The organism is Streptomyces sp. NPDC031466 (assembly GCF_055581265.1).
Genome location: NZ_JBVIJT010000014.1, coordinates 57,672 through 113,932, shown reverse-complemented (window position 1 = coordinate 113,932; position 56,261 = coordinate 57,672). Strand labels below are relative to the sequence as shown.

At 70.1% G+C, this 56,261-nt stretch carries 51 protein-coding genes and 1 pseudogene; 23 read left to right on the top strand and 29 right to left on the bottom strand.

Features of this window, described 5'->3' with window-relative positions:
* Positions 1–53: 53 nt before the first annotated feature.
* Positions 54–647, bottom strand: coding sequence for a GNAT family N-acetyltransferase (locus ACZ5GP_RS30715; RefSeq protein ID WP_468753960.1), 594 nt, complete (start codon positions 645–647; stop codon positions 54–56).
* 157 nt (positions 648–804) lie between these two features.
* Positions 805–1,218 (bottom strand): winged helix-turn-helix transcriptional regulator, encoded by a 414-nt coding sequence (locus tag ACZ5GP_RS30710; protein ID WP_468753959.1) that lies wholly within the window; start codon positions 1,216–1,218, stop codon positions 805–807.
* A 217-nt stretch (positions 1,219–1,435) separates the two neighbouring features.
* Here ACZ5GP_RS30710 and ACZ5GP_RS30705 point away from each other — a divergent pair, with 217 nt between their 5' ends.
* On the top strand, positions 1,436–2,785 hold the full coding sequence (locus ACZ5GP_RS30705; protein WP_468754031.1) for an MFS transporter: 1,350 nt from the start codon (positions 1,436–1,438) through the stop codon (positions 2,783–2,785).
* Here ACZ5GP_RS30705 and ACZ5GP_RS30700 read toward each other — a convergent pair.
* Entirely contained in the window at positions 2,686–3,195 is a 510-nt protein-coding gene (locus tag ACZ5GP_RS30700) for an ATP-binding protein (RefSeq protein WP_468753958.1), read from the bottom strand. The genes ACZ5GP_RS30705 and ACZ5GP_RS30700 overlap by 100 nt on opposite strands.
* A 157-nt stretch (positions 3,196–3,352) precedes the next feature.
* Here ACZ5GP_RS30700 and ACZ5GP_RS30695 point away from each other — a divergent pair, with 157 nt between their 5' ends.
* Together ACZ5GP_RS30695 and ACZ5GP_RS30690 are read left to right on the top strand one after the other, a co-directional pair.
* Positions 3,353–4,177, top strand: coding sequence for a helix-turn-helix domain-containing protein (locus ACZ5GP_RS30695; RefSeq protein ID WP_468753957.1), 825 nt, complete (start codon positions 3,353–3,355; stop codon positions 4,175–4,177).
* On the top strand, positions 4,174–4,419 hold the full coding sequence (locus ACZ5GP_RS30690) for a DUF397 domain-containing protein (protein WP_468753956.1): 246 nt from the start codon (positions 4,174–4,176) through the stop codon (positions 4,417–4,419). The genes ACZ5GP_RS30695 and ACZ5GP_RS30690 overlap by 4 nt, the downstream gene beginning before the upstream one ends.
* On the opposite strand, the gene proP is transcribed toward ACZ5GP_RS30690, so the two are convergent.
* A complete protein-coding gene (gene proP, locus ACZ5GP_RS30685; RefSeq protein ID WP_468753955.1) occupies positions 4,401–5,882 on the bottom strand; it encodes a glycine betaine/L-proline transporter ProP in 1,482 nt (493 codons plus the stop codon). The two genes, ACZ5GP_RS30690 and proP, sit on opposite strands and share 19 nt — an antisense overlap.
* A 217-nt stretch (positions 5,883–6,099) precedes the next feature.
* Between proP and ACZ5GP_RS30680 the strand changes: the two genes are divergently transcribed.
* The 5 genes from ACZ5GP_RS30680 to ACZ5GP_RS30660 all read left to right on the top strand — a co-directional run bounded on the left by ACZ5GP_RS30680 (position 6,100) and on the right by ACZ5GP_RS30660 (position 10,752).
* On the top strand, positions 6,100–6,660 hold the full coding sequence (locus ACZ5GP_RS30680) for a nitroreductase family protein (RefSeq protein ID WP_468753954.1): 561 nt from the start codon (positions 6,100–6,102) through the stop codon (positions 6,658–6,660).
* Between the two features lie 2 nt (positions 6,661–6,662).
* Positions 6,663–7,085 (top strand): DUF3592 domain-containing protein, encoded by a 423-nt coding sequence (locus ACZ5GP_RS30675; protein ID WP_468753953.1) that lies wholly within the window; start codon positions 6,663–6,665, stop codon positions 7,083–7,085.
* 173 nt (positions 7,086–7,258) lie between these two features.
* Entirely contained in the window at positions 7,259–8,101 is an 843-nt protein-coding gene (locus ACZ5GP_RS30670) for a hypothetical protein (protein WP_468753952.1), read from the top strand.
* Between the two features lie 513 nt (positions 8,102–8,614).
* Positions 8,615–9,490, top strand: a complete 876-nt coding sequence (locus ACZ5GP_RS30665) for a 3-hydroxyacyl-CoA dehydrogenase family protein (RefSeq protein ID WP_468753951.1) — start codon at positions 8,615–8,617, stop codon at positions 9,488–9,490.
* A gap of 629 nt (positions 9,491–10,119) precedes the next feature.
* Positions 10,120–10,752 (top strand): TetR/AcrR family transcriptional regulator, encoded by a 633-nt coding sequence (locus ACZ5GP_RS30660; RefSeq protein WP_468753950.1) that lies wholly within the window; start codon positions 10,120–10,122, stop codon positions 10,750–10,752.
* On the opposite strand, the gene ACZ5GP_RS30655 is transcribed toward ACZ5GP_RS30660, so the two are convergent.
* On the bottom strand, positions 10,733–10,936 hold the full coding sequence (locus ACZ5GP_RS30655) for a hypothetical protein (RefSeq protein ID WP_468753949.1): 204 nt from the start codon (positions 10,934–10,936) through the stop codon (positions 10,733–10,735). The two genes, ACZ5GP_RS30660 and ACZ5GP_RS30655, sit on opposite strands and share 20 nt — an antisense overlap.
* Before the next feature lie 103 nt (positions 10,937–11,039).
* Complete coding sequence (locus tag ACZ5GP_RS30650) at positions 11,040–11,882, bottom strand: LysR family transcriptional regulator (RefSeq protein WP_468753948.1); 843 nt, start codon at positions 11,880–11,882, stop codon at positions 11,040–11,042.
* A gap of 72 nt (positions 11,883–11,954) precedes the next feature.
* On the opposite strand from ACZ5GP_RS30650, the gene ACZ5GP_RS30645 reads away from it, so the two are divergent.
* Positions 11,955–13,154, top strand: coding sequence for an MFS transporter (locus ACZ5GP_RS30645; RefSeq protein WP_468753947.1), 1,200 nt, complete (start codon positions 11,955–11,957; stop codon positions 13,152–13,154).
* Between the two features lie 3 nt (positions 13,155–13,157).
* Here ACZ5GP_RS30645 and ACZ5GP_RS30640 read toward each other — a convergent pair whose 3' ends face one another.
* The 3 genes from ACZ5GP_RS30640 to ACZ5GP_RS30630 form a co-directional block, all read right to left on the bottom strand.
* Positions 13,158–14,900, bottom strand: coding sequence for an endo-1,4-beta-xylanase (locus ACZ5GP_RS30640; RefSeq protein ID WP_468753946.1), 1,743 nt, complete (start codon positions 14,898–14,900; stop codon positions 13,158–13,160).
* A gap of 136 nt (positions 14,901–15,036) precedes the next feature.
* Entirely contained in the window at positions 15,037–15,453 is a 417-nt protein-coding gene (locus tag ACZ5GP_RS30635; RefSeq protein WP_468753945.1) for a hypothetical protein, read from the bottom strand.
* Between the two features lie 136 nt (positions 15,454–15,589).
* Positions 15,590–15,871: a hypothetical protein gene (locus ACZ5GP_RS30630; protein ID WP_468753944.1), complete on the bottom strand. Its 282-nt coding sequence runs from the start codon at positions 15,869–15,871 to the stop codon at positions 15,590–15,592.
* 296 nt (positions 15,872–16,167) lie between these two features.
* Between ACZ5GP_RS30630 and ACZ5GP_RS30625 the strand changes: the two genes are divergently transcribed.
* From ACZ5GP_RS30625 to ACZ5GP_RS30610, 4 genes are all read left to right on the top strand, one after another.
* A complete protein-coding gene (locus ACZ5GP_RS30625; protein WP_468753943.1) occupies positions 16,168–17,031 on the top strand; it encodes a chitosanase in 864 nt (287 codons plus the stop codon).
* A 111-nt stretch (positions 17,032–17,142) separates the two neighbouring features.
* The gene (locus ACZ5GP_RS30620; RefSeq protein WP_468753942.1) at positions 17,143–17,622 is read left to right on the top strand and encodes a DUF2243 domain-containing protein; all 480 of its coding nucleotides are present in this window, start codon (positions 17,143–17,145) and stop codon (positions 17,620–17,622) included.
* Positions 17,619–18,404: a cytochrome c oxidase assembly protein gene (locus ACZ5GP_RS30615; protein ID WP_468753941.1), complete on the top strand. Its 786-nt coding sequence runs from the start codon at positions 17,619–17,621 to the stop codon at positions 18,402–18,404. Before ACZ5GP_RS30620 ends, ACZ5GP_RS30615 begins: the two co-directional genes overlap by 4 nt.
* A 286-nt stretch (positions 18,405–18,690) precedes the next feature.
* Positions 18,691–19,764 (top strand): extracellular catalytic domain type 2 short-chain-length polyhydroxyalkanoate depolymerase, encoded by a 1,074-nt coding sequence (locus ACZ5GP_RS30610; RefSeq protein ID WP_468753940.1) that lies wholly within the window; start codon positions 18,691–18,693, stop codon positions 19,762–19,764.
* On the opposite strand, the gene ACZ5GP_RS30605 is transcribed toward ACZ5GP_RS30610, so the two are convergent.
* From ACZ5GP_RS30605 to ACZ5GP_RS30565, 9 genes are all read right to left on the bottom strand, one after another.
* The gene (locus ACZ5GP_RS30605; protein ID WP_468753939.1) at positions 19,740–20,681 is read right to left on the bottom strand and encodes a Vgb family protein; all 942 of its coding nucleotides are present in this window, start codon (positions 20,679–20,681) and stop codon (positions 19,740–19,742) included. The two genes, ACZ5GP_RS30610 and ACZ5GP_RS30605, sit on opposite strands and share 25 nt — an antisense overlap.
* A gap of 170 nt (positions 20,682–20,851) precedes the next feature.
* Positions 20,852–22,312, bottom strand: a complete 1,461-nt coding sequence (locus ACZ5GP_RS30600) for a nucleobase:cation symporter-2 family protein (protein WP_468753938.1) — start codon at positions 22,310–22,312, stop codon at positions 20,852–20,854.
* A gap of 233 nt (positions 22,313–22,545) precedes the next feature.
* Positions 22,546–23,928 (bottom strand): 8-oxoguanine deaminase, encoded by a 1,383-nt coding sequence (locus tag ACZ5GP_RS30595; RefSeq protein ID WP_468753937.1) that lies wholly within the window; start codon positions 23,926–23,928, stop codon positions 22,546–22,548.
* A 42-nt stretch (positions 23,929–23,970) separates the two neighbouring features.
* Positions 23,971–25,389, bottom strand: a complete 1,419-nt coding sequence (locus tag ACZ5GP_RS30590) for a nucleobase:cation symporter-2 family protein (RefSeq protein ID WP_468753936.1) — start codon at positions 25,387–25,389, stop codon at positions 23,971–23,973.
* A gap of 64 nt (positions 25,390–25,453) precedes the next feature.
* A complete protein-coding gene (pucL, locus tag ACZ5GP_RS30585) occupies positions 25,454–26,377 on the bottom strand; it encodes a factor-independent urate hydroxylase (protein WP_358580249.1) in 924 nt (307 codons plus the stop codon).
* Positions 26,378–26,382: 5 nt separating this feature from the next.
* Positions 26,383–26,802, bottom strand: coding sequence for a hydroxyisourate hydrolase (gene uraH / locus ACZ5GP_RS30580; RefSeq protein WP_468753935.1), 420 nt, complete (start codon positions 26,800–26,802; stop codon positions 26,383–26,385).
* Positions 26,799–27,311 (bottom strand): 2-oxo-4-hydroxy-4-carboxy-5-ureidoimidazoline decarboxylase, encoded by a 513-nt coding sequence (gene uraD / locus ACZ5GP_RS30575; RefSeq protein WP_468753934.1) that lies wholly within the window; start codon positions 27,309–27,311, stop codon positions 26,799–26,801. Before uraD ends, uraH begins: the two co-directional genes overlap by 4 nt.
* Before the next feature lie 179 nt (positions 27,312–27,490).
* Entirely contained in the window at positions 27,491–27,868 is a 378-nt protein-coding gene (locus ACZ5GP_RS30570) for a helix-turn-helix domain-containing protein (protein ID WP_358696662.1), read from the bottom strand.
* Positions 27,865–28,161 carry a YkoF family thiamine-binding protein gene (locus ACZ5GP_RS30565; RefSeq protein WP_468753933.1) on the bottom strand — a complete coding sequence of 99 codons (297 nt, stop codon included), beginning with the start codon at positions 28,159–28,161 and terminating at the stop codon, positions 27,865–27,867. Before ACZ5GP_RS30565 ends, ACZ5GP_RS30570 begins: the two co-directional genes overlap by 4 nt.
* A gap of 125 nt (positions 28,162–28,286) precedes the next feature.
* Between ACZ5GP_RS30565 and ACZ5GP_RS30560 the strand changes: the two genes are divergently transcribed.
* The 3 genes from ACZ5GP_RS30560 to ACZ5GP_RS30550 all read left to right on the top strand — a co-directional run bounded on the left by ACZ5GP_RS30560 (position 28,287) and on the right by ACZ5GP_RS30550 (position 31,726).
* Positions 28,287–29,114 (top strand): TIM barrel protein, encoded by an 828-nt coding sequence (locus ACZ5GP_RS30560; protein WP_468753932.1) that lies wholly within the window; start codon positions 28,287–28,289, stop codon positions 29,112–29,114.
* An 89-nt stretch (positions 29,115–29,203) separates the two neighbouring features.
* Complete coding sequence (locus ACZ5GP_RS30555) at positions 29,204–30,094, top strand: 2-hydroxy-3-oxopropionate reductase (protein ID WP_468753931.1); 891 nt, start codon at positions 29,204–29,206, stop codon at positions 30,092–30,094.
* A 174-nt stretch (positions 30,095–30,268) separates the two neighbouring features.
* Positions 30,269–31,726, top strand: coding sequence for a catalase (locus tag ACZ5GP_RS30550; protein ID WP_468753930.1), 1,458 nt, complete (start codon positions 30,269–30,271; stop codon positions 31,724–31,726).
* A 425-nt stretch (positions 31,727–32,151) separates the two neighbouring features.
* On the opposite strand, the gene ACZ5GP_RS30545 is transcribed toward ACZ5GP_RS30550, so the two are convergent.
* Both ACZ5GP_RS30545 and gcl read right to left on the bottom strand, forming a co-directional pair.
* Positions 32,152–32,526: a MerR family transcriptional regulator gene (locus ACZ5GP_RS30545; protein ID WP_468753929.1), complete on the bottom strand. Its 375-nt coding sequence runs from the start codon at positions 32,524–32,526 to the stop codon at positions 32,152–32,154.
* Positions 32,527–32,660: 134 nt separating this feature from the next.
* Entirely contained in the window at positions 32,661–34,439 is a 1,779-nt protein-coding gene (gcl, locus tag ACZ5GP_RS30540; protein WP_468754030.1) for a glyoxylate carboligase, read from the bottom strand.
* Positions 34,440–34,721: 282 nt separating this feature from the next.
* Here gcl and ACZ5GP_RS30535 point away from each other — a divergent pair, with 282 nt between their 5' ends.
* Complete coding sequence (locus ACZ5GP_RS30535) at positions 34,722–35,351, top strand: alpha-ketoglutarate-dependent dioxygenase AlkB (RefSeq protein ID WP_468753928.1); 630 nt, start codon at positions 34,722–34,724, stop codon at positions 35,349–35,351.
* Between the two features lie 15 nt (positions 35,352–35,366).
* Here the strand turns inward: ACZ5GP_RS30535 and ACZ5GP_RS30530 are convergent, their stop codons facing one another.
* Positions 35,367–36,569: an MFS transporter gene (locus ACZ5GP_RS30530; protein ID WP_468754029.1), complete on the bottom strand. Its 1,203-nt coding sequence runs from the start codon at positions 36,567–36,569 to the stop codon at positions 35,367–35,369.
* Positions 36,570–36,719: 150 nt separating this feature from the next.
* Here ACZ5GP_RS30530 and ACZ5GP_RS30525 point away from each other — a divergent pair, with 150 nt between their 5' ends.
* Positions 36,720–37,265, top strand: a complete 546-nt coding sequence (locus ACZ5GP_RS30525; protein ID WP_468753927.1) for a GNAT family N-acetyltransferase — start codon at positions 36,720–36,722, stop codon at positions 37,263–37,265.
* 9 nt (positions 37,266–37,274) lie between these two features.
* Here the strand turns inward: ACZ5GP_RS30525 and ACZ5GP_RS30520 are convergent, their stop codons facing one another.
* Positions 37,275–38,912, bottom strand: a complete 1,638-nt coding sequence (locus ACZ5GP_RS30520; RefSeq protein ID WP_468753926.1) for an AMP-binding protein — start codon at positions 38,910–38,912, stop codon at positions 37,275–37,277.
* Positions 38,913–39,079: 167 nt separating this feature from the next.
* Here ACZ5GP_RS30520 and ACZ5GP_RS30515 point away from each other — a divergent pair, with 167 nt between their 5' ends.
* Complete coding sequence (locus ACZ5GP_RS30515; protein ID WP_468753925.1) at positions 39,080–40,099, top strand: DUF5954 family protein; 1,020 nt, start codon at positions 39,080–39,082, stop codon at positions 40,097–40,099.
* 65 nt (positions 40,100–40,164) lie between these two features.
* On the opposite strand, the gene ACZ5GP_RS30510 is transcribed toward ACZ5GP_RS30515, so the two are convergent.
* The 6 genes from ACZ5GP_RS30510 to ACZ5GP_RS30485 all read right to left on the bottom strand — a co-directional run bounded on the left by ACZ5GP_RS30510 (position 40,165) and on the right by ACZ5GP_RS30485 (position 49,815).
* Complete coding sequence (locus ACZ5GP_RS30510) at positions 40,165–43,020, bottom strand: NHLP bacteriocin export ABC transporter permease/ATPase subunit (RefSeq protein ID WP_468753924.1); 2,856 nt, start codon at positions 43,018–43,020, stop codon at positions 40,165–40,167.
* A 1-nt stretch (position 43,021) separates the two neighbouring features.
* Positions 43,022–45,307: an NHLP family bacteriocin export ABC transporter peptidase/permease/ATPase subunit gene (locus ACZ5GP_RS30505; protein WP_468753923.1), complete on the bottom strand. Its 2,286-nt coding sequence runs from the start codon at positions 45,305–45,307 to the stop codon at positions 43,022–43,024.
* Positions 45,304–46,110, bottom strand: coding sequence for a hypothetical protein (locus ACZ5GP_RS30500; RefSeq protein ID WP_468753922.1), 807 nt, complete (start codon positions 46,108–46,110; stop codon positions 45,304–45,306). The genes ACZ5GP_RS30505 and ACZ5GP_RS30500 overlap by 4 nt, the downstream gene beginning before the upstream one ends.
* Positions 46,111–46,202: 92 nt before the next feature.
* Positions 46,203–46,430 (bottom strand): type A2 lantipeptide, encoded by a 228-nt coding sequence (locus tag ACZ5GP_RS30495; RefSeq protein WP_468753921.1) that lies wholly within the window; start codon positions 46,428–46,430, stop codon positions 46,203–46,205.
* Between the two features lie 402 nt (positions 46,431–46,832).
* Positions 46,833–48,374: an AMP-binding protein gene (locus ACZ5GP_RS30490; RefSeq protein ID WP_468753920.1), complete on the bottom strand. Its 1,542-nt coding sequence runs from the start codon at positions 48,372–48,374 to the stop codon at positions 46,833–46,835.
* 163 nt (positions 48,375–48,537) lie between these two features.
* A complete protein-coding gene (locus tag ACZ5GP_RS30485; RefSeq protein WP_468753919.1) occupies positions 48,538–49,815 on the bottom strand; it encodes a winged helix DNA-binding domain-containing protein in 1,278 nt (425 codons plus the stop codon).
* A gap of 245 nt (positions 49,816–50,060) precedes the next feature.
* Here ACZ5GP_RS30485 and ACZ5GP_RS30480 point away from each other — a divergent pair, with 245 nt between their 5' ends.
* Entirely contained in the window at positions 50,061–51,221 is a 1,161-nt protein-coding gene (locus ACZ5GP_RS30480; protein WP_468753918.1) for a magnesium and cobalt transport protein CorA, read from the top strand.
* A gap of 300 nt (positions 51,222–51,521) precedes the next feature.
* Here the strand turns inward: ACZ5GP_RS30480 and ACZ5GP_RS30475 are convergent, their stop codons facing one another.
* Positions 51,522–52,271 (bottom strand): SAVMC3_10250 family protein, encoded by a 750-nt coding sequence (locus tag ACZ5GP_RS30475; protein ID WP_468753917.1) that lies wholly within the window; start codon positions 52,269–52,271, stop codon positions 51,522–51,524.
* Positions 52,272–52,446: 175 nt separating this feature from the next.
* Here ACZ5GP_RS30475 and ACZ5GP_RS30470 point away from each other — a divergent pair, with 175 nt between their 5' ends.
* The 3 genes and pseudogenes from ACZ5GP_RS30470 to ACZ5GP_RS30460 form a co-directional block, all read left to right on the top strand.
* Positions 52,447–54,249, top strand: a complete 1,803-nt coding sequence (locus ACZ5GP_RS30470; protein WP_468753916.1) for a hypothetical protein — start codon at positions 52,447–52,449, stop codon at positions 54,247–54,249.
* 43 nt (positions 54,250–54,292) lie between these two features.
* Complete coding sequence (locus ACZ5GP_RS30465; protein ID WP_468753915.1) at positions 54,293–55,462, top strand: serine/threonine-protein kinase; 1,170 nt, start codon at positions 54,293–54,295, stop codon at positions 55,460–55,462.
* A 554-nt stretch (positions 55,463–56,016) separates the two neighbouring features.
* Positions 56,017–56,208 (top strand): annotated as a pseudogene (locus tag ACZ5GP_RS30460) (restriction endonuclease); the annotation flags it as partial.
* Positions 56,209–56,261: the final 53 nt, after the last annotated feature.

The window sequence follows — 56,261 nt, the reverse complement described above, 5'->3', positions numbered from 1 at the left end:
GCCCGTGCGCTCGCTCGCCTGCGACGAGCGCACTCCGGTGGTGTACCCGCGGATCAGTTCTGTGCCGCCGGGATGGGGCCCGGGCCTGATCGACCGGCAAGATCCGCGGCCAACGCGGCGTAGATGTACTCGCTGCCCCAGCGGTCCCCGTCGAGGTCGTTCTCGACCAGGTGCGCCTCCCGGCGCATCCCGAGGCGCTCGCAGACCCGCACAGATCCGGTGTTCTCCACATCCAGCCGTGCGTAGAGCCGGTGCACGCCCAGCGTGTCGAAGGCAAACCCGGCCAGCGCCGCGGCCGCCTCGGTCGCGTAGCCGTACCCCTGATGACCTGGGTCGAGAGTCCAGCCGATCTCGGCCTGGGCGGCGCGGGCGTCGGCCAGGCGAAGACTCACCTCGCCCAGGACGCCGGGCTCGTCGCGTCGGCAGACGGCCAGCGCCAGCTGGTCACCGTCGGCGCGCCAGACCGTCTGCGCCGCGCGCTCGGCGGCGACCTGCTCGCTGCGCTCACGCGTGTGCGCCGGCCGGTACAAGTAGCGCGCCACGCTCGGCAGGCTCTGGTAGGCGTACAGGTCGTCGGCGTCGCCGGGAGTGAACAGACGCAGCGTCAACCGGCCCGTGGTCAACGGCAGCAGTGAGGTGACGACCATGCGGACCTCCGAAGCGCGCGGATGCGGATGCGAATGCGGATGCCAATGCGGATGCGACTGCGGATCAAGTCGCGGACTGATTTTCACATCACCACTGCCCGGCAGCCACGCCTTTTCAGGAACGGCGCCGTACCGCCGCCGCGCCTGACGGCTCGAATCATTTACGGCACAACCCTTGGGCGTCCACCGGATCCCGCTCCTCGTCGTACGCCGCCCGCGCCCGCGCGATCGTCACGCGGTGGCGTTCCGCCCAGCCGGTGAGCTGGAGGAGTGTGCCGTGCAGTTCATGGGCCACCGGGGTCAGTTCGTACTCGACCTTCGGCGGGACCGTGGGGTGCACGGTGCGCTTGAGGAGGCCGTCGCGTTCCAGATTGCGCAGCGTGAGCGTCAGCATGCGGCGGCTGATCCCCTCGATGGCACGCTCCAGTTCGGTGAAGCGGATCGGCCCGTGGGCGGCGGCGATGAGGACCAGCACGCTCCATTTGCCCGCGACCCTGTCAAGAACTTCCCGGACCGGGCAGGCCTGCGCGAGCACTGCCTGCGAGGTAACACCGGTGTTCCCCTGGGACATCGAAGTGCCTCCTTCTGCCCGCCCTCGCGGGACTCCACCATGAACTCCGTTACAAGTCGTGCACCTTTGCAGGTCAGAGGCGCTCACCACGGAGGTTTTCACCATGTCCCAGGCCGTGTCCGAGGTCAACACCCCAGCGCCGCCCCGCTCCTCGCGGGCGCCCCGCCGGGCCGTCTCGCCCCGCACCTCGCTCGCGGTGCTCTCCTCGGGCCTGCTGATGACCGTCATCGACGGCAACATCGTGACCGTCGCGATGCCCGCCATCCAGGCCGACCTCGGCTTCTCCGCCGCCGGGCTCGCCTGGGTCGTCAACGCCTACCTGATCGCCTTCGGCGGGCTCCTGCTGCTCGTCGGGCGGCTCGGCGACCTCGTCGGCCGCAAGCGGATGTTCGTCTCGGGGCTCGGCCTTTTCACCGCCGCCTCCGTCCTGTGCGGTGTCGCCGGCGACCCGGGCCTCCTCGTCGCGGCCCGCGCCTTCCAGGGCGTCGGCGGCGCCATGACCTCGGCCGTCGTACTCGGCATGCTCGTCGCCCTCTTCCCCGAACCCCGCGAACAGGCCAGGGCCATCGCCGTGTTCAGCGCGGTCGGCGCGGCGGGCGGCGCCCTCGGCACGTTCCTGGGCGGGGCCCTGACCGAGACCCTCGACTGGCACTGGATCTTCCTGATCAACCTGCCCATCGGCGTCGCCGCCCTCGTCGCCGCCGTCCGCGTCCTCGACAACGACCGCGGGGCCGGGCTCGACCAGGGAGCCGACTACCCCGGCGCCGCCCTGATCACCGGCGCCCTCATGCTCACCGTCTACACGATCGTCACCGCCGCCGAACACAGCGTCGGCGCCACGGCCTTGCTCGCGGGCACCTCTCTCCTCCTCTTCGTCGCCTTCGCCCTCCGCCAGACCCGCGCGGCCCGGCCCCTGCTGCGGCTGCACCTCTTCCGCTCCCGCGTCCTGACCGGCGCCAACGCCGTGCAGATCCTGATGATCGCCGGGATGTACGGCTTCCAGTACATCGGCGCCCTCTACCTCCAGCGGGTCCTCGGCTTCGGCGAGTTGCGGACCGGCCTCGCCTTCCTCCCCGCCCCCGTCGTCATCGGCGTGCTGATGCTCGGCCTCTCCGCGAAGCTCATCGGCCGCTTCGGCGCCCACCGCACGCTGCTCGCGGGCCTCGCGCTGATCACGCTCGGCCTCGCGCTCCTCGGCCGCCTGCCCGCCGACGGCTCGTACGTCCTCGACGTCCTGCCCGCCATGCTGCTGCTCGGCGCGGGCTTCGCCGCCGCCATGCCGGCCGTGACGGGCCTGGCCATGGGCGGCGCCGCCGAGGAGGACGCGGGCCTCGCCTCGGGCCTGTTCAACACCACGCAGGTGGTGGGTGGTTCGCTCGGCCTCGCCGTCCTGACGACACTCGCCGCGAGCCGCACGCAGACCCTTACCGACGGGGGCGCGGACGCCCTCGCCGCCACCGCCGACGGCTACCGGCTCGCCTTCTGGGTCGCCGCCGGCATCTCCGCCGCCGGCCTCGCGCCGGCCGCGGCTCTCCTGCGTCCGGCCTCCTCCCCCAACGGCAGGTGAGCCCAGACCGTCTTGCCGACCTGGCGCGGCACCACGCCCCACTCGGCGGCCAGCGCCGCCACGATCACGAGCCCCCGGCCCGACTCGTCGTCGGCCTCCGGGGGTTCCGGCGTTTGCGGAGGCATGAGTTCCGTCCGCGTGTCGGACACCTCGATACGGAGCGTGTCCATGACGAGTGTCAGGCGGACCTCGAAGTCGCGGCCCGGCACGCGGCCGTGCGTCGCCGCGTTCGCCGCCAGCTCCGCGACGATCGCCTCGGCCGCGTCGGACAGTTCACTGTCGTACGCGATGCCCCAGCCGTTCAGGTAGTACCGGGACAGTCGCCGCGCGAGGCGGGCGCCCCGGGGCGTGGCGCTGAGACGTTGGGTGAATTCCCGCTGCGGGGTGGCGGGACGGGCTTCGGTTGGCATGGCGCCCACCGTGGCCTCGCCGGGAGCCGTGCGCCAGCCACCAAACCCGTACGCTCCGTCAGCGTACGAGTACTAAGGGTAGACAAATGCGGTAACGGAGTGTGACCATTGGGAGTGTTGGCGGGGATCGGTATACGAGCGTCGGGGGTTTCCCGTGATGTCGTCAAGCAGCAAAGAGCCGGAGTCGTCGGACGGTCTGAAGACCTTCGGCGCCGTCCTGAAGAGCTTCCGCAAGCGGGCCGGCTCGACCCAGGAAGCGCTGGCCGACGAAGTGGGGTGCTCCTCCCACTTCCTGGCCTCGATCGAGCAGGGCAGGCGGTTCCCGCCACCAGGCTTCGTTGACCGCTGCGAGGCAGCGCTGGACGCGTTCGGCACGCTGCGGCTCGCGGCGAACCAGCTTTCGCGCAAGCCGGGGCTAGCGCGGTGGTTCCGCCAATGGGCCCGCCTGGAGCGGGAGGCGATCGCCCTCTATACGTACGAGTGTCGGCTGATCCCGGGTCTGTTGCAGACCCCGGCGTACGCCCGGACGGTCTTTATCAACCAGCTCCCGCCGCTGAACGACGAGGAGATCGAGGAGCAGTTGGCGGCACGCATGGAGCGGCAGCGGCTGCTCATGGAGCGCCCCAACACCGCGTACAGCTTCATCTTGGAGGAACACCTGTTCCTCCGCCGCACGGGCGGGGATGAGGTAACCGTGGAACTCATCGACCACGTACTGAAGATGGCCGAGCGCAGGAACATCGAGGTGCAGATCATGCCAGTTGTGCGGGAAGGGCACGGGGGGCTCCACGGCCCTATTCGCCTGCTGGAGACCCCAGAGCACACCTGGTTCGCGTACTCAGAGGGGCAGCGAAGCGGACAACTCATCTCCGACCCACAGGAGGTCAGTGTGCTCCACATGCGGTATGCCAGGATGCGCGCACAGGCTCTCTCGTGCGAGGACTCCGTGAGCCTGCTTAAGGAGATGCGAGGAGCAATATGAGCACCCCTGAACTGGCCTGGTTCAAAAGCAGTTACAGCAGTGGTGACGGCGACGACTGCGTGGAAGTCGCCCTCGCTTGGCGCAAGTCGACTTACAGCAGCGGCAGCTCGGGGGACTGCGTGGAGATCGCCCCCTGCCCGGGCGCGATCCACGTGCGGGACTCCAAGAACCCCGAAGGGCCCCAGCTCGCGCTGGAGCCCCACGCGTGGGCGCGGTTCGTGGACTACGCGTCCCGCGGCTGACGCTGGGTCTGGACCAGTTCCCTGGCCTCCTCGTCCGTCGCCACGGACGGCGGGGAGCCCTCCAGGGGCTTCTGGGCCGTCTCCTTCATCGCGGCGACCGCGATGATGCCGACCAGGCCGGCCAGCATGGTGTAGAAGGCGGGCATCAGGTCGTTGCCGGTGGCGCCGATGAGCGCGGCGACGATCAGCGGGGTGGTGCCGCCGAAGAGGGAGACGGAGATGTTGAAGCCGATGGAGAGCGAGCTGTAGCGCACGTCCGTCGGGAAGAGGGCGGGCAGTGAGGAGGACATGGCGCCCAGGTAGCAGACCAGGGCGAGGCCGAGGATCAGCAGGCCCGCGAAGACCGGCACCGTGCCGCCCTGCTTGATGAGCAGGAAGGCGGGGAGGGCGAGGACGAAGAAGCCGAGCGAGCCCGCCATGAGGACCGGCTTGCGGCCGACGCGGTCGGAGAGGCGGCCCACGGAGTTGATGAGGGCCATCAGGATGAGCATGACGACGACGATGGACATCAGGCCGCCGGTCTCGCCGAAGCCGAGCTGGGTGAGGTAGGTCGGCATGTACGACAGCAGCATGTAGTCGGTGATGTTGAACGCGGCGACCAGGGCGATGCACAGCAGCATGGCGCGCCACTGGCCGAAGAAGGACTCCTTGAAGGACTTCTTCTGGCGCTCGGCGGCCGGGCCGTCGCCATCCTCCATCTTCTGGAAGGCGGGCGACTCGTCGAGCTTCAGCCGCAGGTAGAGGCCGATGAGGCCGAGCGGGGCCGCGACGAGGAAGGGGATGCGCCAGCCCCAGGACTGCATGGCGTCGTCGCTGAGCAGCGCGGTGAGGGCGGTGACGAGGACGGCGGCGACCGTGTAGCCGATGAGGGTGCCGAACTCCAGGAACGAGCCCCAGAAACCGCGGCGCTTGTCGGGGGCGTACTCGGCGATGAAGGTGGCGGCGCCGCCGTACTCGCCGCCCGTGGAGAAGCCCTGCACCATGCGGCACAGGACCAGGAGGACGGGCGCCCAGACGCCGATGGAGGCGTAGCTCGGGATCAGGCCGATGGCTAGGGTCGCCGCCGACATCATGATCATGGTGAGGGCGAGGATCTTCTTGCGGCCGACGCGGTCGCCGAGCGGGCCGAAGAACATGCCGCCGATGGGACGCACCAGGAAGGCGGCGGCGAAGGTGGCGAGCGAGGAGAGGGTCTGCGCGGTGTCGTTGCCGGAGGGGAAGAACTCCTTGCCGATGATCACGGCGAGGTAGGCGTAGACGCCGAAGTCGTACCACTCCATGGCGTTGCCCAGGGCGGTCGCCTTCACCGCCCGCTTGACCTGGGCCTCCTCGGTGACCGTGATGTCCGACTGACGCAGCCGGGGGTTCTTGCGGCGGTGGATCGCGCGGAACAGCGCGCGGTGCCGGGCGATGGCCTCCGGAGCGGGCGGTGCGGGTATCTCTGGTGCTTCGGGGGCGCTCACGGTGTCTCGATCACTCTCTCATCGGCGTCGGTCGGTCATCGTTGATCACTCGTCTGCCCTGCCGAACCCGGATCAACACTGCCGATCCGATCAGTACCGCCGCCGCGATCAACACGAGCTGTGCCCTCGGCGGTCCTCGACCCGGTGCCGGCCTGGCGCGGGAGGCACTCGCGGTCGGCCGGAATACGCACGCAGGGTGGCCCGGTTGCAGCGGAACATGCCCCATCCTCAGGAGCCGCCCAGCGGCATACATCCGCTGCTCGCGGGACGTTTCAGCCCCTACCGGTTCGATCCGTCGGCGGTCGCCGACGACCACGCCCTTGGGCTGCTGTTGGAGGCCGTGCGGTGGGCGCCGTCGGCGGGGAACTCCCAGCCGTGGGGCTTCTTCACCAGCAGGCCCGGCGAGCCGGAGCACGACCGCGTCCTCCCCCACCTCGCGCCGAGTTCGGCCCGCTGGGCGACGGACGCGGGTCTGCTCGTCGTCACCCTGGCGCGGCGGTACGTCGATGACACCGAGCTGCTCTACTCCGAGTTCGCGGACTACGACCTCGGCCAGGCGGTCGCCCACATGACGGTGCAGGCCCAGGCCATGGGGCTGGCCGCGCACCAGTTCCGGGCCTTCGACCTGGACGGGCTCACCAAGGAGCTGGACCCGAACCCGGGGTGGGCGATCGTCTCCATGGTCGCGGTGGGCAAGGCGGCCGGCGACCCACCGCAGGACCGTGCCCGACACAGCGTCGCCCACTTGCGCTCCGCCCCCTGGTCACCGACGGAGTGAGCATGGACAAGGAACAGGCCCTTGTGGGGTTCTTCGTCGTGTTGTTGGGCGTGCTGTCGCTGGGCGGTTTCGCTGCGGCATGGGCCTCATTTCGCTTGCACTCACGAGGGCGATGGATCGAGGCGGACATCGTCCGGGTACGTGAGGCCACGTATTCCGATGGTGACTCCCGCTTTTATCCGGTGGTCGCGTTTACCCCGCCGGGCGGAGAACGCATCGAGGTCGAGTCGTCAGTGGGCAAGTCCTCCCCCTCCGAACTGGCTCATCCGTCGAGCAGAGACAAGATCAGAGTGCTGTACGACCCGGCCCGGCCGAAGCGGGTCGAGATCGAGGGGTACGAGCGCGATGCCACCGCCATGGGCCTCCTTGTCGGGGTCGCGTTGGCGGGCGGCGCGATACTCATGTTCCGCGAGGTGTTCGCGTGAGCGCCTGTTGTCGTTCCGACTTCAAGCGATGACCCGAATGGGAGTCTCGATCGGGTGGCTTCGGTAGGTGCCGGACATGAGAGCAGGGCCTTTTAGCAGCGCGAAGGGTATCTATGCCAAAGAGCGCCGCGGGAAGATTCCCGCCGACCGCACCCGGTCTTACGATCAGCCGCATGTCGATCACATCGCCCGTACCGGTCCTGCGCTCGTCCAATGGTGACCAGCTCCGATTTGACGGTGACGCACTGGTGTTGCACCGGAAGGCCGAGGAGGTCCGGATTCCTCTCCTGGCGATAGATCGCATCCACTCCCAGGGGCGTGCCGTGACCGTCGAACTCGCCGGCCCCTCCGGGACAGTGCCTGCCGTGCACCGTGTTGACGATGTGAGCGAGGCTGCCGCCACCCTGTTCGCCGACGCCGTCACCCCGCTCCTTCCCGAGCGCCCCGAGGGCGCCGTCGGCGCCGACGGCTCGAAACTCGTCACCACCCGTGCCGTCCCGGAATCCCGACGAGAGGCGGACAAGCGAAGGCTCAAGGTGTGGGGAACCACTGTCGTCCTCGTATACGCCGGTCTCGCCGTGGCCGTCGCGGCCTATGGAGTGTGGACCTTCGCGTTCTTGATCCTGGTGCTCGGCCCCCTCGGCGTGGGGCTCACCGCAGTCGGCGCCGACATGGTGCGACTGCGGTACCGCTCCTGGTACCTGCGCCGCCACGGCGTCACGGTGGAGGCGAGAAGAGTCGGGGAAGCGCGCGTCCTGGGCGGCGCGTTCGGGACGTTCGTGTACACCGACATGCACGGCGTGGACCGGAGCGTGTACGTCAAGAGCCGATCCGCGACGGTCCAGGTCGCCTATCACCCGAGCAAGCCGGGCACCGTGACCGAATACGGCACGCGGTCCAGCCGCGCGGGTGACTCCGTCGCCGCCCTGTGCTTCCTCGTCTTCGGCCTCGTGGTCGACGCGACGGTCATCGGCGTGGCGATCGGCTCCTTCCAGGGCGCGTACCCGGGCTACTGAGACGGCACGGCGGGGAGTCGAATGCCAGTTCCGTCGGAAGGAGTTGCCGGCCCTATGCCCACACACCCACGTGGAGGGCGCCGCAGATTGTGGCGGTGGGCCGTCGCGGTGTGGCTGGTCATCGTGGCCGTCGCGGGCGGGCTGACCCTGTGGTGGGGCGGGTCGACACAGCCGCAGCGGTACGGCTGGGAGGAACCCGGCCCGACCCCGTCACTCCCCCAGGAAGGGCAGTCGCCCTGCGTAGGCGCCACGCCCGACGGGAGTGGCCGGGCGGCCTGCTTCAACAGGACTCGTCAGCCGGACCCGGCGATGCGGGTGGGGGCCTGCTCGCGGAACCGGGCGGGGGCGCTCTGCACGGCGCAGGCCGGTACGGGCACCTTCGGCACCGCAGGGGGCTCGCTGGGCGGCCCATTTGCATACACGGTGTATCCGATACACCATGTATCTGATAGCGGGCGCCACCTTGCCCCGGCAGGGCGTCCCGCCTCGCCCCGTTCCGAAAGAAGCACAGCCATGGCTTTCACCCTCCCCACCGCCATCGAATCCCGCCCGGTCGCGGTGATCGGCGGCGGTACCCTCGGCCGCCGCATCGCCCTGATGTTCGCCACCCGCGGGGGCGACGTGCGGATCTACGACCCCAGCCGGGCCGTGGGCGAGCAGGCCGCCGCGTTCGTCGCCGAGCACGTGGCCGACGTGGCCGCCACGGTGGACGGCGGCCGCCCCGGCCGGGCCTCCGCCCACACCGAGGAGTCCGCGGCGCTGGCCGGCGCCTGGCTGGTGGTGGAGGCCGTGCCCGAGCGCCTCGACCTGAAGAAGCAGGTGTTCGCCCGGCTCGACCAGGACGCGGAGCCCGACGCGATCCTGGCCAGCAACTCGTCGTCGTACCCGACCAGCCAGTTCATCGACGGCGTGGCGCACCCGGAGCGGGTGCTGAACATGCACTTCTACATGCCGCCGCAGCAGGTCGCCGTCGACCTGATGTCGGACGGCAGGACCGACCGCGCGGTGCTGGACTTCCTGCTGCGGGAACTGCCCCGGTACGGCGTCCACCCCTTCGAGGCGCGCAAGGAGAGCACGGGCTTCATCTTCAACCGCATCTGGGCCGCCATCAAGCGCGAGTCGCTGGCCGTGGTCGCCGAGGGTGTCTCCACCCCGCGCGACGTGGACCGGATGTGGGAGATCAACATGGGCCTCAAGGCCGGACCGTTCCGGATGATGGACCAGGTCGGCCTCGACGTCGTGCTCGACATCGAGAACCACTACGCCGCCGAGAACCCCCACCTGCCCGAGGGTCCGCGCGAGCTCCTGCGCCGCTACGTAGACGCCGGCCACCTGGGAGTGAAGACGGGCCAGGGGTTCTATGACGACTACCGGTCCCCGGGCGCTTAACGGGTGTACGTGCGGTCGGGTCCTACGGGTGTGCGACGGCCCGAAACCCGTCGGCGGGGGTCGGCGGCCGTCGCACCACGTGCTGCCGGCCGGGACCGGGCCGCCCGACGGCAGAGGCTGACCCGAGGATATGAGGCCCGGACCGCTCACACCGGGACGCCCAATCCCCGCAAGAGGGCGCCGGCCTGAGGTGCGATGCCGTTCACCGCGCCCAGGACGATGCCGATCACGCTGTCGATCAGACCTCCGACGACAGGCAGACCCATGACCACTCCTTTGTAGATACCTCTCATACGGACGATTCACGGTATCCACAAAAGTCTGGTTTATGCGATCATTTGGTGTTTTACTTCATTTCGTGTCAACAGCCGCATGCGGGCGGATCAGCGTGGCTCCGGTGAGGGGAAGTTGGCCTGGGACCGTCTCCACGGGCTCGTCGGCGGGTCCGAGACGGACGGCCTCAGGAGCCGGCACCAGCCGGCTCCGACTGGGAGCGTGCCGAGGAGTCAGCGGAGACTGGGGTGGAAGCACCAGCTCAGGGTGTGCTCTGAAAGTCCCGCCTGCCTGGCGACGCTCCTTTCACCACACGCCTTAGGCTGCTCGTTCCCGCCCCAGGAAAGGCCCCCCGCGTGCCCAAGACTCCGACCAAGCGCCGGCCCGTGACCCGGGCCGCACTCCTCGACAGCGCCCAGGCCCTGTTCACCGAGCACGGCTTCCACGCCACCTCGATCAGCGACATCGTCGAGCGCGCGGGGCTGACCCGAGGGGCCTTCTACTCCAACTACCGCGACAAGGAAGAACTCTTCCTCGCCCTCTACGACGTGCACACCGACAGCCTGCTCGCCGCGCTGCGGGAGGCCTCGGTGGGGCCGGGCAGCCTCGACCAGCTGCTCGCCCAATTCGGCGAGCGGGCTCGCGAGCCCCAATGGTTCCTCGCCTCCATGGAGTTCACCCTGCACGCGGCCCGCCGGCCGGAGTTGGCCGCCGAGCTGGCCGAGCGCGAGGAGCGGCTGGTCGAGGGCCTGGCGGAGCTGCTGACAGCGGCACTGGCCCGGCTGGGCCTGCGTCCGACGATCGCCGTCACCGATCTGAGCCGCCTGATGATCTCGCTGTTCGAGGGCCTGGCCGCGCTCCGGGCCAGCCACGGCACCCATGACGACGCCCGTCAACTGCCGCAGCGGGTCACACCCCGCATCCTCCAGGCCCTGACCGAACCAGTGGGAGAGCCCGGCGCCGACGGAATCATCCCCGCCGGTATATGACCACACCCATGCCCAGGCTCACGGCGACGAGCATGGGGAGCGAGCGGACCCAGGATTCCTGAACCCCCGCACCGGTCAGGGTTCCGATCACCCCGTACAAGAGGTAGAAGGTGCCGGCCACCAAGGCGAGCGTCGCCAGGCCTCGCGCGCGGGTGTTGCCCCGGCCGGTTCCTCGGTCATACATCGGTACTCCCCCTGTGTGCGCCATCGAGAGCGAGCGGGCCAAGGAGTTACCTATGCCCCCGCAGTCGCGGGCGAAGCCGGGATCAGGGCGCAGCCGGGATCAGTCAGAGGGTGCGGCGCAGCGCCGTCTCCACGGCGTCGATCAGCGGATCGCCTTCCGTCCGCGGGTGGCGGGCCAGGCCCAGCTCGATGTCGGGCAGGGCGGGCAGGGCGGCCGTGTCGTGGCAGGCCATGGCCGGTTCCAGGTTGGCGGGCAGCAGCGCCGACACGCCCAGCCCCGCCCGTACCGCGGCCAGCACACCGACGAGGCTGTTGCTCTCGAAGACCACGCGCGGACGCCGGCCGGCGCGTTCCAGCGAGTCGAGGACCGACCTGCGCCAGACGCACGGCTCCGAGAACAGCACCACCGGCAGCGGATCGGCCCGCACGTCCACGCCCTGGCCGACGGCCCACACCAGCGGGCGGCGCACTGTCCAGCGCGGCGGCCCCGGCACCCACCGCGCCTCGTCCAGGACGAGCTGGATGCGGCCCGCGTCGTACGCCGCCCGCATCTCGGCGTTGGAACAGCTCAGCACCTCCAACGTCGCGCCGGGGTGCAGCCGGGCGAGGTCGGCGAGAACCTGCGGGAGCTGCGACGCGGCGAGGTCTTCGAGGAGCCCGACGCCGCAGCGCCCGGTGAGCGCGTGCCCGGTCTCGGTGAGCGCCGTCGCGCACAGGGAGAGGATGCGTTCGGCGTACGGGAGCAGTTCCTCGCCCGCCCGGGTCGGCGAGACGCCGGACGGCGACCGGTGGAGCAGCGGCCGGCCGACGGCGCTCTCCAGCCTGCGTACGTGCTGGCTGAGCGCGGGCTGGGTGTGCCCCAGCTCGGTCGCGGCACGGCTGATGCTGCCCGCCCGGACGGCGGTGACGAACGACCGCAACAAGGCGGTCTCCAAGTCCTTGGCCATAAAAATTCATTATGTCGGCTCAAGTGAATACGCCTCTACCTATGGGGCGTTGAACGATCTAGCGTCGGGCGGGTGACCGGATACCGACAGGTGCTCGCCGTGCCGGGCATGGCACCGCTGCTGGCCGTCTCGCTGCTCGCGCGCGTCGCGATCACGGCCGACGTGATGGCGCTGACGATGTACGTCGTGCTGAGCCTGGACATGAGTTACGCGGCCGCCGGCGGGATCGCGGCGGCGCTGACAGTGGGGCTGGCACTGGGCGGACCGCTGCTCGGCCGCGTGGTCGACCGGCGGGGCCTGCGGGTCGTGCTGGTGGCCACCGCCTTCGCGCAGACCCTGTTCTGGCTGACCGTGCCGCTCCAGCCGTACGGGGTGCTGCTGGGCACCTCGTTCGCCGCGGGCCTGCTGATGGTGCCGGCCCAGCCGGTGGCCAGACAGGCCATCGCCGCGATGACGACGGCGGGGCAGCGCCGGGCCGCGTTCGCACTGGAGTCGGTGCAGGGCGAACTGTCGTACATGCTGGGCCCCGCGATCGTCGTCCTGTGCACGGCGAAGACGTCCCCCGAGGCGGTGGCCTGGGGTGTCGGGGCGGCGATCGTGGCCGGCGGGCTCGGGATCGCCGTGCTCGACCCGCCGCTGCGCGCCCGGGGCGAGGTGCAGGCCGGTGCGGCGGGACGGCCCGGGCGGCGCGCGTGGCTGGACGCCCGCATGGCCGCGGCGCTGACGATGGCGTTCGGCGTCACGACGCTGGTCAGCGGCGTGGATCTGGCCATCGTCGCCACGCTCCGGGAAGCGGGTCAGGTCTCGTGGGCCGCCGTGGTCATCGCCGTGCTCGGCGGGGCCTCGGTGGTCGGGGGGCTGCTGTACGGCGCGGCGCCCCGGACGCTGCCGACGTGGCTGCTGCTCGGCCTGCTCGGGCTCGTGACGATTCCCGCCGGGCTCGCGCACGACTGGCCCTGGCTGTGCGTGGCCGTGATCGGCAGCGGGCTGCTCACCGCGCCGACCCTCGCCGCGGTGTCCGCCGGGGTGAGCGGACTGGCACCGGCCGGCGTCCGGGGCGAGGCGACGGGGCTGCAGTCCTCGGCGCAGGCCGCGGGTCTCGCGCTCGGGTCACCGATGGCCGGGCTGGCGATCGACACGTCCGTTCCGTCGGCGGGTTTCGCGGTGGCCGGCCTGGCGGGCCTCGCGACGGCACTGACGGGACACCTGCTCTCGACCTGCTCGACTGCGCCGCCTCATCAAATGCCCCTGGCGGAACAAGACGCTCTTTGACCCTCACGCCTCGTCAAAGGCAGCGAGCAGGCGCTCGTACGCCGGCTTCGGCCGCAGGGCCGCGTCCCACGGCAGGGAATCGGCCGTGCGCGGAGGGTAGATCCTGGTGTCGGCGGTGGAACCGTACCGGTCGGTGAATCCCCAGGTGGAGAACGATGTGCAGTTCGGCTCCTCCAGGCAGACCCGCAGCTTGCCCGCCATCTCATCAGCCTGGATCTGCCGCCCGTCCTTCTCGTCCTCACCTATGGGGACGTCCATCTCCGACACCCGCGCTTGCAGCCCGAGTTCCGCCAGATCCCGCACATGGCCGCGGAAGGTCTCCGGGTCGGTGCGGTCGCCGGGTGCGTACTCATGGTTCTGGAAACCCACGCCGTCGATCGGTACGCCGCGTTCCTTGAGCCGCTCGACCAGATCGTAAAGGGCGTCCCAGCGCTCGCCTTCCTCCTCGACCCCGTACTCGTTGAGGAACAGCCGTGCCTTCGGATCGGCCCGGTGGGCGGCCCTGAACGCCTCGTCGATGTACTCCTCGCCCATGGCCTCGAACCACGGGCTCTGCTCGGAGCGCAGACCGAGGTCCCCGTTGGTGTAGCTCTTCTCGTCGTCGGACATGGGCTCGTTGACCACATCCCATTCCGCGACCTTTCCCTTGAAGTGCCCGGCGACCACGGCGATGTGCCGGAGCATGGTCCGGCGCACCTCCTCGGGGTCGTCGTTCTCCCGCATCCAGTTGGGCAGCGCCTCGTGCCAGACAAGGGTGTGCGCGTGCACCTTCATGTCGTTCGCGCGGGCGAAGCGTACGAGCAGGTCCGCGTCGCGGAAGTCGTGGACGCCCCGGCGCGGGTGGAGGAACTGTGGCTTGAACGCGTTCTCCGGAGTGAGCATGGAGAACTGGCTCCCCGCGAGCGCCCGGTAACGTGCGTCGGTGAGCAGCGGGTTCTCGGCCAGGGCGGCGCCGACGTCGAACGGCCGCCCCACGTCTGCGGCCCGCGCACGCAGCGAGTCGTCGGACTGCTCCTGGCGCAGCTGCGGCGCCCTGATCACGCGGAGCGAGTCACCGCTCTCCGCCCGCGCGCTCAGCTGCGTCAGACGCCATCCCTCGCGGCGCTCGTCTTCGCCCGCGTCCGCCTCCAGACCGAACCAGACAGTGCCCTCGGCGAACACCCCCGGGTCCTGCACGGTTCCCAGCCGCCGTCCGTCGGCTTTCACGCGGAAGGTGTCACCGATGCTCGACACGGCGAGCGTCACCGTCCCGGAGCAGCCGCAGTCGAAATCCTCGGACGTGGCAGGCTCATCGCCCTCACCGTCCCATATCTGCACCTTCACTCGTCCGTCAGCGGTCACGCCGACGCGGAGTGAGGGCCGCTCCTGCCGCCACTCGTCGTAGATGACCGGTACACGTCCGTACAGCCGCAGCCATGAGTCGCCGTCATCGTCACCCACACCGGACATGCGCGCGGTGACGGTGAAGTCGCCGTCGGACCTGAGATGCGGACCGGCCACGTTCAGCGGAGGGTTGGGCTGTCCGCCGGCGGAGTCCTGCTCCACGATGCGCCGGTCCAATGCGCTGACGTGCAGGATGTCGTTCCGCGCGGTGGTGCCCGGCATCTGCGTCCAGTCGTGGTTCCGCAGCAGGTCTTCGTCGTTTCCGCCGCCCGCGCCTTCGCCCTGCCCCGTACACCCGGCCGCCACCGCCATGACGAGCACCACGACGGTCAGTCGCCGCCACGTCCCCCCACCGAGGTCCACGGTCCCTCCCACTCTCTTGTCCGAGACAAGATCAACGTCTCGAAACCGGGCCACAGTTCATCACAGGTGAGGTACAGGTGAGGTACGGCGGCCTTGTGGGCACGGCACAGCTGACGCCGGGCGTTGAACGACAGGCTCAGAATTGCCGGGTGCAGCCGCTGCGGGTACAGAACTCCTGGGCCAGCGGGTTGACGTCCCCGTCGTACATCGTGATGTAGACCCGCTGGACGCCGCCCGGCAGTGCGATCCGCAGCGATCCGCTGAGGATCTGGTTCGCCCCGCCCGCGTACGCCCACGGGCTGCAGATGAGGCCCGACGTCGTGCTGCCGTTCACCCCGTAGGCGCAGACCTCGCGCATGCCGCTCGCCGCGTGGACCGTCCCGGAGACACTGGCGCTGTACCCGTCGGTGAAGTGGATCGTTCCGGTCGTCGTGCTGTTGCCGTAGGCCATGCCGAAGGGCATGTCCACGGTGTTCGCGGCGGCTTGCGCCGGTGCGGCGAAACCGATGGCGGCCATCAAGGCCACGACCATCACCATCAGGAGCTTGCGCATGGCTCTTCCTCTCCTCGGACGAACGTGGAGCGAACAGAAGCGCCGCCATGCTACTCACGACCGACCATGGACACGTCAGCGTGTGCCCGCTGCGGCGGAGTACCGCCACAAGGGCGGCGAGTTGCCCGTGTCGCGCTCAGGGGCGGCGCCCCATCTTCGCGAAGTGACGGTTGCTCCCCTTGCAGTCCCACCACTCCTCCATGAGGCCACGCACCAGTGCGGCCAGTTGGCGAAGACGCTCAGGGTCAGGGGCGGACGAAGTGAAGACGTCCGCGAAGGACTTGTCGCTCCACGGCAGCGTGCACACCCAGCACTCGTCGGCGTGGCCCTTCCGCTCGACGGTCAGCCGGTAGGTCAAGGTGACGCTGCGATTAGGCTGATGATCTACCGCCAGGTCAGCGACGTTGAACCTGGTCACGCCCCCATCGCGAGTGAAGGAGCGAGCCAGGACACGCTCGGCCGGCGTGTGAGCCACCATGTACATCTCCCCTCTCGTCCACGGGCACCCCGTGCCAGGGCCGCCCGTCCGGCGGATCCGGTCATAGCCACATCGACATCCTCCCCGACATGCCCGACGGCGCGCCCGGCCCGGATCCGCCACCGCCGCGCCCCGGACACCGTCCCGGCTTGACGGGTATACGTCACGCCCAATCTCTGGTAGGAAACCTTCCTAACAGTACGTGGAGCGACGAACTCCCCCTTCTGGAGGCCCTCGTGGAAACCCCCCACTCCCCGCACCACCGCTCGCGCCCCCTCACCTCCCGCCGCAGCCTGCTCGCCTTCATCGGCGCCACGGCCGTGGCCGGTCCGCTCCTCGTGTCGCAGACGGCGACCGCCACCTGGGCCCCGACCCCGGCCTCGGCCAGGGCCGTCGGGCTCGACGATCCGGCGAAGAAGGAGATCGCCATGAAGCTCGTCTGCAGCGCCGAGAACTCCAACCTCAACTGGAAGAACTACTACCGGTACATCGAGGACATCGACGACGGCCGCGGCTACACCGCGGGCATCATCGGCTTCTGTTCCGGCACCGGCGACATGCTGGACCTGGTCGAGCTGTACACCCGGCGCAAGCCGGGCAACGTCCTCGCCAAGTACCTGCCCGCCCTGCGCGAGGTCGACGGCACCGACTCGCACGAGGGCCTCGACCCCAACTTCACGCGCGACTGGGCGAAGGCCGCCGAGGACTCCGCCTTCCAGAAGGCGCAGAACGACGAGCGCGACCGCGTCTACTTCGACCCCGCCGTCAAGCAGGGCAAGGCCGACGGCATCGGCGCACTCGGCCAGTTCTGCTACTACGACGCCATCGTGATGCACGGCGACGGCAGCGACTCCACCAGCTTCCGCAACATCCGCAAGCGCGCGCTCCGTTCGGCCAAGCCGCCGGCCCAGGGCGGTGACGAGGTGGCGTACCTCAACGCCTTCCTGGACGCGCGCGTCTGGGCGATGAGGCAGGAGGAGGCGCACGAGGACACCAGCCGGGTCGACACCGCGCAGCGGGTGTTCCTCAAGAAGAAGAACCTCAACCTCGACCCGCCGCTGGACTGGAAGGTGTACGGCGACCCGTACCACATCGGCTGACCCCACCCCGTCCGGACGCGTAAGGCGCGCGGGACGCCCGACGGGCACCCCGCGCGCCTCGCGCACCCTGTGCCACCCTGGGTACCACCCCGCCCCCAGGAGTCAGTCGCGATGCGCAGCGAACCGGTCCGCCCCGCCCCTTCCGTCGGTCCCGTGCAGGCGGGCCGGTCACTGGCCGTGTGCGCGCTGATCGGCGTGGCCGTGATGGCCGCCGTGGACGAGATCGTCTTCCACCAGATCCTGCACTGGCACCATTTCTACGACCGCTCCACCTCCGGCATCGGCCTGCTCTCCGACGGCCTGCTGCACACCTTCGAGCTGCTCGCCCTGGTCGCCGGGTTCGTCCTCTACGCCGATCTGCGCCGGCGTCGCGCGCTGGCCCCCGCCCACGGCCGGGCCGGGCTCTTCCTCGGCCTCGGCGCCTTCCAGCTCTTCGACGGCATCGTGGACCACAAGCTGCTGCGCCTGCACCAGATTCGCTACGACGTCGACGTCACCGGCTATGACCTGGCCTGGAACATCGCCGGCCTCGTCCTGCTCCTCATCGGCGTCGCCCTGACCGCGCGTGCCAGGACCCGTACGGCGTCGTGATCCAGGCCCACTCCCCTGCCGGCACCGGCGCTCTCGGGCCGCTCGTCGCCACGGCCTCGGCGGCGGCCGCCGCCTGCTATCTGCTCACCGCCGCCCGGCTGCGCCGCCGGGGTGATGCCTGGCCCCGCCACCGGGACCTCTCCTTCACCGCCGGCTGCGCGGCCCTGGCGTACGCGCTGACCGGACCGCTGCCCGGCGGCGCGTTCACCGCCCACATGGCCCAGCACCTCGTCGTCGCCATGGCCGCCCCGCTGCCGCTGGTCCTCGCCCGCCCCCTCACGCTCATCCTGCGCGCGCTGCCCGGCGGGGCCCCGCCCCGTCGGGCCCTGCTGGCCGTGGCTCATTCCCGGCCCGCCGCCTGGCTGCTGTTCCCGCCGCCGGCCGCCGTCCTGGACATCGGCGGCCTGTGGCTGCTGTACCGCACCGGCCTGATGGACGCCGCCCACCACCGCCCGCTTCTCGGCGCCGCCGTCCAGATCCATGTCCTGGCCGCCGGGCTGCTGTTCACCTTCGCCGTCTGCCAGCTCGATCCCGTACGGCGCCGCTGGAGCCTCGCCTGGCGCGGCGCCACCCTGTTGGCCGCCGCCTGGGCCCACGCCGTCCTCGCCAAGAGCCTGTACGCCACGCCCCCGCCCGGCTTCACCTTCACACCCGGTGACCTGCACGCCGGGTCCCAACTGATGTACTACGGCGGGGACATCGCCGAACTCGCCCTCGCCATGGTCCTGGCCGTCGGCTGGTACGCCGACACGGGCCGCGCCCGGCGGCAGCCGGCCCCGTAGCCGGCCTCAGCCATGCCCGCTCGCCGGGAAGCACGGAGAGCCACGGCCCGCTGTGGGCGGTACGAAGTTCCCGCAGGTGTCCGGCGGCCCGGGTCGGCCGATCTCAGGACCACTTGTCCGTTCAGGGCCACTTCTCCGCGCGGAGCTGCCCGCCGCACTCCGGCACGCCCCGTCACCCATGGTCCGGGGCCACACTCCGCCGAGACGATGTGTGGTCCCGGACCACCTCGTGCGCCCGGCCGCAAGCGGCTCACAATGGCGGACCCCGCCCGAACCGGAGGTCCTCATGGCGTACAGAAAGACCCTCCTCGCCGTCGCCGCCGCTTTCGTCCTCGCCGTCGGCGGCGCCACCGGCGCCACGGCCGCCGTCCCCTCTCCGACGCCCGGCGAGCTGCGCACGTACGACATCGCGACGACGTACGTGTCCGGCGTCTCGTCCGGCGGCTACCTCGCCGACCAGTTGCACGTGGCCCACTCCGCCGTCTTCCAGGGCGCCGGGATCTTCAGCGCGGGCGCCTACAACTGCGCGCAGGGCAGTCTCAACACCGCCCTGTACGCCTGTATGGACACGTTCATGCCGCGCAAGACCCCGGCCCAACTGGAGCAACAGACCAGGGAGCGCGCCGCCGCCGGGCGGGTCGACCCCGTGTCCAACCTGTCGGGTGACCCGGTCTGGCTCTACCACGGCGGCTCCGACCGGACCATCGACCGACCGGTCAATGACGACCTGGCCACCTACCACCGGGACTTCGGTGCGAACGTCGCGTACGACACGTCCTCCAGGGCGGGCCATGCCTGGGTCTCGCCGCTCGGCCAGGTGCCCTGCACGAGCACCGCGTCGCCCTACCTCAACAACTGCGGTGACGATCCTCAGCACCGCATGCTCACGCATCTCTTCGGCACCACCGCGCGCCCCGCCACCACCGCCCCGCTCGACGGCACCCTGACCCGTTTCGACCAGAACCTCTACGCCCCGGGCGGCAGCGCCGCCGCCGTCAGCATGGGCAAGGACGGCTTCGCGTATACCCCCAGGGCGTGCGCGACCGGCACCGGGGGGCCGTGCCGCCTCATGGTCGCCCTGCACGGATGTCAGCAGACGTACGGCCAGATCGGGGACGTGTTCATGCGCCAGGCCCACCTGAACGAGTACGCCGACACCAACCGCATGATCGTCCTGTACCCGCAGGCCACCACCTCGCCCGACAATCCACGCGGTTGCTGGAACTGGTGGGGCTACGGAGGTGACACCAAGTACGCGGAGAAGGGCGGCCACCAGATCTCCGCGATCCTCGCCATGGTCAGGCGGCTGGGCGCCCCGGGTGCCCGGAACGTGCCCTACTGCCCGGGATGCACGCCCTGATCGCTCTGTCCCCCTGCCCTGACCCGCGCGACGGCGCCCGTCTCCAGGGCCGTCCAGAGCGCGCCGTCCGGGCCCACGGTGATGCCGTGCGGTTCGGACGCGGGCGAGGGCAGATCGTACTCGCTGATCTCGTACACCCCACCGGCCGTCGCCCTGACGCGGCCGACGCGGTTGGCGCCCCACTCGGTGAACCAGCAGTCCCCCGTCGCCGCCGCGACGACGGCGTGCGGCTTGGCGGTCCGGTCGGGGAGCGGGAACTCCTCGATCCGGCCGGTCACGGAGATCCTGCCGATCTGCCCGGCCATGATCTCCACGAACCACAGGGCCTCGCCGTCGCATGCGATGCCCACCGGTCCGGCCCCCTCGGTGGGCAGCGGATGCAGGTCCACCGCGCCGTCGACCTCCATGCGGCCGATCGCGTTGGCCTGGTTGAGGGTGAACCACAGCGCGCCGTCGGGGCCCGCCGCGATCATCGAGGGGTATCCGCCCTCGACCGGCAGGGTGAACTCGGCGATCTCACCCTCGACGGTGACGCGGCCGATGCGGTCGCTGTTCAACTCCGTGAACCACAGCGCACCGTCCGGTCCGGCGGTGATGCCGTAGGGCCCGCTGCCGGGCGTCGGCACGGCGTACGACTCGCTCCTGCCGTCCACGGTGAGGCGGCCGATGCGGTGGTCCTTCAAGCGGGTGAACCACAGCGCTCCGTCGGGCCCGGCGGTGATGACGGAGGGGCCGCACTCCGGCGCGCCCAGGTCGTACCGGGTCACCTCCCCCGCCACGGTGAGCCGCGCGATCTCGCCGCTCCCGTTGAGGGTGAGCCACAGGGCGCCGTCGGGGCCGGTGGCGATGCCGTACGGGCCCGCCCCCGCCTCGGCGATCCGGATCTCACTGACGCGCGGAGCACAACTGTCGGGCACGGCGGTTCCTTTCACGAGCCGGGTTCCGTGGATCACTGCTCCAGCTTCGCAGCCGCCCCGGTCCGGGAGGAACCGGGGCGGGCCCCCGGCTGCCGTCACCAGTGGCCCCCGTCCCGACCCCACTGGTCCTCGGCCCCATCGGTCCTTGGGGCCGCGGAGTAAAAGGGGACTCAGTGCGCCACCGCCTGTCCCGGCACCCGCGTCTGCGCGATCTCGCCGCCCGGCTCCATCGGCGCCGTGACGTCATCGTCGTCATGGCCCTTGCCGAGGTGGTTGAAGACCAGGTTCAGGAGTACGGCGGCCACGCAGCCCGTCGAGATGCCCGAGTCGAGGATGATCTTCGCGGTCTCCGGGAACGCGTGGTAGAACTCCGGCGCCGCGATCGGGATCAGGCCGACGGCCAGGGAGACGGCCACGATCAGGACGTTGTTGTCCCGCTCCAGGTTCGCCTTGACCAGCGTCTGGATGCCGCTCGCGGCGACCGAGCCGAAGAGCACGACGCCGGCGCCGCCGAGCACCGGACGCGGCACGACCGCGATCAGCGAGGCGGCCATCGGGCACAGGCCCATCAGGACGAGGAAGCCGCCGCCCGCGGCCACCACGAAGCGGCTGCGGATCTTCGTCATCGCGACCAGGCCGATGTTCTGCGCGAAGGCGCTGCACATGAAGCCGTTGAAGAGGGGGCTGAGCGCCGAGCCGAGGCAGTCGGCGCGCAGGCCCGCCGCGATGGTCCTCTCGTCCGCGGGCCGGTCCACGATCTCGCCGAGGGCCAGCATGTCCGCCGTCGACTCCGTCATCGAGACGACCATGACCACGCAGAGCGAGACGATGGCGGCGGCCGCGAACTGCGGGGCGCCGAAGTGGAAGGGCGTCGGGAAGCCGACGACGTCCGCCTCGCCGATGGGGCCGAAGTCGGTGGCGTCGAACGGGATGGCGATCAGCGTGCCGATGACCAGGCCGAGCAGGACCGCGATCTGCTTGACGAAGCCGGTGGTGAAGCGGCGCAGCAGCAGCACCACGACGAGGGTGCCGCCCGCGAGGGCGAGGTTCTTGGTGGAGCCGTAGTCGTCGGCGCCCGGCACGGGCCCCTGGGCCCAGCCGAAGGCGACCGGCATCAGGGAGATGCCGATGAGGGTGATGACCGTACCCGTGACCACGGGTGGGAAGAACCGGACCATCTTGGAGAAGAACGGCGCCGCGAGGAAGCCGAGGACGCCGGCGACGATGACCGCGCCGAAGATGAGGGGGAGCGCGTCGTCCTTGTCCTTCGTCGAGTCGACGACGGCGAGCATGGGCGCGACCCCGGCGAAGGTGACGCCGTTGACGAAGGGGAGCCGGGCGCCGATCTTCCAGACGCCGAGGGTCTGGAGGAAGGTCGCGAGGCCGGCGGTGAACAGACACGCGCCGGTCAGGAAGGTGAGTTCCTTCGGGGAGAGGCCGACGGCGGCGCCGACGATGAGGGGCGGGGCGACGACGCCCGCGTACATGGCGGCCACGTGCTGAAGGCCGGTGGTCGCCATCTTCAGGGGCGGGAGCTTCTCGTCGACCGGGTGGACCGCTCGTATGGAGCCCTCCCCGGGGTCGGGGTCGGGGGTACTGCCTCGCTTGGTGAACCTGGGCTGAGTGGCCACTGTGGCTCCTCCGGTTGTTTTCCCGTACCGGCTGGACACCGGCACATCGCTTCTGGGAGGTGGTGCGTGGGGCAAGGACTTGCTCGGTGTGCGGGTGGTGCGTGCGCCCAGGTAGTGCTGACCGCCCCGGGGACGTGAAGCTTTGGGCCACGTTCCCGGGGCGGCACTTGAGCAGCCCGCTCGGCTGCTCAAGTCCGGTCGGGGGCCGTCCCCCCCGACCGGAGTTCTTGGGTTCAGCCCCCGGCGGCGATCCGCGCCAGGCGCCGTGCCTCGTCCCGCGTGGAGCGGGCGATGGCGTCCTCGTCGGCGTGCAGCAGGCGGCCGTGCTCCACGACCGGGCTGCCGTTGACGAGGGAGAGGGTGACCGGGGCCGGCGCGCCGAGGACGAGGGCGGCCACCGGGTCGGCTATCGAGGCGTGCCCTATGCCGTCCGTCTTCCACAGGACGAGGTCGGCGAGCTTGCCGGGCTCCAGGGAGCCGATCTCCCGTTCCCGGCCGAGGACTTGGGCGCCACCATAGGTGCCGAGGCGCAGCGCCTGACGGGTGTTCAGGGCTACTTCGCGGTGCGCGCCGAGGCGGTTGATCAGCAGGGCGTTGCGCAGCTCGGTGTGGAGTTCGCCGGACTCGTTGGAGGCGGTGCCGTCGACGCCGAGGCCGACCGGCACGCCCGCCCTGAGCATGTCGGGTACGCGGGCGATGCCGGCGGCGAGGCGGGCGTTGGAGGACGGGCAGTGGGCGACGCCCGTGCCGGTACGGGCGAACGCGGCGATGTCGGAGTCGTTCATGTGGACGCAGTGCGCCATCCACACGTCGTCACCGAGCCAGCCGGTCGACTCGAAGTAGTCGGTGGGGCCCATGCCGAACAGCTCGTGGCAGAACTGCTCCTCCTCGACCGTCTCACTGCCGTGGGTGTGCAGTCGTACGTCCAGACGGCGAGCCAACTCGGCGCCCTGCCGCATGAGTTCGGTGGAGACGGAGAATGGCGAGCAGGGCGCGACGGCGATCTGGGTCATCGCGCCGAAGGACCGGTCGTGGTGCTTGTCGACGGTCTCCTCGGTCGCGGCGAGGGCGCCTGCCAGGGACTCCACGGCGAAGTCGGGGGGCAGGCCGCCGTCCTTCTCGCCGCGGTCCATGGAGCCGCGGGCCAGGGTGAAGCGGACGCCCAGCTCCGAGGCGGCGCGGATGATCGACCCGGCGAGGTCGCCTGCGCCGCGCGGGAAGACGTAGTGGTGGTCCATGGCGGTGGTGACGCCGCCGCGGGCCAGCATGGCGAGGGAGCCCCGCGCGGCCGCGTACGTCATCCGCTCGTCGATGCGTGCCCAGGTGGGGTACAGCGCCGTGAGCCAGTCGAAGAGGTTGTGGTCGGTGGCCAGGCCCCGGGTGATCCACTGGTAGAAGTGGTGGTGGGTGTTGATCAGGCCGGGGGTGGCGAGGTGGCCGGTGCCGTCGACGCGGCGCACGACGTTCTCCAGGCCCGTCGGCGCCTTGCCCGCGCCGAGGGACTCGATCGTGTTGCCCGCGACGACGATGTGACCGCAGGCGTACTCGGTGTCCTCGGCGTCGACCGTCGCGATGGCGACGTTCTCGATGACGACGCGGTCCGCGGAAGGAGCCATGGTGCTTCCTTGGGGTGAGTGGCGAGGGGGCACGGCATGGCCCTAGGAGGATTTGAGTGCCGTGGCCGCGTTCCGCGCGCCGCCACGGGTGCCGAGGTGATGGAAGAACAGGTTGAGCGAGACCGCGACGAGCGCGCCCGCGCTGATGCCGGAGCCGAGGACGGTCTGCGCCCAGGCGGGGAAGTCGGCGTAGAAGGTCGGCGCGGCGAGCGGGATGATGCCCGCCCCGAGCGCGACGGCCACCAGGATGATGTTGGAGCTGTCGTCCAGGCCCGCCTCGGAGAGCGTACGGATGCCGCTGACCGCGATGGAGCCGAAGAGGACGATGCCCGCGCCGCCGAGGACCGGCATGGGGACGACGTTGACGACGGCGCCGAGGACGGGGAAGGCGCCGAGCACGATGAGCGTGGCGCCCGCGACGGCCACGACGTAGCGGCTGCGGACCCGGGTCAGGGAGACGACGCCGACGTTCTGCGCGAAGGCGGAGGTCGGGAAGCCGCCGAAGACGGGGCCGACGAGTGTGGCGATGCCGTCGGTGCGCAGGCCCCGGGTGATGGTCTTCCCGTCCGTCTCGCGCTCGCAGATCTCACCGAGGGCGAGCATGCCGGCCGCCGACTCGGTCATCAGGACCAGCATGACGATGCAGAGCGAGAGGATGGCGGCGGGCTGGAAGAGGGGGGCGCCCGCGGCGAACGGCGTGGGCAGCGCGGCCAGCGGCGCGGTCCGCACGGAGGTGAAGTCGGCCATGCCGAAGGGCATCGCGGCGAGCGTACCGATGAACAGGCCCGCGAGCAGGGCGACTTGCCTCAGGAAACCGCGTCCGAAGCGCTGGAAGAGCAGGATGACGACGAGCGTGAAGGCGGCGAGCGCCAGGTACTTCATGTCGCCGAAGTCCGGGCTCGTCTCGTCGCCGCCCTGCGCCCACTTGACGGGTACGGGCATCAGGGTGACGCCGATGAGTGTGATGACGACACCGGTGACCAGCGGCGGGAAGAAGCGCAGCAGCCTGCCGAAGAAGGGGCCGATCAGGAGGCAGAAGACGCCCGCGACCATCACCGCGCCGTAGATCGCGGGGAGTTGGTCGCCCTTGGCATTGGTCTCGGCGATGGCGAGGATCGGCGCGATGCCGGCCGAGGAGGCGGCGTTCACGAAGGGCAGGCGGTTGCCGACGAAGCCCTTGACGCCGAGGGTCTGCAGGATGGTGGCGAGACCGGCGATCAGCAGACCGGCGGCGATCAGCCGGGTCTGCGCCACGGTGTCCAGGCCGCACGCCTGTCCGATGATGAGCGGAGGGGTGACCACGCCCGCGTACATGGCGGCGATGTGCTGGAGTGCGGCGGGGACGAGCCGCGAGGGGTGGAGCTTCTCATCCACCGGGTGACAGTCGGGAGTTGATGCCTCGTCACCTGCCGGTGGGGTGGAACACGGGCCTTCTGCCGACCCTTTTGCAGGCTGTGCCATTGCTGTTCCCTCCGGTGTGGCGCGCCCCCGCCCACTGCGGGAGGGCGGGGGCGCGCGTCCCGCGTCAGAGGTTGGTCATGTCGACCGGGATCTTGGGCTCGACGCCGTCCCGCAGGACAGTGGCCTCGATGAGGCCGTAGGGGCGGTCGGCCGCGTAGTAGACCTCGTTGTCGTTCTTCAGCCCGAACGGTTCGAGGTCGACCAGGAAGTGGTGCTTGTTGGGCAGCGAGAAGCGGACCTCGTCGATCTCCGCGCGGTTGTTGATGATGCGCGAACCCATCTGGTACAGGGTCTGCTGGAGCGAGAGCGAGTACGTCTCCGCGAAGGCCTGGAGCATGTGCTTCTTGACCTGCTCGTAGGACTTCTCCCAGTGGGGCATCCGCTGCTCGTCGTCGGTCCAGTTGAACCGCCAGCGGGAGGACACCTGGGTGGCGAGGATGCGGTCGTAGGCTTCCTTCAGCGTCGTGTACTTGTCCTTGATGTAGCCCCAGAACTCCGAGTTGGTGGAGTTCATCACGACCAGGTCCTTCAGGCCGGAGATGACCTCCCACTTCTCACCGTCGTAGGTGATCTGGGTGACCCGGGTCTCCTGGCCCTGGCGGACGAAGGAGTGCTTCACCTCGTCGGAGCCGATGAACTTCGAGTTGGCGTCGGAGGTCGCGATGCGCTCCCAGGCGTACTCCTCGATGCGGATGCGCGCCTGGTGGATCGGCTCCTGCGACGTCACGAAGTGGCGCGCCAGGTGGATGCCGAACTGCTCGGCCGACTCGATGCCGTACTCCTTGGCGAACGCGTACACCGTGTTCTTGGTGGTGTCCGTCGGCAGGCAGTGGGCGTTGGAACCCGAGTAGTGCACGTCGTCCAGGTCGCCGGAGAGGGCGACGGAGACGTTCAGGTCCTTGATGTGGTGGGTGTCGCCGTCCCGCGTGATCTTTACGACCCGGTTCTCAGCCTTGCCGTACTGGTTCTGTCCCAGAATGGTGGGCATGTCTGCTAGCTCCCTCGGTAAACGGAGTAGCCGAACGGGTTGAGCAGCAGCGGTACGTGGTAGTGCTCGCCCGGCGTGACGGCGAACGTGATCGCCACCTCCGGGAAGAACGCTCCGCTCGTGCCGCTGTCCCGATTCGCGGGGGCGTCCTGCTGCGCCTCGGCTTGCTGGTTGTTCTGCTTGGTCAGGAAGTACGCCTCGGTCTCGAAGTCGAGGCGTACGTGCGTGGTCCCCGCCGGCAGCGCCGGCAGGTCCTTGCAGCGCCCGTCCGCGTCGGTCGCGCTCGCGCCGAGCGCCTCCCACCGCTCGCCCGGGCCGCTGCGGGCGGACAGGGAGACGGCGACGCCCTCGGCGGGGCGGCCGACGCTGGTGTCCAGGATGTGCGTGGACACCGACGCGGTGTCGTCGGCGGGTTGCGTGCTCATGCGGCTTCCTCTTCCAGGAGGCGGGTCAGACGGATGCGGTTGATCTTGCCCAGTTCGGTGCGGACGATCTCCCGCTCCTGTTCGGGCGAGTTGCCGATCCGTTCCTTGACCGCGTCCCGCATCTGCTCACCGGTGCGGCCGGTGGCGCAGATCAAAAAGACGTGGCCGAACTTCTCCTGGTAGGCCAGGTTCAGTTCGAGCATCTCGGCCTTGAGTTCCTCGGAGGCTCCCGCCATGCCCCGCTGTTCGCGGGACGAGGTGGGGTCCCCGGGCTTCGGGCGGCCGATCGGCGGGTGCCCCGCCATGGCCTCGGCCAGATCCTCCGCGCTCAGCTCGGCCATCACGGCGTCGCTCGCGGCGAAGAGGGCTTCGACGGTGGCGTAGGGGCGCCGGGAGAGCAGCTTGCTCCCCCAGGCCGAAGAGGCACAGGCCTCGTGGAGGGCGGCGGTGGCCGCGGCCTCCTCCAAGGCGTTGAACCGGGTGAGACCCGGCGTCGTATTCGAAGTCACGGGAGCCTCCGTGGCCTTGTGCTGGACGGGCTGCGGAACAGCTAAGACCTTCGACAACGCAGCGTCAACACTTTGTTGAAATAAGTTGAACAAAGAAGCCGTCACCCGGCGATTCGGGTGACGGCTCGGATGCGCTACGTGAGAATACGGCGGGCGTGACGCCCCCGGACCCGGGGGGACTATTCGCCCTTGGCGGCGTTTTCCCTGTTCAGGTAGTTGTATACGGTAAAACGCGACACGCCTAGGGCGCTCGCCACCGTCTCGACGCCGTGACGGACGGCGAACGCGCCGCGCGCCTCCAGGATTCGTACGACCTCCTGCTTCGCCTTGCGGTCCAGCTCGGCGAGTGGCCTGCCCCGCTTGCGCTCCAGGGCGAGCAGGATGTGGTCCAGGGAGTCGGCGAGCTGAGGCAGCCGCACGGCCACCACGTCCTCGCCCTCCCAGGCCAGGACCACGTCGTCGGTCCCCGCCTGGTCCGGCGGCAGCATCTCGCCGCCCATGGCGTCCACCAGCGGCTTGACCGCGGCGGCGAAGGGGTCATCCCCGAACGCGGTCACTTATCCGCCTCCCCCGACACTCCCGGGCCCGCCGGCCGGCCGGGCTCCCCCGGTTCGCCGATCACGTTGACCTGGAGCGAGACCCGGGTGGCGCCCGCCCCGAGGGAGCGGCGCAGCATCGCGTCGACGGCGGTCAGGACCGCGTCGGCGTCGCCCTCGGCGGTGTTGCCGAACGGGCCTACGTCGACCGCGTCCAGCGGGGCCCCCTGGATGACCTCGCGGGCCACCAGCGCATGCGGCGGGGCCTCCTCGAGATCGAAGGGTTCGGTCGTGAACTCCACTCTCAATCGCACGCGGCCAACCTACTGCCGCCGGTCGATTTTTCGGCAGTCCCCTCTTGACAGCTTCCGCGGATCGGAGGCAGTCTTCCACCAGACAGAAATGAACTTCCGCAATACGGAAGGAGCGCGGAAGCCCCATGGGATACTCCGACCAGCGCTTCGATGTGAACCTGTCGATCCTCTTCACCGAGCTCCCGCTCCTGGAGCGCCCCGCGGCCGCCGCGAAGGCAGGCTTCGGCGCGGTCGAGCTGTGGTGGCCCTGGGTCGACGCCCCCACCCCCGAGCAGTCCGAGCTCGACGCCCTGAAAAAGGCGATCGAGGACGCGGGCGTGCAACTGGTGGGTCTGAACTTCTACGCCGGACAGCTGCCCGGCCCCGACCGCGGCGCCCTGTCGATCCCCGGCGAGGAGAGCGACAAGTTCCGCGCGAACCTCGCGGTGGCCGCCGACTTCGCGCAGTCGCTCGGCTGCACGGCGCTCAACGCGCTCTACGGCAACCGCGTCGACGGCGTGGACCCGGCCGTCCAGGACGAACTCGCGCTGGAGAACCTGGTGCTCGCCGCCCGCGAGGCCGACCGCGTCGGAGCGATCCTGCTCATCGAGGCGCTCAACGCGCCCGAGTCGCCGAAGTGCCCCCTCGTGAGCGCCCCCGCGGCGGTCGCCGTGGTGGACAAGGTGAACGCGGCGACCGGGCTCGGCAACGCGAAGTTCCTCATGGACCTGTACCACCTGTCCATGAACGGGGAGGACCTGCCGGCCGTCATCTCGCGGTACGCCGCGAAGACGGGCCATGTGCAGATCGCGGACAACCCCGGACGGGGGGCGCCGGGTACGGGGGCGCTGCCGCTGGAGGCTCTGCTCGACCAGCTGCGTGCCGCGGGCTACGAGGGGTGGGTCGGCCTGGAGTACAAGGCCGGCGAGCGTCCCAGCGGGGAGTCCTTCGGCTGGCTGTCGGGGCGGGACTAGGCGCCGCTTCGCGGCGATGCTCTCCCACCCACCACCCGTTGCCCCGCGTCACCTCCTCGTCGAAACACCGCAGTCAGAAAGGCACCCTCATGAGCAACCTTCCCAAGGTCGCGTGGATCGGGCTCGGCATCATGGGCTCCCCCATGTCCGAGAACCTGATCAAGGCGGGTTACTCCGTCACCGGCTACACCCTGGAGCAGGACAAGCTGGACCGGCTCTCGGCCGCCGGCGGCACCGCCGCGAAGTCCATCGCCGAGGCCGTGCGGGACGCCGACGTCATCGTCACGATGGTGCCCGCCTCCCCGCAGGTCGAGGCCATCGCGTACGGCCCGGACGGCATCCTGGAGAACGCGCGGTCGGGCGCGCTGATCGTCGACATGTCCTCGATCACGCCGCAGACCTCCGTGGACCTGGCCAAGGCCGGCAAGGAGAAGGGCCTGCGCGTCCTGGACGCCCCGGTCTCCGGTGGCGAGGCGGGCGCGATCGAGGCCGTCCTGTCCATCATGGTCGGCGGTGAGCAGGCCGACTTCGACGAGGCCAAGCCGCTCCTGGAGGCCCTCGGCAAGACCATCGTGCTGTGCGGTCCGCACGGCTCCGGTCAGACCGTGAAGGCCGCCAACCAGCTCATCGTCGCCGTCAACATCCAGGCGTGCGCCGAGGCCGTGGTCTTCCTGGAGAAGTCCGGCGTGGACCTGACAGCCGCGCTCGACGTCCTGAACGGCGGCCTCGCCGGTTCGACCGTGCTGACCCGCAAGAAGGACAACTTCCTGAACCGGGACTTCAAGCCCGGCTTCCGGATCGACCTGCACCACAAGGACATGGGCATCGTCACCGACGCCGCCCGCAACGTGGGCGCCGCCCTGCCCGTCGGCGCGGTCGTCGCCCAGCTCGTCGCCTCGCTGCGCGCGCAGGGTGACGGCGGCCTCGACCACTCCGCCCTGCTGCGCGCCGTCGAGCGCCTGTCGGGCGCCGAGCTCTAAGTCCCCGGGCCCCTTTGAGACTTCCGGGCCGCGGCGGCGCTGACACCTGTCCTGTCGCGCCCAGGCGCCGCCGCGGCCCGGAACCACGACCACAAATTCAACAAACTGTTGACGTAGCAGTTCAGGGCTCCTTACGCTCCGAGCACCTCAGCAGTCACAGCACGGAAGGTCACCATGTCGAAGCGCGTGCTTACGACCGAGTCCGGCGCCCCGGTCGCCGACAACCAGAACTCCGCCACCGCCGGCGTCGGTGGCCCCATCCTGCTCCAGGACCAGCACCTCCTGGAGAAGCTGGCCCGCTTCAACCGTGAGCGCATCCCGGAGCGCGTCGTCCACGCCCGGGGCTCCGGCGCGTACGGGTACTTCGAGGTGACCGACGACGTCACCGGCTTCACCCACGCCGACTTCCTGAGCGAGGTCGGCAAGCGCACCGAACTGTTCCTGCGCTTCTCCACCGTGGCCGACAACCTCGGCGGTGCGGACGCGGTCCGCGACCCGCGCGGTTTCGCGGTGAAGTTCTACACCGAAGAGGGCAACTACGACCTCGTCGGCAACAACACCCCGGTGTTCTTCATCAAGGACCCCATCAAGTTCCCCGACTTCATCCACTCCCAGAAGCGCGACCCCTTCACGGGCAAGCAGGAGCCGGACAACGTCTGGGACTTCTGGGCGCACTCCCCCGAGGCCACGCACCAGGTCACCTGGCTGATGGGCGACCGCGGCATCCCCGCCTCGTACCGCCACATGAACGGCTACGGCTCGCACACCTACCAGTGGACGAACGCCAAGGGCGAGGCCTTCTTCGTCAAGTACCACTTCAAGACGAACCAGGGCGTCCGCTCCCTGTCCAGCGAGCAGGCCGCCGAGCTGGTCGGCAAGGACGCCAACTCGCACCAGACCGACCTGCTCCAGGCGATCGAGCGGGGCGTCAACCCCTCCTGGACGCTGCACGTGCAGATCATGCCCGCGTCCGAGGCGGCGGACTACCGCTTCAACCCGTTCGACCTCACCAAGGTGTGGCCGCACAAGGACTACCCGCTCCAGCGCGTGGGCCGCCTGGTCCTCGACCGCAACCCGGACAACGTCTTCGCCGAGGTCGAGCAGGCCGCGTTCTCCCCGAACAACTTCGTGCCGGGCATCGGCCCCTCGCCCGACAAGATGCTCCAGGGCCGCCTGTTCGCCTACGCCGACGCGCACCGCTACCGCCTGGGCGTCAACCACACCCAGCTCGCGGTGAACGCCCCCAAGGCGGCCAAGGCCGACAACTACGGCCGCGACGGCCTGATGGCGTCCAATCCCTACGGCCGCGACCGCAAGAACTACGAGCCCAACTCGTACGACGGGCCCGCCGAGACCGGTCAGCCGCTGTCCGCGCCGATCGCGGTCGCCGGTTACACGGGCACGCACACCGCCCCGACCCACGCCAAGGACGACGACTTCTTCCAGGCCGGTGAGCTGTACCGGCTGATGTCCGAGGACGAGAAGTCGCGCCTGGTGGCGAACATCGCCGGTGGCCTCTCGCAGGTCTCCCGCGACGACGTCATCGAGAAGAACCTCGCCCACTTCCACGCCGCCGACGCCGACTACGGCAAGCGCGTCGAGGAGGCCGTCCGCGCCCTGCGCGAGGACTGAGCCAGCCACATTTCTCAGGCTGCGCCGGTGAGTTGACGGGAGGTCGACTCGGCGGCGCTGAGCCCGCACCGCCGTCACGGACCCGGATGAGGGGTGGTACGTGACGCGGGCGGGCACGGTCCGCGGCGGCTCTGCGAGCCAGTGCGGTGGTCAAGGTCCGGTGGCTTCCCTCTCGACCTGAGAAGAGGGACACCCCGGCCCGTCGCATCCGCCGCGGCCCCGACTCCCCCGTGCGGCAGCCCGGCACGGGGGCGCCTCGACGTGAGGCCCATGGACTCCGCCCGGCAGCACGTATGCATGTTTCGCCAGTCGCGCGCCGTCGGGCGGGCACAACCGCACATCCCACGGCCGGAGCGCCGGGTACGGACGGTCCCGTACTCGGCGCTCTTTCGCGTGCGCGCATGCGCCCGGGCCCGGCACGCCGATCAGGGGAGTCGGCAGCGTCGGCCTGTTCGCCGGTTCGCCGTGGCGGCGGCGATGACGGTGTCCAGCCTGTCCCGGGCCTCCACCAGATCGCCGATCCTGCTGTCGATGCGAGCCCGCTCCGCGGAAAGCCGGTCGAGCAGCTCCGGCGTGGCCTCACCGTTCACGACGCACGGCAGCAGATCCGCGATCGACCTGCTCGGCAGCCCGGCGGCGTACCACTGCTGGACCAGCTGGACGCGGTCGACCGCGCTGTCCGCGTGCTGCCGCCGGCCGCTGGGGCTGCGCCGTGCGGCGAGCAGGTTCTGTTCCTCGTAGTAGCGCAGCGCCCGCACGCTGACGCCTGTCCTGGCGGCGAGCTCGCCGATACGCATCATGCCGCTCCGATATGAGCCGGACCACACTACTTGCCTCTGACGTCGACGTCGCCCGGGCCTCTCGCGGCCGGGCGCGCCAAAGGGGCGGTCCACCCCCCTCGGGTGGACCGCCCCTGTCGGTGCTCCGCCGCGCGTCAGACCTTCAGCGGGCGGATGGCCGTCGGCGCGTGGCCCGGCTCGGTCGCGATCTCCTCGAACTCCTTGACCGCGCTGATGTCCGCGGTCGGGCTCATCGAGATGTTCGTGATGCGCTCCAGGATCGCCTCGACGACCACCGGCACGCGGTGTTCGGCCGCGAGCTTCTTGGCCTGCTCGAAGGCCGGCAGCAGCTCGTCGGGCTCGGTGACCCGGATCGCCTTGCAGCCGAGGCCCTCGGCGACCTTGACGTGGTCGACGCCGTAGACGCCCAGCTCCGGGGAGTTCTGGTTCTCGAACTCCAGGTTGACCTGGAAGTTGATGTCCAGGCCGATCTGGGCCTGGCGGATCAGGCCCAGGTAGGCGTTGTTGACCAGGACGTGGACGTAGGGGATGCGGTGCTGCGCGCCGACCGCCAACTCCTCGATCATGAACTGGAAGTCGTAGTCGCCGGAGAGCGCGACGACGGGCGACTGGGGGTCGGCCTTGGCGACGCCGAGCGCGGCCGGGATGGTCCAGCCGAGGGGGCCCGCCTGGCCGCAGTTGATCCAGTGGCGCGGCCGGTAGACGTGCAGCATCTGGGCGCCGGCGATCTGCGAGAGGCCGATCGTCGTCACGTACCGCGTCTCGGGGCCGAAGGCCCTGTTCATCTCCTCGTACACGCGCTGCGGCTTCATCGGCACGTTGTCGAAGTGCGTGCGGCGCTGGAGCGTGGACTTGCGCTCCAGGTGGGAGGCGACCCACGCCGAGCGGTCGGGCAGCTTGCCCGCGGCCTTCAGCTCCTTGGCCACCTCCACGAACAGTTCCAGCGCGGCCTTGGCGTCCGACGCGATGCCGTAGTCGGGAGCGAAGATCTTGCCGATCTGGGTCGGCTCGATGTCGACGTGGACGAACGTGCGGCCCTGGGTGTAGACGTCCAGCTTGTAGCCGGTGTGGCGGTTGGCCCAGCGGTTGCCGATGCCGAGGACGAAGTCCGACTCCAGGAACGTCGCGTTGCCGTAGCGGTGGCCGGTCTGCTGGCCGACCATGCCGGCGTTCAGCTCGTGGTCGTCGGGGATGGTGCCCCAGCCCATCAGGGTGGGCACGACCGGCGTGTCGGTGATCTCGGCGAACTCGACCAGGAGGTCGGAGGCGTCGGCGTTGATGATGCCGCCGCCCGCGACGATCAGCGGCCGCTCGGACTCCAGGAGGAAGCCGATGGCCTTCTCGATCTGGGCGCGGGTCGCGGCCGGCTTGTAGACCGGCAGCGGCTCGTAGGTGTCCGGGTCGAACTCGATCTCGGTCTGCTGGACGTCGATGGGCAGGTCGATGAGGACCGGGCCGGGACGGCCGGAGCGCATCAGGTGGAAGGCCTGCTGGAAGACGCCGGGGACCTGCGCGGCCTCCAGGACGGTGACGGCCATCTTGGTGACCGGCTTGGCGATCGAGGCGATGTCGACGGCCTGGAAGTCCTCCTTGGCCAGGAGGTGGCTGGGTGCCTGGCCGGTGATGCACAGGATCGGGATGGAGTCGCCGGTCGCGGAGTACAGGCCGGTGATCATGTCGGTGCCGGCCGGGCCCGAGGTGCCGATGCAGACGCCGATGTTGCCCGGGTTGGTCCGGGTGTAGCCCTCGGCCATGTGCGAGGCGCCCTCGACGTGCCGCGCGAGGGTGTGGTCGATGCCACCGCCCTCCTTGAGCGCCTTGTAGAAGGGGTTGATCGCGGCGCCGGGCACACCGAACGCGTTGACGACGCCCTCGCGCTTGAGGATCTCAACTGCCGCGCGGGCAGCGGTCATACGAGCCATGGGGTTCTCCTGCTTCGACAGCTACGACAGCTTTTCGGCTGCCGGATACGGCGGGCGGATCCGGCTCCCGTCGCGCCCCGCGGTGAGCACTTTTTCCGCATCGTGGAAAGAATGTTCTGCTATATGGAAGCAATGTATGCGGGCGCGTCGGCGACCGTCAAGGGACGTCCGCGATCCGGCCGGACGGCGCGGGAGGAGGGTGGCGACCCGAGTCGCACCCCGACCCGGTCCCATCATTGGCACAGATGTTCGAATGGGCGGTACGCTGGGCCCATGGCACGGAACCAGCTCCAAGGGTCGCTCTTCGATCAGAGCGACGACCCGCGCCTGCGCTCCCTCGCCGGAGTCCGCAGGACGGTCCTCGGCGACGGCGCGTGGCTCGACCTGCTGCCGGGCTGGCTCACCGGCGCCGACGCCCTGTTCGAACACCTCGCCAGGGACGTCCCCTGGCAGGCCGAACGCCGGCAGATGTACGAGCGGGTCGTGGACGTACCGCGCCTGCTCGCCTTCTACCGCGCCGGTGAACCGCTGCCCCACCCCGTACTGGACGAGGCGCGCCGGGCCCTGTCCGCGCACTACGCCGCCGAGCTCGGCGAGGAGTTCACGACGGCCGGCCTGTGCCACTACCGCGACGGGCGCGACAGCGTGGCCTGGCACGGCGACCGCATCGGCCGGGGCGCCCGCGAGAACACGATGGTCGCCATCCTCTCCGTGGGCGCACCCCGCGACCTGCTGCTGCGCCCGCGCGGCGGCGGCCGGACGGTCCGCCACCCGCTCGGGCACGGCGATCTGATCGTGATGGGCGGCTCGTGCCAGCGGACCTGGGAACACGCCGTCCCCAAGTCGGCCCGGGCCACCGGGGGCCGCATCAGCGTCCAGTTCCGCCCGCGCGGAGTGCGCTGACCGCCCCCGCCCGGGTCACGCCCGGCGGCCGCCACCTGCCGCGGGCGCCTTGGCGAGACGCAGGGAACGAAGGTGACGTACGTGGCGCAGGTGGCGTACGAGGGCCAGCGCCGCCAGTAGCGCCACGAGCCCGCACACCCCCGGCCAGCCGAGACCGCCGTAGGCCCGCGCCCCGAGCAGGGAGCCCACGCTGCCGCCCAGGTAGCCGCACGTCATGTACGCCGTGTTGAGCCGGGAACGCGCCTCGTCGCTCAGCGCGAAGATCCGCACCTGGTTGGCGATCATGCCCGACTGCATCGCGACGTCGAGCAGCAGCGACCCGACCGCGAGCGCCGTGAGCCCCACCGCGCCGCCGAGACCGCCGAGCAGCAGGACGCCGGACGCCGCGAGCACCGCGAGGACGGCGACGAGGTTGACGGCGTCGGCCCCCCGCCGGTCCACCTGGCGGCCCGCGAGCGGCGTGCAGATCATGGTGCCGGCGTTGACCAGCGCGAGCAGCCCCACCGCCGAGGCCCCCAGCCCGTACGTGGGACCGGTCAGCAGGAGCGCGACGCCGGTCCACAGCGCGGAGAACCCGCCGAAGAGCATCGCCTGGTAGAAACCGGAGCGCCGTAGCTCCGGCTCGGCGCGCAGCAGCCGGAGCGAGGCACCGACCAGCGCGGCATAGCCCTGCCGCGAGGGCGCCGTCGTCCTCGGCAGCGCGCGGGAGAGGACGAGCGCGATGAGCAGGGCGATGGCGGCCGTCACCAGATACGGCGCTCGCCAGCCGAGCCATTGGCCGAGGCTCCCGCCGAAGGCACGGGACAGCAGCATGCCGCCGATGGAGCCGCTCAGCAGGGTGCCCGTGACGGCGCCGCGCCGGCCCTCGGGGACCAGGCCCGCCGCCATGGGCGCCACGATCGGCGCGATCACGGTGGTGACGCCGACGAGGACGCTCGCGACGACGAGCGGCACGAGGCCGGGCGCGGCGCCCGCGGCGAGCAGGCCGAACCCCGCGAGGGAGAGCAGCGAGACGATGAGCGGCCGCCAGGGGACGCGGTCGCCGAGCGGGACGAGCAGGAAGATTCCGCCCGCGTAACCGAACTGGGTCGCCGTCACCACCAGGGCGGCGGTGTCGGCCGGCACCCGCAGCCCGTCGGCGACCAGCGGGCTGACGGCCTGCGGGAAGTAGACGTTGCCGACGGCCACGCCGCACACGACGGCGAGCAGCAGCACCATGCCGCGCCCGAGGCCCGGGGCCGCGCCGGGCCCCCTGGTCGGCTCCGCCGCGGGCGTCGTCCCGCGGCCGCTCGCTCTCCGGTTCACCGGCACACGATCCCCGGGGAACGGCGGCGGCACAACCGGTTTCGGCCGGGGCATACTCGTCCCATGTCGATCCGCCCCGCCACCGCCGCCGACCTCCCCGTGCTCCAGGACATCGAGCGGGCTGCGGGAGAAGCCTTCCGGGCGCTCGGCATGGACGCCGTCGCGGACGACGAGCCGCCCGCCGAGGAGCAGTTGGAGCGTTTTCGCCGGGCGGGGCGGGCGTGGGTCGCCGCCGACGAGGACGACGCGCCCGTCGCCTATCTGCTCAGCGAGCCCGTCGTGTACGTGCCCGGCACGCCCGTCGCGTACGCCGAGCACATCGAGCAGGTCACCGTGGCCCCCCGCGCCGCCCGCCGGGGGCTCGGCCGCGCCCTGATCGAGCACCTCGCGGACCGGGCGGGCGCGCAGGGCAGGACGGCGCTCACCCTGACGACGTTCGCGGACGTCCCGTGGAACGCCCCGTACTACGCCCGCATCGGCTTTCGCCCGCTGCCGGACGCCGCGCTCCCCCCGGCCCTCAGGGAGATCCGCGCGCACGAGGCGCGGCTGGGCCTCGACCGGTGGCCCCGCCTGTGCATGTGCCGCCCCCTGGCGCCCCGCCCGTCGTGAGGGCCCGGCCTACCGCCCGTACCGCTCCCTGAGTTCGACCTTGCGCACCTTGCCCGAGACCGTCATGGGGAAGGACTCCAGGATCCGCAGCGCGGACGGCACCTTGTAGTGGGCCAGCCGTCCTTCGCAGTAGGCCCGCAGTTCTTCGAGCGTCAGCGTCTCCTCGGGCCCGCGCAGGATCACGCAGGCGAGCGGCACCTCGCCGTACCGCTCGTCGGGCACGCCCACCACCTGGACGTCGGCGATCTTCGGGTGGCCGTACAGGAACTCCTCGATCTCCCGCGGGTAGATGTTCTCGCCGCCCCTGATGATCATGTCCTTGATGCGGCCGACGATCTGGACGTACCCGTCCTCCCGCATGACGGCCAGGTCGCCGGTGTGCATCCAGCGCCCGGTGTCGAGGACCTCGGCGGTCCGCTCGGGTTCGTTCCAGTAGCCGAGCATCACGCTGTAGCCGCGGGTGCGCAGTTCGCCCGAGGTGCCGCGCGGCAGGGTCACACCGGTCGCCGGGTCGACCACCTTCACCTCGATGTGCGGCAGGACCCGGCCGACCGTGCCGGTCCTGCGCTCCAGGTCGTCGTCGCGGCGCGTCTGGGTGGAGACGGGCGAGGTCTCCGTCATGCCGTAGCAGATGGAGACCTCCGCCATGTGCATCTCGGCGACCACCCGCTTCATCACCTCGACCGGGCAGGGCGAGCCCGCCATGATGCCGGTGCGCAGCGAGGAGAGGTCGTACGTCGCGAAGTCGGGGAGGTTCAGCTCCGCGATGAACATGGTCGGCACGCCGTACAGCGAGGTGCACCGCTCCCGCTCGACGGCGTGCAGGGTGGCGACGGGGTCGAAGGACGGCGCGGGGATGACGACGCAGGCGCCGTGCGAGGTGATGGCGAGGTTCCCCATGACCATGCCGAAGCAGTGGTAGAAGGGCACGGGCAGGCAGACGCGGTCCTGCTCGGTGTAGCCGACCGTGCGGCCCACCCAGTAGCCGTTGTTGAGGATGTTGTGGTGGGAGAGCGTGGCTCCCTTGGGGAAGCCGGTGGTGCCCGAGGTGTACTGGATGTTCACGGGATCGTCGCAGCTCAATTCGGCCTCGCGCGCCTGCAGTTCGTCCGTCGTGACGGACGACGCGGCGTCGAGCAGCGCGTCCCACGACGCGTGTCCGATGTAGTGCACGGCGCGCAGCTGTGGGCAGCGGGGCCGCGCCTCGTCGACGAGCGCGCGGTAGTCGCTGCTCTTGTGGGACAGGGACGCGACCAGGACGGAGATCCCGGCCTGCCTCAGCACGAACTCCAGCTCGTGCGCGCGGTACGCGGGGTTGATGTTCACCATGATCGCGCCGATGCGCGCGGTGGCGTACTGCACGAGCACCCACTCGGCGCAGTTCACCGCCCAGATCCCGACGCGGTCCCCCTTGGCCACCCCGGCCGCCATGAAGCCGCGGGCCAGCCGCTCGACGGCGGCACCGAACTCGGCGTACGTCCAGCGGGTGCCCGCCGGCACGTCCACCAGGGCGTCACGTTCCGGCCAGGCGGCGACGGCCCGGTCGAGGTTGTGCCCGATGGTGTCACCGAGGAGCGGGGTCGTACTGGTGCCGTGGGCGTAGGACGGCTCGGCCCCCCGCGGTGATCCATCCGATGTCTGCGACATGCCGTCAAGGATGCCCGGAAGATCCTTGGGCGCCTACCCCCGCGCAGGGCGAGGTCAGGAGGAGGGCCCCGCGCCCCTCTACCGCCCGCGGACCGCCAGTGCCAGGTTTTTCCCCGACTTGGCCCGTTCCGCCCCACCCCCTCACCACCAGCCACCACAATGTGCGCATGACTGATGACTGGAAGCGACAACTGGACCAGGTGCACGCCGGTCTGGTGCGGCGCGACGATCCCGCCGAGCTGGTGACCGAGGCCGATGCCGTCGACGCGTCGTATCGCTATCCGCAACTCGCCGTCCGCGGGCCCGTCTTCGGTCTTGCCGTGCAGGATCCCGCCCTCGGCCCGCAGTGGCGGGTGGTGGCGCCCGTCGTGGACGGGATGCCCCAGCAGGCCCGGGACGCGCTCAACTCGATGCTGTGGTTCAAGGCCAAGGACGACACCGACGACCCCGCCGTGCGCCGTGATCTGCTGGCGGCGGTCGCGATCCTGGAACGCGAGCCGGTGAACGAGGTGGAGGTGCGCGGCGCCCGCTACCGCGTGGTGCGGGGCGACGAGTTCGCCCGCAGCGGCGCCGACGGCCTGGAGCCGCCCCGGCCGACGGACCCCGAACCGGTCGAGCGGAAGTGGACCGGGCGGCACGATCCGCCCTCCGCGGACCTCGGCTTCGTCCTCGACCCCGCCGAGGACACCTCCGGCCTCATGACGAGCGCCCTCAGACTCGGGCTGCGGGAATTCGCGTACACGGGTGCGCGGTTCCCCGCCGACGTGCGCGCGGACTCCATGCGCGCCATCGCCAGCCACCCCGACATCCTCCTCATGCCGGTCGGCTTCGGCGTGTCCGAGCGCGGCAAGAAGGGGTGGAAGCCGGTGTCGTCCCTCATGCCCACCCCGCACGACGCCCGTCGGCTGCTGTACGACTCGATGACCGACGCCTGGCCGATGCTCTTCCGGTTCAGCGCCGAGGAGACGGCGGAGCACGCGCGGGCCGCCGAGGAGTTCAAGGCCCTCGGCCGCGCCAACGAGGTACGCGTGGCCGACAAGCTCTACCGGATCTGCCGCACCGAGCGGCTGGTCCGCGTCGGGCCCGACGGGCCGGAACCGCCCCGCCCCTCGGACCAGGACTCGTTCGGCCCCATGCAGATCCACCCCACCATGGACGAGGACGGAACGATCCACCCCGGCGACTGACCTCGGCGCGGGCGTACGAAACGGCCGGCCTCGGAAGCAGCGGCCGGCCCGCCGGAGAGCGCCGGTCAGCTCAGCTGGCGCCGTACCAGCTCACGCAGCCGCCCGCCGGCGGCCGCCAACAGCTGCCCAGGCGGCCCCTGTTCCACGATCCGCCCCTCCTCCATGACGATGACGCGGTCGGCGTCCATGACGGTGGACAGGCGGTGGGCGATCACGACGCGCGTGGCGTTCAGGGCACGGGTGCTGTCGATGACCGTGCGTTGCGTCTCGTTGTCCAGTGCGCTGGTCGCCTCGTCGAGGAAGAGGACGCGCGGCCGGCGGATCAGGGCCTGGGCGATCATCAGCCGCTGGCGCTGGCCGCCGGAGACCGCGCCGCCGCCGGAGATCATGGTGTGCAGGCCCATCGGCATCCGCTTGATGTCCTCGGCGAGGCCCGCCATCGCGGCCGCCTCCCACGCCTCCTCCTGCGTGAACGTCTCGGCGCCGCAGATGCAGTCCAGGATCGAGCCGCTGAGCGGCTGGGCGTTCTGCAGGACCACGCCGCACTGACGGCGTACGGCCGAGGCGTCGAGGGCCGCCAGGTCCTGGCCGTCGTAGAGCACGCTGCCCGCGACCGGCTGGTCGAAGCCGATCAGCAGGCGCAGCAGGGTCGACTTGCCGCAGCCGCTCGGGCCCACCACGGCCACGAACTCGCCGGGGCGGATCGCCAGCGAGACGTCGTCCAGGACCAGCGGGCCGTCGTCGGTGTAGCGGAAGGACAGGCCGCGGGCCTCGATATCCCCCCGCAGCTCGCCCGGCCGGGTGCTCCCGGAGCGCGCCTCCGGGGACTCGTCGAGGACCGGCTTGATCTGTTCGAACATGGGGAGCACGGCGGCCGCCGAGATCAGCGCGCCGGTCAGCTGGGTGACGGACGTGAGCAGCATCGTCACGGCGGTGCTGAAGGTGAGGAACTGCCCCGCCGTGAGGCTGCCGCGGGCCGGGCCCGCGAGGAGGACGAACATGCCGAGGGTGCACAGCGGCAGGTAGACGGCGTTGAGGACCGTCGTCACGTTCTTGACGCGGCCCGCCCGCCGCTGCAGCTCGCGGCTACGGGCGAACTCCCCCGCCCATGCCGCGTACGCGAAGCTCTCCGCCCCGGCCACCCGCAGTTTGGGCAGGCCGCGCAGCGTCTGGAACGCCTGGTTGTTCAGCTTGTTGCCCAGTTCCACCAGCTGCCGCTGCCAGCGCAGCTCCCACAGGCCGAGGGCGAGGAAGACGGCGGCGACGACGGCCAGCATCAGCACCGCGGCCAGGGCGAGGGGAACGCTGTAGCAGAGCAGCAGGACGAGGTTCATCGCGCCGATCGTGCTCGACTGGAGCGCGACGGGGCCGATGCCCGACAGGACCCGGCGGATGGCGCTGACCCCCATCGCCGCGCTCGCCAGCTCGCCGGTGGAACGGGCGGCGAAGAAGCGGGTGGGCAGCCTCAACAGCCGGTCCCAGACAGCGGGTTGCAGCGCGCTCTCCATCCGGCCCTCCATCCGCAGGACGGTGAGGTTCTGGAGCAGCATGAACGCCGCCGAGACGATGCTGGTGACCATGACGGCCAGGGACACCTGGACGATGAGGCTCTTCTCGCCGTTCGGCACGAACACGCCGAGGACCTGCCCCGTCGCGATCGGCACCAGCGCGCCGATCACGACCGTCACCAAGGTGGCGAGGGCGAGATTGCGCAGATCACCGCCCGTGCCGCGCAGGCTGAAGCGGGCCAGCCGCCACGGCGTCAACCTGCCCTCGGGCAGCGGGCGGTAGAACATCACGCCCCGGGGTTCGAACTCGTCCGCGTTGCTCCGGTCGACGCGGGTGCGCCGCCCGGACGTCGGGTGCACCGCCTCGTAGCCGCCGCGCCGCCACAGGAGCGCGACCGGCGTCCCGCTCGCGGCCCGGCGCCCCACCAGCGGGCCCGCGTACGCGCGCCACCAGCGCCCGTCGAGCCGGACGGCGCGGGTGCGGACGCCGGAGGCGACGGCGATCTGCTCCACCGGGTCGGTCCGGTCGCCCACCGGGCCGCCCCGCGCGGTTTCGGACAGCTCGACGCCGGCCGCCTCGGCGACCAGCCGGCAGGCGGCGTACGTGGTGTCGTCACCGCCCCGCGTGCCCGAGCGGCGTGAACCGCCCTTTCCTGGCCGGCCGATGGAGGCGATCAGGGTGCGGTCGGCCTCCTCGCGGACGTGCTCGCCCGCCTTGATGCCCGCCGCCGTGCGGTCCTCGTGGGCGCGCTCCAGGCGCTCGATCCAGCGGTCCAGCGTCGACAGCAGCCGGTACTGCTGGTCGACCATGCGCTGCCACATGGCGGCGTCGACGAGCAGGTCCCCCGCGGCCTCCGCGCTGTAGGCGGAGCCGTAACGCACGCTGCCCGGCGCGACCGGCATCCAGAGGATGTCGTCGTCGGTGACCACCTCGTCGCCCAGGGTGCGGCCGTCCAGCGGCGCCTCGAAGAGGACCCGGTGGCCGCGTGCGACACCGAGCGCGAAGGCGTGCTCCAGGAGGCTCAGGGCCGCGTCCTGGGTGTCGTACCGCGTGGGGTACCGCTCCTCCTCCTGCGCCCAGGTGTCGCCGTACTCGGGGCGGTACAGCTCGCGCAGCGGGACGCGCCGCAGCTCGCAGCCCTGGAGGGGTCGTCCGACGAGGGTGTGTCGGGGGCCTTCGACCGGGCCGAGGAGCAGCGTGCCCGGCTCCAGGCGGCCGAGGAAGTGCCAGTGGCCCTGCTGCACGGCGTCGACGGCGAACAGGTCGAGCGCGCCGGCGACAACGAACCACAGCACCTGCGGGCCTTCGAGGCCCACGCTGCGCAGGCCCGCGCAGTCGACGGGGGTGCCGAGCGCGCCGAAGGCGGCGGCGACGCTGTCGCCGGGGTGGGTGTGTTGCGGGGCCTGCGTCACCTCAGTGCTCCTTGACCAGGTCGGCGTAGGGGCCGCCGGCGGCGACGAGGTATTCGTGCCGGCCGCGCTCCACGACCTGGCCGTGGTCGAGCACGACGATCTCGTCGCTGTCGCGCACGGTGCTCAGGCGGTGGGCGATGACCACGCAGGCGCAGCCGCGGCGGCGCAGGTTGTCGATGATGACCTGCTCGGTGCCGGCGTCCAGGGCGCTGGTCACCTCGTCGAGCACGAGGACGCTGGGGCGGCGGACCAGGGCCCGCGCGATCTCCAGGCGCTGGCGCTGCCCGCCGGAGAAGTTGCGGCCGTCCTGCTCGACCCGGCCGTGGATGCCGCCGGGCCTGCGGGCCACGACCTCGTACAGGCAGGCGTCCTCCAGGGCGGCGACGACCTCGGCGTCCGGGAGGGAGGGGTCCCACAGGGCCACGTTGTCGCGGATCGTGCCCTCGAAGAGGAACACGTCCTGGTCGACGAAGGACACGGACGCGGTGAGCGCGCCGCGCGGGATGTCCTCCAGGCGCTGTCCGTCGATGCGGATCGTGCCTTCCCACGGGGTGTAGAGCCCCGATATCAGCCGGGAGACGGTCGACTTGCCGCTGCCGGAGCCGCCGACGAGCGCGACCTGCTGCCCCGGCCCGACCGAGAGGGAGAAGCCGGTCAGGAGTGGTTTGTCGAGGGGGCTGTAGCCGAAGGTGATGTTCTCCAAGGTGACGTGGCCCGTGAGGCGGCGGGTGTCGGCCGCCGGTGCGCGGCGCGTGTAGAGCGGGTCGACGGGGAAGTTCTCGACGTCCTTGAGGCGGGCGACGTCGGCGGCGAAGTCCTGGACACGGCCCGCGACGCCGTTGAGGCGGGTGATCGGCGCGGTGAAGCGGGTGACCAGGGCCTGGAAGGCGACGAGCAGTCCGATCGACAGCTGCCCCTCGACGGCGCGCAGGCCGCCGAGCCACAGGATCAGCGCGCTGTTGAGGGTCGCGAGGGTCGGCGCGACGACGCCGAGCCAGGCGCTCGGCACACCGAGGCGCTGCTGCTCCTCCAGGGTGGTGGCGTGCTGTCCGGCCCAGCGCCGGAAATAGCCGTTCTCCCCGCCGGTCGCCTTCAACGTCTCGATCAACTGGAGTCCGGTGTAGGCGGTGTTGGTGAGTTTGGCGCTGTCGGCGCGCAGTTTCTGGGTGCCGGTGGCGCGCAGCCGGACGACGACGCGCATCGCCACGACGTTCAGCAGGGCGATGCCGACGCCGACGAGGGTGAGCTGCGGATCGTAGGTCCACAGCAGGGCCGCGTAGAGCAGGACGACGACGCCGTCGACCCCGGCGGCCGTGAGGTCGCGGGCCAGGGTCTCGGCGACGGTGTCGTTGGAGGCGAGGCGCTGCACGAGGTCGGCGGGGCTGCGCTGGGCGTAGAACGTGACGGGCAGGCGCAGCAGGTGGCGCAGGAAGCGGGCGCTGCCGAGGGTGGAGGAGATGATGCGGCCGCGCAGCAGGTTGGCCTGTTGCAGCCAGGTCAGCAGCGCGGTGAGCGCCACCATCGCCCCCATGGAGGCGAACAGCGCGCCCAGCACGGACGTCTGTTGGCCGATCAGGAACAGGTCGATGTACGTCCGGCTGAGCGCGGGCAGCGCGGCGCCGACCGCGACGAGCAGCAGGCTGGCCAGGAGGGCCGCGAGCATCGTGCCCTTCGTGCCGCGCAGCCGGGCGGGCAGGGCCTTGAGGACGCCGGGCCTGCGGCCTCCGGGGCGGAAGTCCTCGCCCGGTTCCAGGACGAGGACGACGCCGGTGAAGCTGGTGTCGAAGTCCTCGGCGGGCACGAAACGGCGGCCCTTGCCCGGGTCGTTGACGTACACGCCCCGGCGGCCGAGGCGGCGCCCCGTGCCGTCGTAGACGACGTAGTGGTTGAACTCCCAGAACAGGATCGCGGGTGCCTGCACCTCGGCCAGCGTGGCTGGCTCCATCTGCATGCCCTTGGCCGTGAGGCCGTAACCACGCGCCGCCTTCAGGATGTTGCTGGCCCGCGAGCCGTCGCGGGAGACGCCGCACGCGATGCGCAGCTCTTCCAGGGGCACGTACCGCCCGTGGTGGGCGAGGACCATGGCGAGGGCGGCGGCGCCGCACTCCACGGCCTCCATCTGCAGGACGGTGGGCGTACGCACGGTCTTGGGCCGCCCGCCCCGTCGCGCGGGAGGTCGCGCCGCGCGCCGGCGGCCGCGCCGCGGGGGTTCGGGGCGGTGCCTGCGGCGGCCGCCGGGGGGCGGCAGCCGCCGCTGGGGGGTCGGGGCGGGGTGCGGTGCGGTCACGGAAGCAGCCAATCGATCGGGCGCTGCTCGGCGAGGTGGAAGGCGCCGGTGGCCAGGGTCATGGAGTCGAGCGCGAAGGGCGGGCCCCCGGCGGTCGACCACGCGTAGCGGGACCGGGTGCCGGGAGACCTTTCGAGCCGTACGAGGACGGCCACGGGCGGCCCGTCCTTGGTGAACTGCCCGGCCAGTTCCTTGTCGCCGAGGAAGCCGGTGATCTGCCGGCGGGTCTGGGCGGCACGTCCGACGGCCTGCACGCGGCCGCGCAGCGTCCCGTACGTGTCGGTGGGCACGGACTGGACCGTGAGATCGACGCCGGCGCCGACGGGGATGGTGGCCGCGCTGTCGGCGGGTACGTAGAGCAGGGCGAGGAGCGGGTCGTCGGCACCGGAGACGCGCTCGACGGTGGCGACGTCGGCGCCGGTGGTGACCACGGTGCCGATCCTGGCGAGCAGGCCGGTCAGGCGTCCGGCGGCGATGGCGCGTACGGCCCTGTCGCCCCGCTCCGTACGGACTTCGAGCACGGGGGCGCCGGCGGTCAGGTGTTCGCCCTCCTCGGCCAGGACGCGGGTCACCTGCCCGGTGACGGGGCTCTGCAGGACGTAGCTGCCCTGGCCGTGCGTGAGGATGCCGGGCGCACGGAGTGTGGAGGCCACCGAGCCGGTCACGGCCCAGATGCTCGCGGCGGCCATGACGACGAGGGTGACGGCGAGGACGAGCAGGCCCTGGGGGCGGGCGTAGCGCACCGGAAGGTCGAGTTCCGCGGGCGACTGCAGCTTGGACAGGGCCTGTTGACGGAACTGCACGGAGCGCTTCCCTTGCTTGCCCGGGGCGTCCCCGAGCCCCGGAACCAGTGGCTCCGGGGCTCGGGGATCACGGTGTCTCGGTGAGCGAAGGCTCAGAGACCGGCGGTCAGGCCGGAGGCCAGACCCGTGACGGCGCCGGTGTTCACGCCGGTGAGGTTGTCGACGGTGCCGAGGACACCGGAGACGACGCCGGAGACCGGGGCGATGGAGTCGACGGTGCCGGTGACGTTGCCCACGACCTGGCCGACGAGGCCGCCGGAGACGTTGTCGAGGTCGGCGTCGGAAATTTCGAGGGTCTCGACCTGGGGGGTGTTGTTCATGGCGTGAGCTGCCCTTCTCATCAATGTCGCAAAGGTGTTTCCAGCACAGCGGAACCTGACCTGCCAATTCCGCGTGGGCCAGGATCAAAGCACGTTCGCAGCTCGCACATCCAATCGGTGAAGCGCCCCTCGATGACGGGCATGACGACGCATCACCGCTGCGTGCAGGCGGTTTCACCGTGCGGCGGCAGCTCCTTCACAAGATTCACAGAAGGAAATCGGGGACACGGGCGGACTCCCGTCAACAAATCGGACACTTTCGTGGTGCGGGACCCGTTCTGTGGTCCCCGCGCGGGAATTCACGGACAGTCAAACGGTGCCGGATGCCGAATTGCGTGACCGGACTGCGCATTCGATGTGCAGGTTTATTGAAGGCGCCGGTTCAGGCCGTGGCGCGGGGCGTCAGTTCACGCCACGGTCCCGGCCCTCCCAGTACGGCCGGCGCAGCTTGAACTTCTGGACCTTGCCCGTGGCCGTGCGCGGGATGGCGTCGCGGAACTCGACGGAGGTGGGCGCCTTGTAGCCGGCCATCCACTGCTTGCAGTGGGCGATGATGTCCGACTCCGTGGCCGTCGCCCCCTCCGCGAGGACCACCAGGGCCTTGATCGTCTCGCCCCACTTCTCGTGCGGCACCCCGATGACGGCCACCTCCGCGACCGCCGGGTGACGGAAGATCGTGTCCTCCACCTCGATCGACGAGACGTTCTCGCCGCCCGTGATGATGACGTCCTTCTTCCGGTCCGAGATCGTCAGATGACCGTCGGCCTCGTCGAACGTCCCGCCGTCACCGGTGTGGAACCAGCCGTCCCTGAGCGCCGCCGCGGTCTCCTTCGGCTTGTCCCAGTAGCTTTCGAGCACCACGTTGGAGCGGGCCAGCACCTCCCCCTCCTCGGAGAGCCGGAGCTTGACGCCGAGCGCGGGCAGCCCGGCGCGGGAGAGCTTGCGGGCCCGCTCCTCGGCGGGCAGCGCCGCGTCCGCGGGCGAGGTGCGGTTGAAGGTGAGCAGCGGGGACGTCTCGGTCAGCCCGTAGATCTGGGTGAACTCCCAGCCCAGTTCCGCCTCCACGCGCTGGATGGTCCTGCTCGGCGGCGGGGCGCCGGCGCACACGATCCGCACCCGGTCCCGGCCGGGCACCGCACCGCGCCAGGTCACCGCCGCGTCCAGGACCGCGTTCCACACGGCGGGCGCGCCGCACATGAGCGTGACCCCGTGCTCCTCCACCCGGCGCAGGATCTCCGCGCCGTCCACCTTGCGCAGCACCACCTGCTTCACGCCGAGGCCGGCCATCACGAACGGCATGCCCCAGCCGTTGCAGTGGAACATCGGCAGCGTGTGCATGTAGACGTCGCGCTCCCACACCCGGGTGTGCAGGCCGAAGGTGAGCCCGTTGACCCAGATGTTGCGGTGGGTGAGCTGGACGCCCTTGGGGCGGGCGGTGGTTCCCGAGGTGTAGTTGATCGTCGCGGTGGCGTCCTCGTCGGGGTTCGACCAGGGCCGCGGCTCCACGCCGAAGCGCATCAGCCCGGTCTCGGTCTGCTCGCCGAGCACGAAGCGGTGGCGCGCCTTGACGCCCGAGAGGGCGTCGTCCAACTCCGGGTCGACGAGTAGGACGGAGGCGCCGCTCTGTTGGACCACGTACTCGACCTCCTCCGGCTTGAGCCGGAAGTTGACGGGCACGCAGATCCGTCCGCTCATCGGCACGGCGAACAGCAGCTCCAGGAGCCGCGCGGAGTTGTGGCTGACCACCGCCACCCGTTCGCCCTCCCCGACGCCCAGCGCGTCGAACCCCGCCTGCCAGGCCCGGACCCGTTCGCCCAGACGCCCGTACGTCGAGTCCGGGACCACCGGAGCGGGTTGATCCGGCTCGTCGATCACACCGGGACTGGCGGCGAAGCCCAGCTCCGCCCGGTCGAGGAAGTCCGTGACGGTCATCGGTGTCCGCATTGCTCTCTCCTGATATCCGGGACCACTTCGGCTACGTAGCATCGTGTAGTTCGTGATGCGGGTCCCACTACCCCTGGACGGTTCTACGCAGACGGGGTTCTACGGGGGCAGCCGTCTACGGAGGCGGCGTTCTACGAGGACGGGGTGCTACGGGGGCGTCGGATCAGGTGTCGATGACGGTGCCGAAGCGGATGTCGTAGGAGGAGGAGGTCTCGGCGATGCGGAGCAGCATCCGCTCGGCCTCCCGGGCCAGTTCCTCGCGCTCGGCGCGCCCCGGCTCCCCGAACGGCTCGATGGTCAGCACGGCCTCGCCGCCGCCCGTGGGGTTCTCCGCCAGCCGCCAGACCCCGGCGAGGAACCCGTCGAGGAGGAAGACGCAGTGGGCGGAGTTCCCCTTCCACATACGCCCCTTGTACACGGCGGGGACGACCCGGGTGCGGTCGGCGTGCGAGAGGAGGAGGTTGTCGTACTCGGGAAGAAAGCGCGGCGGAGCCGGGGTGTCCGCGACGGGGCGCGGTGCATCGGGCAGGTCGAACAGTTCGGCGCCGTTCTCGTCACGGAACGTCCGCAGCTGGGGCCGCAGCCGCTCGAAGACTTCCCTCATCCGGGTGAGCCGCGCCCAGGTCTGCATGTCCTTGACGGAGGCGGGTCCGAAGGCGGCGAGATAGCGCAGGACGACGGGGGAGGCGGCATCGGAGGGGGCGGCGGCATCGCAGGGGGTACCGGCGTCGGAGGGGGCGGCGGGCGGCGCCCCGACCGCGCCCCCGCCGTCACGCCCGCCCCGCGCCCCACCGTCACCACCACTCGTGCTGGACGCACCACCATCCCCCTGCCCCTCCCCCTCCCCGAGCCAGTGCTCAAGCGTGGTGAGCGCCACCTGTCCGCTGCGGCGCCACAGCCCGCGCGGGGTCACCTGGACGAGCGGCAGTACACAGCGCGCGGCGATGGCGAGCGACTGCGGGTCGGCGTCGGGCCACCGGGCCGACAGTGCCTCGCGGAGCTGCTTCATCGTGCGGGGCTCCGTCTCGACGGCTTCGCGGGCGATGTCGGCGAGCTTCCGCAGATCGACGCCGGCGAGACCGACGCGGAAGATGCTCAGCTCGCGTGCGAGCGCGTCCTGGACGAAGGGCCGCAGCACGCGGGCGTCGGCGGCGGTATGGAGATGGATGGTGGAGCGCAGCGTGACCATGCGGGCCAGTTCGCGGGCGTCGAGGAGCGCGGAGAGTTCGGCGGGGTCGAAGTCCGCCAGGCGCGCGGCGAGGGCGTAGTAGGGCGGTTTGACGTTCTGTGCCTGGAGCCCGACGAGATGGGCGACGGCCTCCTCGACGGACAGGTCGCGGGAACGGCGCAGGAGGAGCTGCCGGTCGAGCGTGGCGCGATTGAGCGCGCGGGGCCCCAGCACGGGGACGGTTCCCGACGGAGTCCTGTTCGTCTTGGTCATGCGGGCACGCTAGCGGGGCTTGCGGACACGTGCGGTCCGCGATGCGCGGGCCGATGGACGACGCGCTCCGGGCCAGCCGCCCGCCCCACCGCCCCGGGCCAGGTCAGGCCGCCCCGGGGCCGGGCCGCTACCAGGGGCCCGCCCCATCGGCCACGTATATCCTGCTCAGTGGCCATCTAGACGTACGTTCGACACCCGACGACCACTGACGACCACCGACGACGACCCACCTGGAGGCGGCCAGCATGGCGGAGCGCCGAGCCCGTCCGGCATCGCCCGCGCGCAAGCACACGTGGCGACGCGGAACGCGCCCCCCGGCGGCCCCGCCGGCCGAGGAGACCCGCCCCGCCCCGCCCGAGCGTCCCGCGGCGGCACGAGAGGCGACGGGCAGCGTCGTCCAGGCGGCGCTGTACCGGGACGGGGTCCGCGTGGCGACACCGTCCTCCCTCGCGGACACCTTCCGGGAGCTGCGCGAGCAGCGGGACGGCATGGCGTGGATCGGTCTGGCCCGCCCGACGGAGGCGGAACTCCACTCCCTGGCAGCGGAGTTCGACCTCCATGAGCTGGCCGTCGAGGACGCGCTGGAGGCGCACCAGCGCCCGAAGCTGGAACGGTACGGGGAGACACTCTTCGTCGTCCTGCGCGCCGCCCGCTATCTGGACGCCCCCGAGGAGGTCGACTTCGGCGAGCTGCACGTCTTCGTGGGCCCCGACTTCGTCATCACGGTCCGGCACGCCGCGGCCCCCGACCTGTCCGGGGTCCGCCGCCGCATGGAGGAGAGCCCCGACCTGCTCAAACTGGGCCCGGAAGCGGTCCTGTACGCGATCCTCGACGCGGTGGTGGACGGCTACGCCCCGGTCGTCGCGGGCGTCCAGAACGACATCGACGAGATCGAGACGGAGGTCTTCAGCGGCGCCCCCGAGGTCTCCCGCCGCATCTACGAACTCTCCCGCGAAATGGTCGAGTTCCAACGCGCCACCCGCCCCCTGGTGGGCATGCTGCACGCCTTGATGGCGGGCTTCGCGAAGTACGGCACGGACGAGGAACTCCAGCGCTACCTGCGCGACGTGGCCGACCACGTCACCCACACCAGCGAACGCGTCGACGGCTTCCGCCAGGCCCTGACGGACATCCTCACGGTCAACGCGACGCTGGTGACACAGCAGCAGAACGCGGAGATGCGAGCGCTGGCGGAGGCAGGCTTCGAACAGAACGAGGAGATCAAGAAGATCTCCTCGTGGGCGGCGATTCTGTTTGCACCCACGTTGGTGGGAACCATCTACGGCATGAACTTCGACACCATGCCGGAACTGCACTGGGTCGCGGGCTACCCCTTCGCCATCTTGCTGATGGCAGTGGTCTGCACGAGCCTGTACGTCATCTTCAAGAAACGCGACTGGCTATAGCTGGCCGACTCGATCCACTGATCAACTTCGCCATGGCGAACGTCACCGAGGAGCCGGCCCGGGGCCCCGGGGAGAATCTGGGGAGAATACGCAGCCCAACCTGACAGCATGCTTCCCAGGCCGCGTCAGCCCTGCCCCCGGCCCGGACAGGAGATCCAACAGCCAGGCCCGTGAACCACTTGCCAATGCCGCGACCACAGTCACCAGACGTATGGTCTGGGTCAACGAGCACCCATAAGGGGCCCTTCACCTGCAGGCCATCCGCCTGCCGTAGAGACGTAACGCGAAGTTTCCGCAGAATCACGCGAGCGCCTGCGGAGAGTCGCCTGTCGCGTACTCCACAACGAGGGGGCTTGCCACAACACAGCGAGGAGCGGCGGGGGTACTCGGAAGAACCCCCGTAATACGCGCGTAGCCGGTCATCATCGCGGACATGTCGATGCCACCGTCCTCATCGTCCAGTGCATTTAGCAGCTCTTGCACGCCCCGGCCGTGAAGGCGCACGGCGCTTCGGGGTGGTGACTGCTCTGCCGAGAGAGGGTCACGGAGCCTGGTAAGTGCCTCTACGACCTGCCCCGCCCTGGTGACGAACGCGGTTCCCAGGCTGGAAGCCGAGTTCTCCACCTCCAACGCGGGTCCATCTACCGGCATGGGGGTCCACCCCCTAAGATGCCGAACCGATCCATGCATGATCAAACGAGAGCGTTCATCAGGCGCAGGCTCCGTTCCGGTACCGCTTCCAGAGTCCACAAACAGCACGAGGTCCTGATGGGCGCCACTGAGCGTCACGCAACGAATCGGCGCCTCGAACTGCACCCACTGACCAGGACGCAGGTCAGGCGCCTCGTACCAATCAGCCACGAGACCAACATGCTTGTACACGTCGCGCAGGTGTCGCAACTGGCCTTGTTCCGAGTCGGGCGCAGGTGCATCCATATCGATACCGCCAAACGGCGACGTCACCCGGAGAGCGGCAGCGCGTGGGACGCGACGAGGCTCAGGCACGAACTGTCGCAACTTGCTCTCAGACAAGTAGACGATCTCACGCAAGGGGCGCCCCGTCCGCTCGGGTGGTCAGGTGACACGCTCATACTGCCACCCCCTGCCGACACTGGCTGGAACATCTCAATGCCCGTACAGATCAAGCCAGTCGCCCTCTAAACGGCCGCATGACGTCGAGAATGAAGGGCACGCACCACACGCGGCGATGACATCGGGGGATGCCATGGGTGACTGGCTTGAGCCGGGTTCGGCGCTACACCGACTCACCGAGCGAATCGACGGCATCGAGACGGGACAAGGACGCCACGAGGGCAAGCTCGACAGCTTCAGGGACGGACTTCACAGCGTCGAAGAGGACGTTGTAAGGCTCAGCGACGAGGTCGACCATGTACGCCGGGAGATCTCAGGGCTGGAGAGCGCGGTCGCCGACACACGCCAGACCCTCGACACCTTCATCGAACAGTACGGACGCGACCGAGAAGTCTCCAATGCGCAGGCGGAGCTATCTCGCCTGACGACCGAGTGGTACGCGGCCTTCTCGCAGCGCAAACAAACTCGCGCACTGGCCCGTGGACTGGTACACACGCTCACCGCGCAGGCCGTCTACCGAAACGTGGTGAACACAGCCACCGTTCGGGCTAGCTCCGAGGAGCGGCTGCTCCTCGAACCTACGTACTGGCTCGCTCCCGCCACGATGGCGGTCGCGGCCAAGTTCCGCAACGAGGAGGAACAGGGAGAGCGTGCACGGGCCCACGCATGCGCCTTGGACGCCGCTAAGGCGAACCTCTTCTTCTCGTTGACATGTTCCCGTCTTGGCGACGAGAAGGAAGCCGCTGCATGGATGGACCTCTACCTCCAGTCACTCGATCCCAATGAGCTGGGCCAGGATTTCTTGGTCGTCTTGGAAGCGATCGCCGGCAAGGAACTGGGCGCGGAGGCACTTGGATATACCCAGCAGGCCATGGCGCGATGGAGCCGAGGCGACTCGGCCCTCTCAGCCGGCGGCTACGCATCACCCAAAGCAAGTGGTGGCACCGACCTGGAGTCTCGACTCCTGAATCTACGCAGCCGCCTTACCGAGAGTCGGTACAAAGCTCTCCGCGAGACATGCGGCACCCAGTGGGAGGCCCTTCAGGACGGCTGGGAACTCTCGACTGTGGTCGACAGGACGTTGGCTCACCTTGACGAGACGTTTCCAGATGGATTCGACGAGACCGACCCGGTCGACACATCGGTTAGAAGCGGCGTCCACGTCGAAAGCGCTCTGGAGCGTCTTATCGACCAACTCGAGCCGGACGAAGGGGCCATGCGCGAGCGGATGCGCCGCCTTGAACGCATCATCGAGTACGAAGGAGATCTTGAGGCAGCTGGCCAAGCGCACGATTCGTCACTTTCCGTTGACGCTGCGCCGGCCTCACTCATCACACTCCTCGATCAGGCTGTATTCGAACCAGACGAGGTACGACTCGGTCAGCCGGCTCGCCGCATGGCCTTGCATGCCATCTGGCCCGGCTTGGAGGAAGCCGCCCAGCGCTTCGTCATCACCTCCCGAGATCGCCTTCCGCGTCATGTCACGTTACGCGTTGGAGCCTGGTCCTACTCCGTGCCGACAGACCCGCGGCAGATGGTGGATCCGAACCGGCTTGTCAATGACCTCGCCTCGCGTATCGAGCGCCAAACTCAAGGCCAGTCGGACGCCGTGGTACGCAGATGGCCTCGACTGCTAGCCGCCCTGACAATGGGCACCCTCACCGGGGCACTGCTGACTCCATTCGTTGACGATGGGGCACGGTGGATTTTTCTTCTGCTCACGATCGGCATGTTCACTTGGGCAGGTTGGGAGATGTGGAGCGTGCCGCTCCGAAAAAGGCGTGTACGCGATCATGGAATGCGAGTGCGCCATGAAGCTGTCACGACGTTAGCCGACGCGCTACGCCAGTGTGAGGAATTCTTCGAGGATTGGCATGCTGCGCTGGACCGGCTGGATTTCCTCACCCAATGGGGCGAGACCCACAGGCAAGACTGACTGCAGAATACGATAATCCAGCCAGAGGACGGAAGGCATCCACGTGGACAGCAATAAGTTAATCGGTGGCCGTTATAGAAAAATGGGAGACAGGCCGGTCAGTGGCGCCATGGGTGATGTTTGGCCAGCCGAGGACATTAAACTGGTCCGCACTGTGGCCCTGAAATTTCTTGCGCGACAGCGCCTCCGCCATCAGGGCGCCCTCACGGAATTCACCGATTGGACGGTGAAAAGATTCGGACGAGAGGGGGTTGCCATGGCCCGGATCAGCCACCCTCACGTCGCACACATCTACGACACTGGAGAGCACGAGGGTGAGCTTTACATCGTCATGGAGTACATCCAGGGAAAATCACTAGCCACCCATTTGAAGGAGGGCCCCACCGTTACCCTTGAGCGAGCCGTGCGCTGGACACGCCAGATGTGCGAGGGCCTCCAGGCCGCGCACTTGCGCAAGGTACTACACCATGACATCAAACCCGACAACGTCATGATCACGAATACGAGTGAAGTTAAGATCGTGGACTTCGGGCTTGCATCCTTCGCCGATGCCACCCAATCTCACACAGGCGTGGGCACCGCGCTGTACAAAGCGCCAGAGAGGTGGAATGGCAAGCCTGGAAGTACACAGAGCGACCTGTACTCCGTAGGCTGCGTCCTATACGAAATGCTGGCTGGGCGCCCACCATTTGGTACTCCTCAGGACGATCCCATGACCGTTGGTAGGATGCACCAGGACAACTCACTGGCGCCACCAAGCGCCCACCGTCCAGGCATCCCCGAGGAACTCGACCTGATCGTCGAGATTCTCTTAGCCAAGGATCCTGGATATCGTCCGCGGAGCGCGGAGGCAGTCGCCGTGGCCATGAAAGATATCCAGCAGTCCCTAGGAACTGAAGAGGCGCCCGTCACAAACGGGGCAAAGGCGTCTGACGCCCAGCACAGCAATGCGTCCCATTCGGAGCGCCTGCAGGAATTTGATCGCCGCATCTTCGAGTCGGAACTCCGCTTCGGTCCGGGAAGTCAGGAAGCGTTAGCGGCACGCGTAGAACATGCGGAACTCACCGGCCAGTCAGGGGACGCGCGTGGAGCCGCAGCCTTGTACAACCGCCTCGGGCGCGACTGTCAGGAATTCTTCGGGCCGCATGACACACGAGTACTCAACGCCTTCGAAGGTGTGGCTCGCTGGATCGCGAGATCGGGCGCAAGTTGACCAGCTGACAACGGCGTTGAGGCCGAACCGGAGCCGACCCTCTCATCCGAGGGAGGACCACCACAGCACCGGGCTTCCTGCATCAGACGGATACATGAGCGTGCGCAGCTACATCCGCCGTAGGCCAGGTCCCAAAAAGGATAAAAGCCTAAGCGTCTGGGCCGTAGCCGGCCTGTGCGCGGGGGTGTAGCTCTGCGGGCAGGCCTTCGGGTTCGGCGACAACACCGCCGAACAACAGCCCGCGCCGAAGGCCGCCGTCTCCGCGCCAGCGGGCGGGCAGTGACGGCCCGACGTCGGCGAAGCATCCGGTGGCGACCGCGCAATACCGCAGACGTCCTGGGTGCGGCAGCCGTTGCCCTCGCGCTCGCGGTCGCCTGGCACAGGCCGCATCGCGCCTCCTCGCGAAGGCCGCCGAGAGCTGGCCACTGCTGGTCCTGATCGGTCTCGCCCTCGCCGTCGGCTTGAACTACCTGCGGATACGAAACTTCCGCCGGGTCCGCGCGGACAGCGAGAGGCTGGCTCGCCTGCGCATCACCTTGCCCGAGTTGGACGTGATGGACGACCAGCAGTTCGCGCTGCGCGACCTCCTCGTCCGCGACGGCTGGGCCGCTACGAAGGTAGGCCGGGGCAGAGACCAAGCCGCGGACGTGATCGGCATCCTGATACCCCTCGGACGGATCGTGGTGCAGGCGAAGCACACCCGCGTCGGCGGCAAGGTCGGCTCGTCGGTGATGTACGAGGTGAACGGCACCGCGGGGCCGCACAGGGCGGACCACGCGGTCGTCGTCACCAACGGCTC

Excerpts from the sequence above, each read along its gene's own strand:
- ACZ5GP_RS30715 (WP_468753960.1), bottom strand. The coding sequence starts at position 647 with ATGGTCGTCACCTCACTGCTGCCGTTGACCACGGGCCGGTTGACGCTG.
- ACZ5GP_RS30710 (WP_468753959.1), bottom strand. The coding sequence starts at position 1,218 with ATGTCCCAGGGGAACACCGGTGTTACCTCGCAGGCAGTGCTCGCGCAG.
- ACZ5GP_RS30705 (WP_468754031.1), top strand. The coding sequence starts at position 1,436 with ATGACCGTCATCGACGGCAACATCGTGACCGTCGCGATGCCCGCCATC.
- ACZ5GP_RS30700 (WP_468753958.1), bottom strand. The coding sequence starts at position 3,195 with ATGCCAACCGAAGCCCGTCCCGCCACCCCGCAGCGGGAATTCACCCAA.
- ACZ5GP_RS30695 (WP_468753957.1), top strand. The coding sequence starts at position 3,353 with ATGTCGTCAAGCAGCAAAGAGCCGGAGTCGTCGGACGGTCTGAAGACC.
- ACZ5GP_RS30690 (WP_468753956.1), top strand. The coding sequence starts at position 4,174 with ATGAGCACCCCTGAACTGGCCTGGTTCAAAAGCAGTTACAGCAGTGGT.
- ACZ5GP_RS30680 (WP_468753954.1), top strand. The coding sequence starts at position 6,100 with ATGCCCCATCCTCAGGAGCCGCCCAGCGGCATACATCCGCTGCTCGCG.
- ACZ5GP_RS30675 (WP_468753953.1), top strand. The coding sequence starts at position 6,663 with ATGGACAAGGAACAGGCCCTTGTGGGGTTCTTCGTCGTGTTGTTGGGC.
- ACZ5GP_RS30670 (WP_468753952.1), top strand. The coding sequence starts at position 7,259 with ATGTCGATCACATCGCCCGTACCGGTCCTGCGCTCGTCCAATGGTGAC.
- ACZ5GP_RS30665 (WP_468753951.1), top strand. The coding sequence starts at position 8,615 with ATGGCTTTCACCCTCCCCACCGCCATCGAATCCCGCCCGGTCGCGGTG.
- ACZ5GP_RS30655 (WP_468753949.1), bottom strand. The coding sequence starts at position 10,936 with ATGTATGACCGAGGAACCGGCCGGGGCAACACCCGCGCGCGAGGCCTG.
- ACZ5GP_RS30650 (WP_468753948.1), bottom strand. The coding sequence starts at position 11,882 with ATGGCCAAGGACTTGGAGACCGCCTTGTTGCGGTCGTTCGTCACCGCC.
- ACZ5GP_RS30635 (WP_468753945.1), bottom strand. The coding sequence starts at position 15,453 with ATGCGCAAGCTCCTGATGGTGATGGTCGTGGCCTTGATGGCCGCCATC.
- ACZ5GP_RS30620 (WP_468753942.1), top strand. The coding sequence starts at position 17,143 with ATGCGCAGCGAACCGGTCCGCCCCGCCCCTTCCGTCGGTCCCGTGCAG.
- ACZ5GP_RS30610 (WP_468753940.1), top strand. The coding sequence starts at position 18,691 with ATGGCGTACAGAAAGACCCTCCTCGCCGTCGCCGCCGCTTTCGTCCTC.
- ACZ5GP_RS30595 (WP_468753937.1), bottom strand. The coding sequence starts at position 23,928 with ATGGCTCCTTCCGCGGACCGCGTCGTCATCGAGAACGTCGCCATCGCG.
- ACZ5GP_RS30590 (WP_468753936.1), bottom strand. The coding sequence starts at position 25,389 with ATGGCACAGCCTGCAAAAGGGTCGGCAGAAGGCCCGTGTTCCACCCCA.
- pucL (WP_358580249.1), bottom strand. The coding sequence starts at position 26,377 with ATGCCCACCATTCTGGGACAGAACCAGTACGGCAAGGCTGAGAACCGG.
- uraH (WP_468753935.1), bottom strand. The coding sequence starts at position 26,802 with ATGAGCACGCAACCCGCCGACGACACCGCGTCGGTGTCCACGCACATC.
- ACZ5GP_RS30560 (WP_468753932.1), top strand. The coding sequence starts at position 28,287 with ATGGGATACTCCGACCAGCGCTTCGATGTGAACCTGTCGATCCTCTTC.
- ACZ5GP_RS30555 (WP_468753931.1), top strand. The coding sequence starts at position 29,204 with ATGAGCAACCTTCCCAAGGTCGCGTGGATCGGGCTCGGCATCATGGGC.
- ACZ5GP_RS30550 (WP_468753930.1), top strand. The coding sequence starts at position 30,269 with ATGTCGAAGCGCGTGCTTACGACCGAGTCCGGCGCCCCGGTCGCCGAC.
- ACZ5GP_RS30545 (WP_468753929.1), bottom strand. The coding sequence starts at position 32,526 with ATGATGCGTATCGGCGAGCTCGCCGCCAGGACAGGCGTCAGCGTGCGG.
- gcl (WP_468754030.1), bottom strand. The coding sequence starts at position 34,439 with ATGACCGCTGCCCGCGCGGCAGTTGAGATCCTCAAGCGCGAGGGCGTC.
- ACZ5GP_RS30535 (WP_468753928.1), top strand. The coding sequence starts at position 34,722 with ATGGCACGGAACCAGCTCCAAGGGTCGCTCTTCGATCAGAGCGACGAC.
- ACZ5GP_RS30530 (WP_468754029.1), bottom strand. The coding sequence starts at position 36,569 with ATGGTGCTGCTGCTCGCCGTCGTGTGCGGCGTGGCCGTCGGCAACGTC.
- ACZ5GP_RS30525 (WP_468753927.1), top strand. The coding sequence starts at position 36,720 with ATGTCGATCCGCCCCGCCACCGCCGCCGACCTCCCCGTGCTCCAGGAC.
- ACZ5GP_RS30520 (WP_468753926.1), bottom strand. The coding sequence starts at position 38,912 with ATGTCGCAGACATCGGATGGATCACCGCGGGGGGCCGAGCCGTCCTAC.
- ACZ5GP_RS30515 (WP_468753925.1), top strand. The coding sequence starts at position 39,080 with ATGACTGATGACTGGAAGCGACAACTGGACCAGGTGCACGCCGGTCTG.
- ACZ5GP_RS30495 (WP_468753921.1), bottom strand. The coding sequence starts at position 46,430 with ATGAACAACACCCCCCAGGTCGAGACCCTCGAAATTTCCGACGCCGAC.
- ACZ5GP_RS30490 (WP_468753920.1), bottom strand. The coding sequence starts at position 48,374 with ATGCGGACACCGATGACCGTCACGGACTTCCTCGACCGGGCGGAGCTG.
- ACZ5GP_RS30485 (WP_468753919.1), bottom strand. The coding sequence starts at position 49,815 with ATGACCAAGACGAACAGGACTCCGTCGGGAACCGTCCCCGTGCTGGGG.
- ACZ5GP_RS30480 (WP_468753918.1), top strand. The coding sequence starts at position 50,061 with ATGGCGGAGCGCCGAGCCCGTCCGGCATCGCCCGCGCGCAAGCACACG.
- ACZ5GP_RS30470 (WP_468753916.1), top strand. The coding sequence starts at position 52,447 with ATGGGTGACTGGCTTGAGCCGGGTTCGGCGCTACACCGACTCACCGAG.